This is a genomic window from Mesorhizobium sp. M0664 (assembly GCF_040320565.1).
In the GTDB taxonomy this organism is placed as follows: Bacteria; Pseudomonadota; Alphaproteobacteria; order Rhizobiales; family Rhizobiaceae; genus Mesorhizobium.
Map to the genome: position 1 here is coordinate 57,672 of NZ_JAMYPW010000005.1, position 56,289 is coordinate 113,960.

Annotated in this window: 54 protein-coding genes and 2 tRNA genes (2 of these 56 running past the window's edge); 32 read left to right on the top strand and 24 right to left on the bottom strand. The window is 62.0% G+C overall.

Features of this window, described 5'->3' with window-relative positions; translation table 11 throughout:
• From NKI39_RS09205 to NKI39_RS09215, 3 genes are all read left to right on the top strand, one after another.
• Positions 1–293 carry the 3' portion of an OmpP1/FadL family transporter gene (locus NKI39_RS09205; RefSeq protein ID WP_352500879.1) on the top strand. 928 nt of this gene lie to the left of the window's left edge, so 293 of the gene's 1,221 nt are visible here — the last part of the coding sequence; the start codon falls outside the window, past its left edge; its stop codon occupies positions 291–293.
• Between the two features lie 280 nt (positions 294–573).
• Positions 574–2,298 carry a dihydroxy-acid dehydratase gene (gene ilvD, locus NKI39_RS09210; RefSeq protein ID WP_352816843.1) on the top strand — a complete coding sequence of 575 codons (1,725 nt, stop codon included), beginning with the start codon at positions 574–576 and terminating at the stop codon, positions 2,296–2,298.
• Positions 2,285–3,121 carry a tetratricopeptide repeat protein gene (locus tag NKI39_RS09215; protein ID WP_023678939.1) on the top strand — a complete coding sequence of 279 codons (837 nt, stop codon included), beginning with the start codon at positions 2,285–2,287 and terminating at the stop codon, positions 3,119–3,121. The genes ilvD and NKI39_RS09215 overlap by 14 nt, the downstream gene beginning before the upstream one ends.
• 24 nt (positions 3,122–3,145) lie before the next feature.
• On the opposite strand, the gene NKI39_RS09220 is transcribed toward NKI39_RS09215, so the two are convergent.
• The 4 genes from NKI39_RS09220 to erpA form a co-directional block, all read right to left on the bottom strand.
• Positions 3,146–3,463: a hypothetical protein gene (locus tag NKI39_RS09220; protein WP_023678938.1), complete on the bottom strand. Its 318-nt coding sequence runs from the start codon at positions 3,461–3,463 to the stop codon at positions 3,146–3,148.
• Between the two features lie 77 nt (positions 3,464–3,540).
• The gene (gene xth / locus NKI39_RS09225) at positions 3,541–4,335 is read right to left on the bottom strand and encodes an exodeoxyribonuclease III (protein ID WP_023678937.1); all 795 of its coding nucleotides are present in this window, start codon (positions 4,333–4,335) and stop codon (positions 3,541–3,543) included.
• A gap of 30 nt (positions 4,336–4,365) precedes the next feature.
• Positions 4,366–4,755: a VOC family protein gene (locus NKI39_RS09230; protein ID WP_352470415.1), complete on the bottom strand. Its 390-nt coding sequence runs from the start codon at positions 4,753–4,755 to the stop codon at positions 4,366–4,368.
• Positions 4,756–4,757: 2 nt separating this feature from the next.
• On the bottom strand, positions 4,758–5,105 hold the full coding sequence (erpA, locus tag NKI39_RS09235) for an iron-sulfur cluster insertion protein ErpA (protein WP_254818314.1): 348 nt from the start codon (positions 5,103–5,105) through the stop codon (positions 4,758–4,760).
• Positions 5,106–5,178: 73 nt separating this feature from the next.
• On the opposite strand from erpA, the gene NKI39_RS09240 reads away from it, so the two are divergent.
• The 13 genes from NKI39_RS09240 (at position 5,179) to NKI39_RS09300 (ending at position 21,456) form a co-directional block, all read left to right on the top strand.
• Positions 5,179–6,393 carry a deoxyguanosinetriphosphate triphosphohydrolase gene (locus NKI39_RS09240; RefSeq protein WP_352831522.1) on the top strand — a complete coding sequence of 405 codons (1,215 nt, stop codon included), beginning with the start codon at positions 5,179–5,181 and terminating at the stop codon, positions 6,391–6,393.
• Between the two features lie 61 nt (positions 6,394–6,454).
• Positions 6,455–8,212 (top strand): arginine--tRNA ligase, encoded by a 1,758-nt coding sequence (gene argS, locus NKI39_RS09245; protein ID WP_352831524.1) that lies wholly within the window; start codon positions 6,455–6,457, stop codon positions 8,210–8,212.
• Positions 8,213–8,315: 103 nt separating this feature from the next.
• Positions 8,316–11,978, top strand: a complete 3,663-nt coding sequence (locus tag NKI39_RS09250) for an SPOR domain-containing protein (RefSeq protein WP_352831526.1) — start codon at positions 8,316–8,318, stop codon at positions 11,976–11,978.
• Positions 11,979–12,094: 116 nt separating this feature from the next.
• Positions 12,095–13,114, top strand: a complete 1,020-nt coding sequence (gene nagZ / locus NKI39_RS09255; protein WP_352831528.1) for a beta-N-acetylhexosaminidase — start codon at positions 12,095–12,097, stop codon at positions 13,112–13,114.
• 58 nt (positions 13,115–13,172) lie between these two features.
• On the top strand, positions 13,173–13,973 hold the full coding sequence (locus tag NKI39_RS09260; RefSeq protein ID WP_023678931.1) for a segregation and condensation protein A: 801 nt from the start codon (positions 13,173–13,175) through the stop codon (positions 13,971–13,973).
• Positions 13,970–14,749, top strand: a complete 780-nt coding sequence (gene scpB, locus NKI39_RS09265) for an SMC-Scp complex subunit ScpB (RefSeq protein WP_352831530.1) — start codon at positions 13,970–13,972, stop codon at positions 14,747–14,749. The genes NKI39_RS09260 and scpB overlap by 4 nt, the downstream gene beginning before the upstream one ends.
• A gap of 178 nt (positions 14,750–14,927) precedes the next feature.
• The gene (locus NKI39_RS09270; RefSeq protein ID WP_352490594.1) at positions 14,928–15,149 is read left to right on the top strand and encodes a twin-arginine translocase TatA/TatE family subunit; all 222 of its coding nucleotides are present in this window, start codon (positions 14,928–14,930) and stop codon (positions 15,147–15,149) included.
• Between the two features lie 28 nt (positions 15,150–15,177).
• Complete coding sequence (tatB, locus tag NKI39_RS09275) at positions 15,178–15,855, top strand: Sec-independent protein translocase protein TatB (RefSeq protein ID WP_352831532.1); 678 nt, start codon at positions 15,178–15,180, stop codon at positions 15,853–15,855.
• Entirely contained in the window at positions 15,852–16,715 is an 864-nt protein-coding gene (tatC, locus tag NKI39_RS09280; protein ID WP_352831534.1) for a twin-arginine translocase subunit TatC, read from the top strand. The genes tatB and tatC overlap by 4 nt, the downstream gene beginning before the upstream one ends.
• A gap of 294 nt (positions 16,716–17,009) precedes the next feature.
• Complete coding sequence (serS, locus tag NKI39_RS09285; protein ID WP_352831536.1) at positions 17,010–18,314, top strand: serine--tRNA ligase; 1,305 nt, start codon at positions 17,010–17,012, stop codon at positions 18,312–18,314.
• Positions 18,314–19,072 carry a 5'/3'-nucleotidase SurE gene (gene surE / locus NKI39_RS09290; protein ID WP_352539743.1) on the top strand — a complete coding sequence of 253 codons (759 nt, stop codon included), beginning with the start codon at positions 18,314–18,316 and terminating at the stop codon, positions 19,070–19,072. Before serS ends, surE begins: the two co-directional genes overlap by 1 nt.
• Complete coding sequence (locus NKI39_RS09295; RefSeq protein ID WP_352500868.1) at positions 19,069–19,734, top strand: protein-L-isoaspartate(D-aspartate) O-methyltransferase; 666 nt, start codon at positions 19,069–19,071, stop codon at positions 19,732–19,734. The genes surE and NKI39_RS09295 overlap by 4 nt, the downstream gene beginning before the upstream one ends.
• 189 nt (positions 19,735–19,923) lie before the next feature.
• A complete protein-coding gene (locus NKI39_RS09300; protein WP_352831538.1) occupies positions 19,924–21,456 on the top strand; it encodes a peptidoglycan DD-metalloendopeptidase family protein in 1,533 nt (510 codons plus the stop codon).
• Positions 21,457–21,552: 96 nt separating this feature from the next.
• On the opposite strand, the gene NKI39_RS09305 is transcribed toward NKI39_RS09300, so the two are convergent.
• Complete coding sequence (locus NKI39_RS09305; RefSeq protein ID WP_352539745.1) at positions 21,553–22,428, bottom strand: ATP-binding protein; 876 nt, start codon at positions 22,426–22,428, stop codon at positions 21,553–21,555.
• A 293-nt stretch (positions 22,429–22,721) separates the two neighbouring features.
• Here NKI39_RS09305 and yajC point away from each other — a divergent pair, with 293 nt between their 5' ends.
• The 4 genes from yajC to NKI39_RS09325 are packed head-to-tail and all read left to right on the top strand — an operon-like array spanning position 22,722 to position 26,926.
• On the top strand, positions 22,722–23,063 hold the full coding sequence (gene yajC / locus NKI39_RS09310; protein ID WP_352451381.1) for a preprotein translocase subunit YajC: 342 nt from the start codon (positions 22,722–22,724) through the stop codon (positions 23,061–23,063).
• 52 nt (positions 23,064–23,115) lie between these two features.
• Entirely contained in the window at positions 23,116–25,668 is a 2,553-nt protein-coding gene (gene secDF / locus NKI39_RS09315; RefSeq protein WP_352470433.1) for a protein translocase subunit SecDF, read from the top strand.
• A 15-nt stretch (positions 25,669–25,683) separates the two neighbouring features.
• Entirely contained in the window at positions 25,684–26,073 is a 390-nt protein-coding gene (locus tag NKI39_RS09320) for an Mth938-like domain-containing protein (RefSeq protein WP_352470434.1), read from the top strand.
• Between the two features lie 25 nt (positions 26,074–26,098).
• Complete coding sequence (locus NKI39_RS09325) at positions 26,099–26,926, top strand: phytoene/squalene synthase family protein (RefSeq protein ID WP_502898556.1); 828 nt, start codon at positions 26,099–26,101, stop codon at positions 26,924–26,926.
• Between the two features lie 26 nt (positions 26,927–26,952).
• Here NKI39_RS09325 and trmFO read toward each other — a convergent pair whose 3' ends face one another.
• From trmFO to NKI39_RS09340, 3 genes are all read right to left on the bottom strand, one after another.
• A complete protein-coding gene (gene trmFO / locus NKI39_RS09330; RefSeq protein ID WP_352831542.1) occupies positions 26,953–28,362 on the bottom strand; it encodes a methylenetetrahydrofolate--tRNA-(uracil(54)-C(5))-methyltransferase (FADH(2)-oxidizing) TrmFO in 1,410 nt (469 codons plus the stop codon).
• Between the two features lie 363 nt (positions 28,363–28,725).
• The gene (locus tag NKI39_RS09335; protein ID WP_023678914.1) at positions 28,726–28,866 is read right to left on the bottom strand and encodes a DUF1127 domain-containing protein; all 141 of its coding nucleotides are present in this window, start codon (positions 28,864–28,866) and stop codon (positions 28,726–28,728) included.
• 48 nt (positions 28,867–28,914) lie between these two features.
• The gene (locus NKI39_RS09340; RefSeq protein WP_091596947.1) at positions 28,915–29,055 is read right to left on the bottom strand and encodes a DUF1127 domain-containing protein; all 141 of its coding nucleotides are present in this window, start codon (positions 29,053–29,055) and stop codon (positions 28,915–28,917) included.
• Positions 29,056–29,277: 222 nt separating this feature from the next.
• Here NKI39_RS09340 and NKI39_RS09345 point away from each other — a divergent pair, with 222 nt between their 5' ends.
• Positions 29,278–30,396: a DUF2157 domain-containing protein gene (locus NKI39_RS09345; protein WP_352539749.1), complete on the top strand. Its 1,119-nt coding sequence runs from the start codon at positions 29,278–29,280 to the stop codon at positions 30,394–30,396.
• Positions 30,393–30,977, top strand: coding sequence for a GDYXXLXY domain-containing protein (locus tag NKI39_RS09350; RefSeq protein WP_352831544.1), 585 nt, complete (start codon positions 30,393–30,395; stop codon positions 30,975–30,977). Before NKI39_RS09345 ends, NKI39_RS09350 begins: the two co-directional genes overlap by 4 nt.
• An 89-nt stretch (positions 30,978–31,066) precedes the next feature.
• Here the strand turns inward: NKI39_RS09350 and NKI39_RS09355 are convergent.
• A tRNA-Leu gene (locus NKI39_RS09355) sits at positions 31,067–31,151 on the bottom strand.
• Positions 31,152–31,494: 343 nt separating this feature from the next.
• Here NKI39_RS09355 and tig point away from each other — a divergent pair.
• The 5 genes from tig (at position 31,495) to NKI39_RS09380 (ending at position 36,426) form a co-directional block, all read left to right on the top strand.
• Positions 31,495–32,970 (top strand): trigger factor, encoded by a 1,476-nt coding sequence (gene tig / locus NKI39_RS09360; RefSeq protein ID WP_352470469.1) that lies wholly within the window; start codon positions 31,495–31,497, stop codon positions 32,968–32,970.
• A gap of 160 nt (positions 32,971–33,130) precedes the next feature.
• The gene (locus NKI39_RS09365; RefSeq protein ID WP_352470439.1) at positions 33,131–33,652 is read left to right on the top strand and encodes a hypothetical protein; all 522 of its coding nucleotides are present in this window, start codon (positions 33,131–33,133) and stop codon (positions 33,650–33,652) included.
• 212 nt (positions 33,653–33,864) lie between these two features.
• Complete coding sequence (locus NKI39_RS09370) at positions 33,865–34,218, top strand: c-type cytochrome (protein ID WP_502893720.1); 354 nt, start codon at positions 33,865–33,867, stop codon at positions 34,216–34,218.
• A 147-nt stretch (positions 34,219–34,365) separates the two neighbouring features.
• Complete coding sequence (locus NKI39_RS09375; RefSeq protein ID WP_352500859.1) at positions 34,366–35,298, top strand: heme o synthase; 933 nt, start codon at positions 34,366–34,368, stop codon at positions 35,296–35,298.
• Positions 35,299–35,613: 315 nt separating this feature from the next.
• Positions 35,614–36,426, top strand: coding sequence for a DUF2189 domain-containing protein (locus tag NKI39_RS09380; RefSeq protein WP_352831546.1), 813 nt, complete (start codon positions 35,614–35,616; stop codon positions 36,424–36,426).
• Between the two features lie 66 nt (positions 36,427–36,492).
• On the opposite strand, the gene NKI39_RS09385 is transcribed toward NKI39_RS09380, so the two are convergent.
• From NKI39_RS09385 to NKI39_RS09430, 10 genes are all read right to left on the bottom strand, one after another.
• On the bottom strand, positions 36,493–36,966 hold the full coding sequence (locus NKI39_RS09385; protein ID WP_352577606.1) for an aminoacyl-tRNA deacylase: 474 nt from the start codon (positions 36,964–36,966) through the stop codon (positions 36,493–36,495).
• Between the two features lie 144 nt (positions 36,967–37,110).
• Positions 37,111–37,515: a cytochrome C oxidase subunit IV family protein gene (locus NKI39_RS09390; protein ID WP_352470444.1), complete on the bottom strand. Its 405-nt coding sequence runs from the start codon at positions 37,513–37,515 to the stop codon at positions 37,111–37,113.
• Positions 37,516–37,525: 10 nt separating this feature from the next.
• Positions 37,526–38,248: a heme-copper oxidase subunit III family protein gene (locus tag NKI39_RS09395; protein WP_023678903.1), complete on the bottom strand. Its 723-nt coding sequence runs from the start codon at positions 38,246–38,248 to the stop codon at positions 37,526–37,528.
• A 13-nt stretch (positions 38,249–38,261) separates the two neighbouring features.
• The gene (locus NKI39_RS09400) at positions 38,262–38,966 is read right to left on the bottom strand and encodes a cytochrome c oxidase subunit 3 (RefSeq protein WP_352831548.1); all 705 of its coding nucleotides are present in this window, start codon (positions 38,964–38,966) and stop codon (positions 38,262–38,264) included.
• Positions 38,963–40,732 (bottom strand): cytochrome c oxidase subunit I, encoded by a 1,770-nt coding sequence (ctaD, locus tag NKI39_RS09405; protein WP_352470447.1) that lies wholly within the window; start codon positions 40,730–40,732, stop codon positions 38,963–38,965. The genes NKI39_RS09400 and ctaD overlap by 4 nt, the downstream gene beginning before the upstream one ends.
• Positions 40,733–40,823: 91 nt before the next feature.
• A complete protein-coding gene (gene coxB, locus NKI39_RS09410) occupies positions 40,824–41,639 on the bottom strand; it encodes a cytochrome c oxidase subunit II (RefSeq protein WP_352500857.1) in 816 nt (271 codons plus the stop codon).
• A gap of 59 nt (positions 41,640–41,698) precedes the next feature.
• Positions 41,699–41,887, bottom strand: coding sequence for a hypothetical protein (locus tag NKI39_RS09415; RefSeq protein WP_352567649.1), 189 nt, complete (start codon positions 41,885–41,887; stop codon positions 41,699–41,701).
• 93 nt (positions 41,888–41,980) lie between these two features.
• Positions 41,981–43,327: a PQQ-dependent sugar dehydrogenase gene (locus NKI39_RS09420; RefSeq protein ID WP_352500855.1), complete on the bottom strand. Its 1,347-nt coding sequence runs from the start codon at positions 43,325–43,327 to the stop codon at positions 41,981–41,983.
• A complete protein-coding gene (locus tag NKI39_RS09425) occupies positions 43,327–43,776 on the bottom strand; it encodes a DUF2231 domain-containing protein (RefSeq protein WP_352470450.1) in 450 nt (149 codons plus the stop codon). The genes NKI39_RS09420 and NKI39_RS09425 overlap by 1 nt, the downstream gene beginning before the upstream one ends.
• A 131-nt stretch (positions 43,777–43,907) precedes the next feature.
• Positions 43,908–44,264: an SPW repeat protein gene (locus tag NKI39_RS09430; RefSeq protein WP_352451366.1), complete on the bottom strand. Its 357-nt coding sequence runs from the start codon at positions 44,262–44,264 to the stop codon at positions 43,908–43,910.
• A 494-nt stretch (positions 44,265–44,758) separates the two neighbouring features.
• On the opposite strand from NKI39_RS09430, the gene NKI39_RS09435 reads away from it, so the two are divergent.
• The 3 genes from NKI39_RS09435 to NKI39_RS09445 all read left to right on the top strand — a co-directional run bounded on the left by NKI39_RS09435 (position 44,759) and on the right by NKI39_RS09445 (position 49,981).
• Positions 44,759–45,853 (top strand): glycosyltransferase family 4 protein, encoded by a 1,095-nt coding sequence (locus NKI39_RS09435; RefSeq protein ID WP_352766772.1) that lies wholly within the window; start codon positions 44,759–44,761, stop codon positions 45,851–45,853.
• Positions 45,854–45,912: 59 nt separating this feature from the next.
• Positions 45,913–46,956, top strand: a complete 1,044-nt coding sequence (locus NKI39_RS09440; RefSeq protein WP_352771418.1) for a class I SAM-dependent methyltransferase — start codon at positions 45,913–45,915, stop codon at positions 46,954–46,956.
• A gap of 445 nt (positions 46,957–47,401) precedes the next feature.
• Positions 47,402–49,981, top strand: coding sequence for a bifunctional diguanylate cyclase/phosphodiesterase (locus NKI39_RS09445; protein ID WP_352540676.1), 2,580 nt, complete (start codon positions 47,402–47,404; stop codon positions 49,979–49,981).
• 88 nt (positions 49,982–50,069) lie between these two features.
• On the opposite strand, the gene radC is transcribed toward NKI39_RS09445, so the two are convergent.
• Entirely contained in the window at positions 50,070–50,816 is a 747-nt protein-coding gene (gene radC / locus NKI39_RS09450; protein ID WP_352540669.1) for a RadC family protein, read from the bottom strand.
• A gap of 52 nt (positions 50,817–50,868) precedes the next feature.
• Positions 50,869–51,696: a type I methionyl aminopeptidase gene (gene map, locus NKI39_RS09455; RefSeq protein WP_352451363.1), complete on the bottom strand. Its 828-nt coding sequence runs from the start codon at positions 51,694–51,696 to the stop codon at positions 50,869–50,871.
• 297 nt (positions 51,697–51,993) lie between these two features.
• Here map and NKI39_RS09460 point away from each other — a divergent pair, with 297 nt between their 5' ends.
• Positions 51,994–52,290, top strand: a complete 297-nt coding sequence (locus tag NKI39_RS09460) for a DUF982 domain-containing protein (RefSeq protein ID WP_023678889.1) — start codon at positions 51,994–51,996, stop codon at positions 52,288–52,290.
• Positions 52,291–52,414: 124 nt separating this feature from the next.
• Here the strand turns inward: NKI39_RS09460 and NKI39_RS09465 are convergent.
• The 3 genes from NKI39_RS09465 to phaC all read right to left on the bottom strand — a co-directional run bounded on the left by NKI39_RS09465 (position 52,415) and on the right by phaC (position 55,931).
• Positions 52,415–52,489 (bottom strand) — tRNA-Glu (locus NKI39_RS09465).
• Between the two features lie 169 nt (positions 52,490–52,658).
• Entirely contained in the window at positions 52,659–53,777 is a 1,119-nt protein-coding gene (locus NKI39_RS09470) for a YcbK family protein (RefSeq protein ID WP_352540675.1), read from the bottom strand.
• A gap of 327 nt (positions 53,778–54,104) precedes the next feature.
• The gene (gene phaC, locus NKI39_RS09475; RefSeq protein ID WP_352816790.1) at positions 54,105–55,931 is read right to left on the bottom strand and encodes a class I poly(R)-hydroxyalkanoic acid synthase; all 1,827 of its coding nucleotides are present in this window, start codon (positions 55,929–55,931) and stop codon (positions 54,105–54,107) included.
• Between the two features lie 151 nt (positions 55,932–56,082).
• Between phaC and NKI39_RS09480 the strand changes: the two genes are divergently transcribed.
• On the top strand, positions 56,083–56,289 hold the 5' portion of the coding sequence (locus NKI39_RS09480) for a hypothetical protein (protein WP_352647805.1). 126 nt of this gene lie beyond the right edge of the window; only the first 207 of its 333 coding nucleotides appear in the window; the start codon lies at positions 56,083–56,085; its stop codon lies off the right edge, out of view.

Consider the following 56,289-nt stretch of genomic DNA (forward strand, 5'->3'; position numbering starts at 1 on the left):
CGGGCGGTATCGGGCACAAGTTCACCGATCAATTGTCGGGCGTGGTTTCGCTGACCTGGGATCGCGGCACCTCGACGACCTCCGGCTATCAGTCGGATACCTGGGCCGTCGCCAGCGGCGTCTCCTATTCGCCGAACGACCAGGTCGAGGTCAGGCTCGGCGGCTCGATCGGTGTGCTGACGAGCGGGTCATCGACTTTCAGCGGTGTCGGCGACGTGGCAAATGCCGTTACCTACACCTACGGCAACGACCTGCTTCTCGCTGGTTCGGCTTCCGTCAAGATCAAGTTCTAACTATTGAATTTTAAACGACAAAACGGCCGGGCGCTGCCCGGCCGTTTTGTTCGGTGCGTCATCCGGCATTCGGCCAATGCAACAAATTGCCCCCCATGATGTTCGCTCCGATAATTGTGACGTTTTGGCAACAGTTTCTGAACAACCCTCGCGTCGCCCGGCCGCCCGAGAACATTGCCTATTTCCCGCCATAAACCCGGCGCACCTCGAACCTGTCTCGGGACATGCGCCAAAAGGCTAGGCGAAGAGGCAGGCCGCACCGCCCGCGGCAAGGACGAGTATGGACGCCAGAGCGATCTCCAAGGCCAAGCTGCCGAGCCGCCACGTGACCGTTGGTCCCGAGCGGGCGCCGCATCGCTCCTACCTTTATGCAATGGGGCTGTCGGCGGCCGAGATCGCGCAGCCTCTGGTCGGTGTCGCCAGCTGCTGGAACGAGGCCGCCCCCTGCAACATCTCGCTGATGCGCCAGGCGCAAGTGGTCAAGAAGGGCGTGGCGGCCGCCAACGGCACGCCACGCGAATTCTGCACCATCACCGTCACCGACGGCATCGCCATGGGTCATCAGGGCATGAAGTCGTCGCTGGTGTCGCGCGAGGTCATCGCCGACTCGGTCGAGCTCACCATGCGCGGCCATTGCTACGATGCGCTGGTTGGATTGGCCGGTTGCGACAAGTCGCTGCCCGGCATGATGATGGCCATGGTGCGCCTCAACGTACCGTCGATCTTCATCTATGGCGGCTCGATACTGCCCGGCAGCTACCGTGGCCGGCAGATCACCGTGCAGGACGTGTTCGAGGCGGTCGGCCAGCATTCGGTCGGCACGATCGGCGACGCCGAGCTGCTCGAGATCGAGCAAGCCGCCTGTCCGTCGGCCGGCTCCTGCGGCGCCCAGTTCACCGCCAATACCATGGCCACCGTCGCTGAGGCGATCGGCCTGGCGCTGCCCTATTCCTGCGGCGCGCCGGCACCCTACGAGATGCGAGACCGCTTCAATTTCGCTTCCGGCGAAAAGATCATGGAGCTGATCGCAAGGAACATCCGCCCGCGCGACATCGTTACTATAGAAGCGTTGGAAAATGCCGCGACCGTGGTCTCGGCCACCGGCGGCTCGACCAACGCGGCGCTGCATCTGCCGGCGATCGCGCACGAGGCCGGGATAAAGTTCGATCTTTTCGACGTGGCCAAGATATTCGAGAAAACACCCTATATCGCCGACCTCAAGCCGGGCGGCAAATACGTCGCCAAGGACATGTTCGAGGCCGGCGGCATTCCGCTCTTGATGAAGACGCTGCTCGACCATGGCTATCTTCACGGCGATTGCCTGACGGTGACCGGCCGCACTTTGGCCGAAAATATGGAACATGTTTCCTGGAATGACAGCCAGGATGTGGTCCGTCCCGCCAATAGGCCGATTACCCAGACCGGCGGGGTCGTGGGCTTGAAGGGTAACCTTGCCCCCGAAGGCGCGATCGTGAAGGTCGCAGGCATGGCGGAACTCAAATTCTCGGGTCCGGCACGCTGCTTCGATTCGGAAGAGGAATGTTTCGAGGCTGTTACGCACCGTAACTATAGCGAAGGCGAGGTTCTCGTCATCCGTTACGAGGGTCCGCGCGGCGGCCCGGGCATGCGCGAAATGCTGTCGACGACGGCGGCTCTCTACGGCCAGGGCATGGGCGGCAAGGTAGCGCTCATCACCGACGGGCGTTTTTCGGGCGCAACACGCGGTTTCTGCATCGGCCATGTCGGGCCGGAAGCGGCAGTGGGCGGCCCGATCGGGCTGCTTAGGGATGGCGACTTGATTTCGATCGATGCGGTGAACGGCACGATCGAGGTTGCATTGTCCAAGGCCGAACTGGCGGCGAGGGCAAAATCATGGAAGGCGCGCACGACCGACTATCAGTCGGGCGCGATCTGGAAATACGCACAGACGGTCGGACCTGCCCGCGACGGCGCGGTCACCCATCCCGGCGGTGCCAAAGAAACACACTGCTATGCGGACATCTGAGTTGTTGAGGTCGTCTGTCCTTTCGGCACTGGTTGCGCTCGCCACGTTTGGCGCGACCTTGGGCGCCGTCGGCCAGGCCATGGCCTTCGACGACAAGGTGTTCGACGACAAGACCGGCGTGAAGCCGCAGTCGAGCCCGTGGGCGGTGTTCCAGTTCGGCTTTTCCGCCTACAAGAACGGCCATAAGGAGCAGGCCGCGGAAGCCTATAAATATGCCGCCGAGAACGGCCAGATCGGCGCCACCTGGAAGCTTGCGCGCATGTATGCCGAAGGCGATGGCGTGGCGCGAGACGACTACGCGGCGTTCAAGTTCTTCAGCGAGATCGTCGACCAGGATGTCGAGCCCGGTTCGCCCGAGGAAAGCTATGTTTCGGACGCGCTGGTGGCGCTCGGCGACTATCTGAGGAAGGGCATTCCCGGCAGCCCCGTCGAGGAGAACGAGGTGGCGGCCCAGGAATATTACATGCGTGCCGCCGCCAACTACCGCAACCCGAACGCCCAGTTCGAGATGGGCCAGATGTTCCTCAAGGGTGAGGGCGGCGTCAAGGCCAGCGTCAAGCAGGCCGGACGCTGGTTCCAGCTGGCGGCCGAAAAGGGCCATGCGGGCGCGCAGGCGACGCTCGGCAACCTGCTTTTCCAAAGCGGCAAGATCGTGCGGGGGCTGGCGATGATGACCGCGGCGCTCGAACGGGCCTCACCCGCCGACCAGCCATGGATCCGCGGCATGCAGGAAGAAGCGTTTGCGGCCGCCGGCGAAGCCGACCGCCGCACCGCGATCTCGCTGGCCGACGACATCCTCACCAAGGGTGGCGGCGACCAATAGGTCGGCAGAATTTCCGTTTTGAGATCAATTGTCGGTCGGTTCCGCCGGCATGCCGCTGGGCGCCGGTGTTGAGATCGGCGTGCCCTGCAGATGTGGGGCCAGCGTGTTCTCCGGGCAGCCATCCCGCTGCTTTGTCCAGGATGTGTTGTTGAGCACCATCTCGCAACGGGCGAGGTAGCTTTGGCCGGCAAGCGTCAGGCAGGCGACCCGGCCGATCTGGAATGATTTGCCGTTAGCCAGGCACTCTGCATCGGCAAAAGCCGGCGTCGCCACCGCCATCGCAAGCGCGCAGCCGATCGGGCAAAGTGCAAATCGAGTAGTCATGGGAACCCCAGCCACCATGATGATTTCTCATTAAGCGCGCGATTTGTGGCGATAAGAGGTCAACTTATCATTGTGCCGCCGGACAGCAGCTCCGGTCAGGCCGGCTGCAGCGCCAGATCGATCGCCACCGGCACGTGGTCGGAGGGTTTTTCCCAGGCGCGCACCTGTTTTTCGATCGAAGCCGAGGAAAACCAGTTGGCGGCTTCGGGCGACAGAAGCAGGTGGTCAATGCGGATGCCGTTGTTCTTCTGCCAGGCGCCGGCCTGATAGTCCCAGAACGTAAAAATGTCCGGGGCGTCGGTGACGGCACGCACGGCTTCGGTGAAGCCGAGATTCTTCAGCCGCCGGAACGCTTGCCGCGTCGCGGGCTGGAACAGTGCATCGCTTAGCCAGTTTTCCGGATACTTCGCGTCGATCGGCTCGGGAATGACATTGTAGTCGCCGGCCAGGACCAGCGGCTCTTCCAGAGCAAGCCGCTCCTCGGCCCAGCGCTCAAGTCGCGCCATCCAGGAAAGCTTGTAGGAGAACTTCTTCTCGTCGTCGATCGGGTTGCCGTTCGGCAGATAGATCGAGGCAACGCGCAAGGCGCCCTTGTCGGTCGAGAACACGCCCTCGATGAAACGCGCCTGCTCGTCGGCATCGTCGCCCGGCAAGCCGCGATTGACCTCGTCGAAACGCAGCTTCGACAGGATGGCGACGCCGTTGAAGCCTTTTTGGCCGTAAGTCTCGACATTGTAGCCGAGCGCCTCGATCTCGGCGCGGGGAAACTGCTCGTCGACCGTCTTGATCTCCTGCAGGCAGGCGATGTCGGGCGCGCTTTCCGTCAGCCAATGGGTCAAGTTGCCGATGCGGGCGCGAACGCCGTTGATGTTCCAGGTGACGATTTTCATGACGGCCTCGATAGGCTGGTGGTCCGGAGACTAGCGATCCGGTGGATGACGTTCGACAAGGCCGATCGTATTGCCTGCCGGGTCCTTTAGGAAGGCCATCCATTCGCTTTCCCCCGCCTGGCCGAACAGGCCTTCGGTGTCGCGATGGACGAGCGCCGGCGGCGCGGTGAAGGGAACACCCGCGGCCCTTGCCGAAGCGTGGAACTCGTCGAGGCCCGATATGTCGAGATAGACGGTGCCGGCAGGCAGGCCGTCGGTGAAAAGCAGGCGCACGTCACCGGCCATGATAAAGGCGATGCCCGGCGGATCGAAACGCGCATGCAGGTTCATGCCGAGCACCTCGCGCCAGAACGCCAGCGTCGCATCGAGGTCGCGCCCGGCGGAAAGCGCGACCTGACGGACCGCGCCGATGTCGGGCATTTCTAGATCGAGAAGCTGGTGCCGCAGCCGCAGGAGGCGACCGCATTGGGGTTTCTGATCTGGAACGACTGGCCCATCAGATCGTCGACGAAATCGATCACCGAGCCGCCCATATAGACCAGCGACAGGTCGTCGATCAGCACGGTGGCGCCGTCCTTCTCGATGGCGACGTCGTCGTCATTGCGCCTGTCGACCAGGTCGAACTTGTAGGAGAAGCCGGAACAGCCGCCGCCCTCGACCGAAACGCGCAGCGCCGTCTTGCCGGCTTCGCTCGCCACAATCTTGGCGATCCGCCTGGCGGCGGCGTCGGTCATCTCGACTTTCATGGCGGTCTTGGCATCAGCGCCCATGGGCGTCACCTTGCTTTCGGTTTCGTATGATAGGTATGAAGCGCGACGGGGCAAGTCAACTGCGGCATACGCTATGACCAATGAGTTGGGCGACATCGGATTCGGCTATCGGCCGCGCGCGGCCTATGCCAGCGACCCGGCGAAGTCGCGCGGGCGGCTGTTCGACGAGGTGGAAAGCCCGACGCGCACGCCCTTCCAGCGCGACCGCGACCGCATCATCCATTCGACGGCGTTCCGCCGGCTGAAGCACAAGACGCAAGTGTTCGTCGCACACGAAGGCGATCATTACCGCACCAGGCTGACGCATTCGATCGAGGTCGCGCAAATCGCACGCGCTCTGGCGCGGGCGCTGCGCGGCGACGAGGACCTGGCCGAGGCGGTGGCCCTGGTGCACGACTTCGGCCACACGCCCTTCGGCCATACCGGCGAGGACGCGCTGAACGACAAGATGGCCGCCTGGGGCGGCTTCGACCACAATGCACAGTCGCTGCGTGTGGTGACGCGGCTGGAGCGGCGCTATGCCGAGTTCGATGGGCTGAACCTCACCTGGGAAACGCTGGAGGGGCTGGTCAAGCACAATGGCCCGCTGACCGATGCCAAGGGGAAAGGGCTGAAGGGGCCGGTGCCGCAGGCTATCCGCGACTATTCCGAACTGCACGACCTCGAGCTCGACCGCTTCGCTGGTATCGAGGCGCAGTGCGCGGCGATTGCCGACGACATCGCCTACAACACCCACGACATCGATGACGGCTTGAGGGCAGGGCTGTTGACGCTCGATATGCTGGAAGGCGTCTCGCTGCCGGGGTCGATCCTCAAGGGCGTGCGTCAGCGCTATCCGGCGCTCGATGACGTACGCACCGGCCACGAGCTGATGCGCCGGCAGATCACCATCATGGTCGAGGACGTGATCGTCTCGACGACGGCCAATCTGGCGCGCATCAAGCCTGACAGCGCCGAAGCGGTAAGGGCGGCCGGCGAGCCGATGGTGAGCTTCTCCGCCGAGACGGCCGTATTGGAAAAGGAGCTGAAGGCCTTTCTCTACAAGCACCTCTACCGGCATGCGGAGGTCATGCGGGTGCGCGCCGATGCCGACCAGATCGTCAGGGACCTGTTCGACGTCTATTTCGCCGATCCGCGCGCCATGCCGGATGGCTGGCGCGAAGGGCTCGACCGGGCAGAGGACCGCGTCAAGGCGCGCAGCGTTGCCGATTTCCTGGCTGGCATGACGGACACTTATGCACTCAAGGAACACAGGCGTTTGTTTGACCATACGCCGGATTTGAGCTAGGGCGGGCGCGATTTTGCCGGCCAACGAGCCGGATCCCTGCAAAACCGTCAGAGCCACAGCAATGAACATCTTCGCCGATTTCAACGCGCGAATCATAAAGGCCGTCGAAGCGCTTGATTTGAAAGACAAGGATGGCGTGTCGCCGGACCTGTCGCGCATCGCCGTCGAGCCGCCGCGCGATGCCAGCCAGGGCGATCTCGCGACCAACGCTGCCATGGTGTTGGCCAAGCCGACCGGCCAGAACCCGCGTGCGCTGGCCGAAAGGCTGGCTGAGGCGCTGCGCGCCGACGAGGATATCGCGGCCGCCGAGATCGCCGGCCCGGGCTTCGTCAATCTCAGGCTCAAGGACGGCTTCTGGCAGGCGCATCTGACGGCGCTGCTCGAAGAAGGCCGCAACTACGGCCGCTCGACTATCGGCGGCGGCAAGAAAACCAATGTCGAATATGTCTCGGCCAACCCGACCGGCCCGATGCATGTCGGCCATTGCCGGGGTGCTGTGGTCGGCGACGCGCTGGCCAATCTGATGGCCTTCGCCGGTTACGACGTGACCAAGGAATACGTCATCAACGATGCCGGTTCGCAGATCGACGTGCTCGGACGCTCAGTCATGCTGCGCTACCGCGAAGCGCTCGGCGATGAGATCGGCGACATTCCGGCCGGGCTTTATCCAGGCGACTATCTGATCCCCGTTGGTCAGGCGCTGGCCAGCGAATTCGGCCGCTCCCTGCTGCAGATGCCGGACGAAGAGGCGCTTGCCATCGTCAAGGACAGGACGATCGATGCGATGATGGCGATGATCCGTGAGGATCTGGCGCTGCTCAACGTGCATCACGACGTCTTTTTCTCAGAGCGCACATTGCATGCCAACAATGCCAAGAAGATTCGCTCGGCGATCAGCGACCTGACGCTGAAGGGCCACATCTACAAGGGCAAGCTGCCGCCGCCCAAGGGCGAGAAGCCGGAGGACTGGGAGGACCGCGAGCAGACGCTGTTCCGCTCGACCGCGGTCGGCGACGACATGGACCGGGCGCTGGTCAAGTCGGACGGCACCTTCACCTATTTCGCCGCCGATGTCGCCTACCTCAAGGACAAGGTCGATCGCGGCTTCGTCAACCTGATCTATGTGCTTGGCGCCGATCACGGCGGCTACGTGAAACGGCTGGAAGCGCTTGCCCGGGCGATTGCCGGCGACGAGGTCAAGCTTACCGTGCTGCTTTGCCAGCTGGTGAGGCTGTTTCGCGCCGGCGAGCCGGTGCGGATGGGAAAGCGAACTGGGAATTTCGTCACTCTTCGGGAGGTCATCGAAGAAGTTGGACGAGATGCAGTTCGCTTCATGATGCTCTACCGCAAGAACGACGCGCCGCTCGACTTCGACTTCGCCAAGGTGACCGAGCAGTCGAAGGACAATCCGGTGTTCTACGTGCAGTATGCCTCGGCGCGCTGCCATTCGGTGTTCCGGCAGGCGAGCGAGCAATTGGGCGAGGCCATGTTCGACCGCAACCAGCTGGCCGCCGAAGTGGCTTTGCTGACCGACGAGGGCGAGATCGGCCTGATCAGGAAGCTCGCCGAATATCCTCGGCTGATCGAAGCCGCGGCGCTCGCGCTCGAGCCCCACCGGCTGGCATTTTACCTCTACGAACTCGCTTCCAGCTTCCACGGACACTGGAACCGGGGCACCGATAATCCCGACTTACGTTTTGTTAAGGTTAACGACCGACAATTGACGCATGCCAGACTAGGGCTGGTGCAGGCTGTTTCGGACGTTTTGACGTCCGGCCTGACGCTGATCGGAGCCAATGCGCCCACCGAAATGCGTTAGGTTTGAGTAAAAAACCTGTCACCTTTTGCCCACATTGCGCTGGTAAGGGCCAACCCTACGCGACGTCCATGGCGTCCGAATGAGTGCGAGTTCGGGAACAATAATGGCAGACAGAACCCAGCTGAGAGCAGCCGACCACAACGACATCGCCAACGATGATCCGTTCGCGGAACTGACCAGGATCATGGGGTTCGACCCGCGCCAGCCGGTCAAACCGCAAACGCCGGCACAGCCGAAAACCGCTGCCGCCGAACCGTCGGTGGACGAGGGCGATTTCGAGATCGATCTCGAGAAGGAGTTGATGGGCGAATTCGGCGCCGACGCCAATGACAATGCTTCCCCTGCCAAGCTTCGCGAGCCGACACCCGAACCGGCCGCCGCCGACGAAATGGAGGACGCGCTTGCTGCCTCGTTCGAACAGGATTTCGCGTTCGACGACAGTGCGGCGGATGATGCTGCTCCTGTTGCGGCCGCTCCTGTTGCCGCCGACGAAATTGCCTCCGCCCCCGAAAGGGCGTTCGCTCCCTCCGTCGAGCCGGAGCTCGACGACGAGTTCGATAACGGCATCGCCGGCTCGCTCGAAGACGTGTCGCCGTTCGAGGACGACCTTTCGAGTGACGACGAACTTGCCGCCTCGCTCGACCAGGATTTTCGGCACGACGATGTGACGGCCAAGATCGCGGTGACCGGCGAGGATGAACCCAGGGCCGCAGCCGAGGCGATCGAGCCGGTCGACGAGCCCGCCTTCGACGATGAGTTCGACAGCGCCGTGGCAAGTTCGCTCGAAGACGAGCTGATGCTCGAAGAGCATGAGCCGATGGAGCAGACCGTCGCCGTTGAAACCGCCGCGCAAGCGGCCGCGCCTGCGTTCGATGACGAGTTCGACGATGCCGTTGCAAGCTCGCTCGAAGACGAGCTGATGTTCGACGAGCATGAGCCGGCGGAAAACGTCGCCGCCCCGGCATCGCCGGTTGATGCGGTTTCGGCCGATGAGGATCTTGCCGGCCATTTCGATGATGCCATGGCCGATGTCGAGATGGACTTCGACGTTCGCTCGGACGGGCCTGCCGAAATCGAAGAACCAGAGTTTATCGAAGAGCAGTCGATCGAAGAGCCAGAGGCCGCCCGGCTTTCCGGCACGGCCGCTGAAGCGGCGTTCGACGACGATTTCGATCTGAGCTTCGACGATGCGCCTGCCGAGGAAGCCGAAGAGCCCGTGGCGCAGGTTGCGGCCGAACCAGCGGCGCCGGCCGCTGTCGTCCCGACGGCCCCAGTGGCTGAGGAACGCAGCCTGGAAGACGAACTGAACGCGCTGCTCGGTGCGATGAGCACACGGCCGGCACAAGTGGTCAACGAACCTCAGACAAGCCCGCAGACTGCCCAGAAGCCCGTGATGGCTGTTCAGCAGCCTATCGCGCCGGTAATTCAGAAGCCAGCAGTGGCCGCTGAACAGCCAATGGCGGCGGTCAAAGACGTCGCCAACGAGCCGGTGCATGCTGTCGACGAGCTGGATTGGGAACTCGACGAGCACGAGCCCGCTGAGCCGCAGCAGTCCAGTGCCGCCGATGACGCCGATCTCGGCAGTGTCCTCCTCGATGAGCTTGAAGGCGAGGATTTCGGTGTTGAAGCCGCTGCCGGACCCGCGGATGATCTCGACAGCGATGCGCTCGATGCCGACTTCGCCAGGAATATCGGCCTGGATCACGACTCGGCCGACAAGAGTGCGGCAGCTGCTGCCGAGGAAGACCCGCTCGATGCGCTGAACTGGCTGACGACACGCGCCACACCGCCCGAGCCGGCCCGCTCGTGGAGCCGCGTGACACCGGTCGCACAGCCTCAACCCGCTTTTGCAAGCCAGCCGGTGGCTTCGGCGCGTCCGGCACCACCGCCGCAGCCGGCTGCAACGCCGTCCTATCGGGCCGCACCGGTCGAAGAGAGGCCGTCCTATGAAGGCCAGGCATCCCGTGAAGATAGGTCATCCTATGAAGATCGGCCCGCCTACGTGGAAGCTGCACCAACCTCGCATCAACAGCCTTCCGCCTATGACGAGATGCCCGATGTCGAGACGGTCGACGTACCCGAGCGCGTCGTGGCGCTGGCGGACGATCTCGACATTCCGGAGCTCAACTTCGACGATGACGAGCCGGTGGCGCCCGCCTACGACGATCTCGATGCCGATTTTGCCAGCCTTCTCACCGAAATGAATGCAACGGATATAGCGCCTGCCCCGGTGCGCAGTGCTGGCTATGACGATGAATACGATGCCGGCTTCGTGTCTGGGTATAAGCAAGATCGTAGCGAGACGCGCGCCTATGGCGCCAAGCCTGCGGAAGCGCCCGTCAGCGCGGCAGCCGCTTCCTATGCCGATGCAGCGGACGGTTTCGATCTGGGCCCATTGCCCGGTGGCCAGCCGGTTTCGCAGGCCGACGATTTCACCTTCGATGAGCTCGACTACGATCCCGAACTGGACGAGGAGATGTCGGTTCCGGGCCTTGCCGAACGCGGGGCCGAAAGGCAGCCGCGCCGGCGCGGGCTGCTGATAGGTGCGGTGGTCGGCGCCGTGGCGATCGCCGGAGGCCTTGGCGCCTTTGCGTTGACCCTCGGCGGCAAGAGCGGCGGCGATGCGCCGGTTATCGTCAAGGCCGACAACAGGCCGATCAAGATCAAGCCGGAAAATCCAGGCGGCACCGTCGTGCCGAACCAGGACAACAAGGTTTATGACGCTGTGGTCAAGGGCACCAAGCCCGCCGAGCCGGTTCAGCAGAAGCTGGTCACCAACACCGAAGAGCCTGTGGACCTGAAGGCCAACGAACCGGAGAGCCGCGTCGTCGATCTTTCGCCCAATGACCCCGATGCCGCGGACGATATCGACGCGCCCGGCACCGCGGCGTCCGACACCGGCGGGTCTGGCACCAATGCGCCCGGCACCAGCGCGTCTGACTCCAGCACGCTTGGCGCCAGTGCGGCTGGCGCTGCCGAAACCGCCGCCGCACCGGCGCCCAAGTCCGAGGATCGCATCGCGCAGGTTCTGCAGGAGGCCGAGAAGGGTGCAACCCCCGAGATCGTCGCCGTTGCGCCGCGCAAGGTACGGACGATGGTCGTGAAACCTGACGGCTCGCTGGTGGCGCGCGAGGATCCGGCGCCTGCCGCCCCGCAGATGGCTGCTGCCGAGCCGGCCGATCCGGCGCCGCAGCACGTGGCTCCGTCGGCCCAGGCCGACGCCGCCGCGCAGACCGGCACCGTGCCCCTGATCGACCAAATAACAAGCGATCCGAAGATTGATGACCAGCCGAGTGGCGACCAGGCGAGCGGCGATCAGGCCGAAACCTCCAAGCTGCAGCCGGCGCCCAAGCCCGACACAAAGGCTGAAGCCAAGGCCCAGGCGTCAGCCAGCAAGCAGTCCGCCAGCACCCCGGCCACGGTTCCGGTGGCGCCGCAGCGCCCGTCCGACCAGCCGGTCGATGTGGTTGGCGAGGTCAAGCCCGATCAGGTCGCTTCCATCGATCCGGCCGCGGCCGGGGCTGGTTCGTGGTCGATACAGATCGCTTCGCAGCCGACAGTCGAAAGCGCCCAGGCGACTTACCAGGATCTGCAGCGCCGCTACGGCAGCGTGCTTTCCGGCCGCACCGCCAACATCGTCAAGGCCGAGATCGCCGGCAAGGGCACCTTCTACCGCGTCCGCGTTCCGGCGCAGTCTCGCAACGAGGCGATCAAACTGTGCACCAGCTACAAGGCTGCCGGCGGCAATTGCTTCGTGTCCCACTAGGCATCAAGGCCCCTCGAAAAGCCGGCGTCCGCGCCGGCTTTTTTGCGTGAACGGAAACCTCTGAAGGCAATTACGGGCGATTCCCTTTGTCGGCGCGAAGCTCTAAACTGTTCCGCATGACCGAATCAAAATCCATGATCCTCGGCTGCGCCGGGAAATCACTGACCCGCAACGAGATCCGTTTCTATCGCAACGAATGCCCGTGGGGCTTCATCCTGTTTGCGCGCAATATCGGCGAGACCGAGCAGATCCGCGATCTGGTCGCCGCCATGCGCGACTGCGTCGAGCGTGCGGACGCGCCGGTATTCATCGACCAGGAGGGCGGCCGCGTGCAGCGCCTGCGGCCGCCGCTGGCGCCGAACTATCCGGCTGCCGGTGCACTCGGCGCCTTGTGGCGCGACGACCATGACGCCGGCACCCGTGCCGCCTGGCTGATGGCGCGGCTGCATGCCTTCGACCTGCTGCGCTACGGCATCACGGCGGATTGCCTGCCGGTGCTCGATGTGCCGATCGAGGGCGCCAGCGACGTCATCGGCGCGCGCGCCTATGGCAAGGAGCCGCGCGCCGTCATCGAATTGGGTCGCGCCGCGGCGGAAGGCCTGATGGCGGGCGGCGTGCTGCCGGTGATGAAGCATATTCCCGGTCATGGAAGGGCCTTCGCCGATACGCATTTCGAACTGCCGACCGTCGACGCCTCGATCGGCGATTTGCAGCGGCATGATTTTGCCCCGTTCAGGGAGCTCAACCATTTGCCGATGGCGATGACGGCGCATGTCGTCTATAGCGCGATCGACCCCAAGAACCCGGCCACCACGTCCGGCAAGGTCATCGAAGAGATCATCCGCGGCGAAATCGGCTTCGACGGCCTGTTGATGAGCGACGACACCTCGATGAAGGCACTTTCTGGGGATTTCCCGTCAAAGGCGGCGGCGATCCTTGCGGCGGGCTGCGATCTGGTCCTTCACTGCAACGGCGTGTTCGAGGAGATGGCCGGCATTGCATCGCGCACGACCGGGCTGGAAGGCAAGTCGTTTGAGCGCGCGGAGCGGGCGCTGACCTATATCAGGAACCGCGACGTGGCGGACGAGACCGAGATTCGGGCCGAATTTGCCAGTTATTTCGACGCCGTGGCCTAGCATCAAAGGAAGCGAAGTGGCGGAGACATTGGACCTGAAGGCCGGCAAGGCCGCACCGATGGACCGCTTGTGGGCCGAGAACGACGATTCCCGGCTGACCGGCGATCCGGCGTTGGTCGTCGATGTGGCCGGCTTCGAAGGTCCTCTCGATCTTCTGCTGCATCTTGCCCGCAATCAGAAGGTCGACCTGTCGCGCATCTCGATCCTGGCGCTGGCCGAACAGTATCTGGCCTTCGTCGAGAAGGTGAGGGCTCTGAGACTGGAGCTTGCCGCCGACTACCTGGTGATGGCGGCATGGCTGGCGTTTCTCAAGTCGAAGCTCCTGATCCCCAAGCAGCCCGGCGACGAAGGCGAAAGCGGCGAGGAACTGGCGGCGGTGCTGCAGTTCCGGCTGAAGCGGCTGGAGGCGATGCGCGACGCGGCGGCACGGCTGGTCAACCGCAACCGGCTCGGACGCGACGTGTTTGCACGCGGCATGCCGGAAATGGTCATCGTCGAGAAGCGCAATGCTTATTCGGCCTCGCTCTACGACCTGTTGACCGCCTATGCCCAGCAGCGCCAGAAGCAGGCGATAACCAATGTGACGATCGCCAGGCGCGGCGTGTGGTCGCTCAAGGATGCGCGCGACGTGCTGACCAGGCTGATCGGGTCGCTGCGCGACTGGACGGCGCTCGACAGTTTCCTGGTCGAATATCTGGCCGGCCCGGAAGAGCGGCGCACCGCGGTTGCCAGCTCGTTTGCGGCGACGCTGGAACTGGTGCGCGAAGGCAAGATGGAAATGCGGCAGGACCAGGTGTTCGCGCCGCTTTATCTGCGCGGCCGCGCCCAGGCCATCAAGATAGTCGAGGTAACACCATGAACGAACGCGCCAACGCTTCGGTCATTCCGTTCAAGGTCGACGACGACGCCGAGCAAGGCGCGGTCGCCGAAAACCCGGCACAAAATCAGGGGCAGAATTTGTCGCGGAATCCCGGCGAGCGGCTGCATATGGCGGAGGCCGTACGGATGGCCGAGGCGATCGTATTCGCCAGCGCCGAGCCGGTCAGCGAAAAACAGCTCACTTCGCGACTGCCCGACGGCATCAACATTGCCGCGGCAATGGCCGAACTGCAGCAGATCTATGCGCGGCGCGGCGTCAATCTGGTGCGCGTCGGCGATGCCTGGGCGTTTCGCACCGCCGGCGACCTCGCCTTCCTGATGAGCCGTGACACGGTGCAGCAGCGCAAGCTGTCCCGCGCCGCCCTCGAAGTGCTGGCGATCATCGCCTACCACCAGCCGGTAACGCGCGCCGAGATCGAGGACATCCGCGGCGTCGAGACGTCAAAGGGGACGCTCGACACGCTGATGGAGACCGAATGGGTGAGGATGCGCGGCCGGCGCCGCACGCCCGGCCGTCCCGTCACTTATGGCACGACCCACATTTTCCTCGACCATTTCGCACTGGAGGAGATACGTGATCTCCCCGGCATGGAGGAATTGAAGGGTGCCGGGCTGCTGTCCGGCCGCATGCCGTCGAATTTCTCGGTGCCGCTGCCGCCGGCCGACCCCGATGCGCTCACCGACGACGAGGATCCGCTGACCGACATCGACCTCGAAGAACTCGGCCTTTTGACGCCGCGCGTCACGGAAGATTGAGCCGAGCGCCATCTTAAAGCCACAGGCAGGATGGAACTGCGCCGATTGGTAGCGGGCCGCCGTGCCGAAAGTGCGTGACTTCGGCGACTCATTCATGAACTCTGTCGCAGTTCTGTTTGAATCCGAACCCGAAAGCGCATAGATCAGCGTCTGGGAAACCGTTCGAGAGAGATTTGCTATGGGTTCATTTTCGATTTGGCACTGGATGATCGTTCTGGTGATCGTGCTGCTGGTGTTCGGCCGCGGCAAGATTCCCGAGTTGATGGGCGACATGGCCAAGGGCATCAAGAGCTTCAAGAAGGGCATGGCGGACGACGAGACTGCCGAGGACAAGCGTACCGTTGAACACCGTGCCGACGAAACCGTTTCGGTACCGAAGGAAAAGGCCAGCAAAAGCTGAGCCCAAACTTTAGTCGGAACGTATAGCCATGTTCGAAGTCGGCTGGACCGAGATGCTGGTGATCGCGATCGTCATGATCGTGGTCGTCGGGCCCAAGGATTTGCCCAACATGCTGCGCACCTTCGGCCGCACATCGGCGAAGCTGCGCGCCATGGCGTCCGATTTCCAGCGGCAGTTCAACGATGCGTTGAAGGAAGCCGAGCTCGACGACGTCAAGAAGTCGGTCGATTCGCTGAGAAGCCTCAATCCGGCAGCCGAGATCAGGAAGCAGCTCAATCCATTCGAGCAGGCCGCCGCCGACGTCCGTTCCGGCGTCGACGCAGTGATGAAACCCAAGCCGGCCGTCGATGCCGCCGCTGCGACGGAGCAGGCGGCCGAGCCGCTTAAGAACGGCGCAACAACGTCGCCGGGCGTCAGCCCGCCGGAGCCGACGCCGATCTTTCCGGCGATGACGGACGAGTCCGTCGTAGCGCCGGCAGTGCAGGCGCAAACGGCTGCAGCGGCCGTGCCGAAAGAAGCACCTGCGGCAAAGAAGAAGCCAGCGCCCGCAAAAGCCGCGGCCGCCGCGCCGGCCAAGCCGGCAAAGACTGCTGCGCCAAAGGCTGCCGCAAAAGCTGAGCAAAAAGCGCAGTCGTCAGCAGCGAAGAAGCCGGCGTCAGCAACGAAGAAGCCGGCCGCCAGGAAAACGGCGGGAGCCGCCAAGTGAGCGATTCGGACAAGGAAAAGGACGAGATAGAAAAATCGTCGGCTCCGCTGATGGAGCACCTGATCGAGTTGCGCCGGCGGCTGATCTGGTCGATCGGCGGTTTTTTTGTTGCCTTCCTGGTCTGCTTCTTTTTCGCCAAGCGGCTGTTCAACCTTCTGGTCATTCCGTTCAGATGGGCGACGCAATGGGCCGGGCTCGACCCGCACAAGGTCGAGCTGATCTATACGGCGCCACAGGAGTTCTTCTTTACCCAGGTCAAGCTCGCCATGTTCGGCGGCATGGTCATCGCCTTTCCGCTGATCGCCACGCAGATCTACAAATTCATCGCGCCCGGCCTCTACAAAAACGAGCGCAACGCCTTCCTGCCGTTCCTGATCGCCTCGCCGATCCTGTTCCTGATGGGCGCATCGCTGGTCTATTTCTTCTTCACGCCGATGGTGATGTGGTTCTTCCTCGCCATGCAGCAGACCGGCACCAACGACCAGGTGCAGATTTCGCTGCTGCCGAAAGTGTCCGAATATCTCAGCCTGATCATGACGCTGATCTTCTCCTTCGGCCTGGTGTTCCAGCTGCCGGTGGTGACAAGCCTGATGACGCGGGTCGGCATGCTGTCGTCAACGGCCCTGGCCGAGAAGCGCAAATGGGCGATCGTCATCGCCTTTGTGGTGGCGGCGGTGCTGACGCCGCCCGACCCGATGAGCCAGATCGGCCTCGCCATTCCGACGATCCTGCTCTACGAGGTCTCGATCTGGTCGGCCCGGCTGATCGAACGCAGCAAGGAGCGCGACCGTGTGGCCCGCGAAAAGCAGGACGCCACCGAAGAGGTGGCCGAAAAGCCGGCGGACGCGTCTTCGACATAGGTTCGGTTGAAGCGGGCAGCATTTTTTTGCCGGCCATAGCAACTTTGTTCTTGCTTTGTGCCGGCAGCTATGCTACTAATTTAAGTATGGTGCCAATTGGCTCCAAAAACCCGCCTCTCGAGGCGGGTTTTTGTTTCCAGGGTTCTTTCGATCGAACGTTGCGCGTGCTGCCTACCTGAGGTCGGCGCGAAGGAACTCTGCCTTGACGTCTTGTATCGATGCGGTTTACGCCCTCTGGTCTTTGTTTTGGGCATTTCCTTGCCCCGAAACCGCCGTGCCGAGGACGAACAGACCATGCTTGACATCAAATGGATTCGCGACAACCCGAAGGCCCTTGTCGAAGCGCTGAAGAAGCGCTCGTGGTCGGCTGAGGATGCGCAGTCCACGGTCGACGACCTGATCGCCGCGGATGAGGCGCGGCGCGAGCATCTGACCGAGCTGCAGACCAGGCAGGAACGCCGCAACGCCGCATCGAAGGAGATCGGCAATGCCATGCGCTCGGGCGATGCAGCTCTTGCCGAAAGGCTGAAGACCGAGGTCGGCGAGATCAAGGCCTTCATCCAGAATGGCGAGGCGCGCGAGCGCGAGCTCGACAAGGCGCTGAACGATGCGTTGGCAGTGCTGCCAAACGTGCCGTTCGACGATGTGCCGGTCGGCAAGGACGAGCACGACAACGTCGTCAAACGCGTCGTCGGCGAGGTGCCGACGCGGCCGAATTGGGTGAAGGAGCATTTCGAGATCGGCGAAGCGCTCGGCATGATGGATTTCGAGCGGGCAGCACGGCTTTCCGGCTCGCGCTTCATCGTGCTCAAAAGCGGCCTGGCGCGGATGGAACGCGCGCTCGGCCAGTTCATGCTGGATCTGCACACCACCGAGCACGGCTATGTAGAGATCCAGCCGCCGTTGATGGTGCGCGACGAGGTGCTTTTCGGGACCGGGCAACTGCCGAAATTCGAGGAGGATTTGTTCTTCGTTCGGCACGGGGACGGCAGGCTTGGCCTAATCCCAACCGCCGAAGTGCCGCTCACCAATCTCGTTCGCGACGAGATCACGCCGCACGAACAACTGCCGCTGCGCTATACGGCGCTGACGCCGTGCTTCCGCTCCGAGGCGGGCTCGGCCGGGCGCGACACGCGCGGCATGCTGCGCCAGCACCAGTTCTACAAGGTCGAGCTGGTGTCGATCACCGACCAGGAGACTTCGGTTGCCGAGCATGAGCGCATGACCGAATGCGCCGAGGAGGTGCTGACGCGGCTCGGCCTGCCGTTCCGCACCATGACGCTGTGCACCGGCGACATGGGCTTTGGCGCGCGCAAGACCTACGACATCGAGGTCTGGCTGCCCGGCCAGAATGCCTATCGCGAGATATCGTCGTGCTCGGTATGCGGCGATTTCCAGGCGCGGCGCATGGACGCCCGCTACAAGGACAAGGACGGCAAGGGCAACCGCTTCGTCCACACGCTGAACGGTTCGGGCACCGCCGTCGGCCGTGCGCTCATTGCCGTCATCGAAAATTATCAGAACGAGGACGGCAGCGTAACCATTCCTGAAGCGCTTCGGCCTTACATGGGCGGTCTGGAAAAGATCGAATCGAAATAATGCGCATCCTTCTGACCAACGACGACGGCATCCATGCCGAGGGCCTTGCATCACTCGAACGCATCGCGCGCACGCTGTCGGACGACGTCTGGGTGGTGGCACCGGAACAGGATCAGTCCGGCTATGCGCATTCGCTGTCGATCTCGGAGCCGCTGCGGCTCAGGAAAATCGGCGAAAAGCACTTTGCGGTGCGCGGAACGCCGACCGACTGTGTCATCATGGGCGTGAAGAAGATCCTGCCCGCAGCGCCTGACCTGATCCTGTCCGGCGTCAATTCCGGCGCCAACATCGCCGACGACGTCACCTATTCGGGCACGGTCGCCGGCGCCATGGAAGGCGCGCTGCTCGGCGTGCGATCGATCGCCATCAGCCAGGCCTATTCCTATGTCGGCGAGGACCGCGTCGTTCCCTACGAGACCACCGAAGCGCTGGCGCCGGCCCTGCTCGAAAAGCTCGTCGCCATGCCGTTGCCGGACGGCGTGCTGCTCAACGTCAATTTTCCGAACTGTGCGCCGGAAGAGATCGCCGGAACTGTAGTCACTTCGCAGGGCAAGCTGGTCCACAGCCTGTGGGTCGACGAGCGGCGCGACGGGCGCGGCCTGCCTTACTACTGGCTGCGCTTCGGCCGCGAGCCAGTCGAGGGCAAGCAAGGCACCGACCTCAATGCCTTGCGCAATCGGCTGGTGTCGGTGACGCCGCTGCAGCTCGATCTCACCGCGCATGAAATCCGCGATCAACTGGCCAAGGCGCTCGCATGAACTTGAACCACGCTGCAACGGTCGACGAGCGCGAAGGTTTCGCTGCCTTCCTGCTTCGCCTGCGCGGCAGGGGGACGGTGCCGAAGGCGCTTATCGCCGCCTTCGAGGCGACGCCGCGGCGCGGCTTTCTGTCTCCGCATTTCCACTCGATAGCCTGGTCGGACCGTATGCTGCCGATCGAATGCGGCGAGGCCATCGAAGGCGCCGACCTGCAGGCGGCGGTGATCGCGGCACTTGCCATCGAGCCGGGCAACCGGGTGCTCGAGATCGGCACCGGGTCCGGCTACACGGCGGCGGTGATGTCGCGGCTTGCCGCGCGGATCGTCACCATCGACCGTTACAAGACGCTGGCCGAACAAGCCCGGCAGCGGCTCGAGGCGCTCGCCATCGGCAATGTCATCGTGCGCCAGGCGGACGGTTCCAACGGGCTGGCCAACGAAGCGCCGTTCGACCGCATCGTCGCCTGGGCGGCCTTCGACAGCCTACCGCGCTTCCTGCTCGACCAATTGTCGAGCGGCGGCATCGTCATCGCGCCGATCGGACCCGACGAAGGCGAGCAGGTGCTGGCCAAGCTGACCAAGGTCGGCAGCCGCTTCGAACGCGAGGATATCGGCCTGGTGCGCCTGCAGCCGATCCTGCACGGTGTCGCCGCGGTGATCTGATTCCGGGTACATCGCGCCGCTTGGGGATCAGCCGAAGCCTGTCGTTTCGTCATCCTAGGACGACGAAGTTGAGAGCCTTCCTCGAATATTTTAAGAAAATTTGCGTCTGATTCTACAGGTTTAACCGACCGGTAACATTAACGCGCTTTAATCACACTCAGTTGTACCGGGTCTGTGCGGGTTAGTGCGATGCAATTCAGTGTTTTGAAGGCAAACGGACGCAATCTGGCGCGTGGCTGCGCCGTCCTCATGATCGCAGGCGCTGCGACGGGGTGTAGTTCCCAGGTGGCGCGGTTCAACAGCGTCGATGACGTGTTCACCGCCTCGACCAACAACCAGCGCGCCATCATCGACAAGCAGGATGCTGCCCAGCCCTATCCGGGCGATGTTGCGGCCGCGCCGGTCGACGGCAGCCACACCCAGTCGGTCAGCCGCTCAAGCCTCGAACCGGTTACGGCGCAGCAGTTGCCACCGCCGGCTCCCGCCCTGGCACCCGCCGCCCGCCCGGTGCGTACCGCTGCCGCGCCGGCGATGGCGCCTGCCGCTCCTCGTGTCGACAGGACGGCAACCGGCACCGTCGCTCCGGCGGCAAGGCCGTTCAAGAACGCCGAGCCCGACGCGCCGCGCATGGCGACGGCCGCCGGCGCACCGCATGCAACCGAGATCGTCGTCAAGGACGGCGAGACCATTTCCGGCCTGTCTCGGCGCTACGGCGTGCCGGCCGGTGCCATCATGAAAGTCAACGGGCTGAGCGCGACCAAGGGGCTGAAGACCGGCCAGAAGCTCGTCATCCCGGCCTATGCGTATTCGAGCAACGGCGCCACGCCGAAAGTCGCCGACGCCAAGCCCGCGAACGGCACCAGGCACGACCAGCCGGCCGACGCGCCGGAGAAGGTGGCCGTGCTGCCGCAGCAACCGAAGCTCAGGGAAGGCAAGTCTGCCGCGCAGGTGGACGCCTCGGCTGCCGCGAGCCAGCCGAAGGATGGAAAGGCCGCGCCCAAAGTGGCTTCGGCGACGGCCAAGCCAGCCGGTGCCGGCGGCACCTACACGGTTCAGCAAGGCGATACGCTGTCGGCCATCGCCAGAAAGACCGGCGTCGGCGTCGTCGCGTTGAAGCAGGCGAACGGCATGCAGGATGGACTGCTCAAGATCGGCCAGACCCTGAAAGTGCCGGCAGGCGGAACCGCTGTTGTCGCCGGTGCGAAGCCGGCAAAGGTCGATCCGGTGACGACGGCCACCACCCAGCCGCCTGCCAAGGCCACGCCGACGCAGACGCTCGCCTCCTACACGCCGCCAAAGAAGGACGCGAAAGTCATCCAGCAGGCCGAGGACGACGATGCGGTGGCGCCGGACGCAACGGGCATCGGCAAGATGCGCTGGCCGGTGCGCGGCCGCGTGATCTCAAGCTTCGGCGGCGGCAAGGACGGCGTCGACATTGCCGTGCCCGAGGGGACGCCGGTCAAGGCAGCTGAAAACGGCGTCGTCATCTATGCCGGTGACGGCCTCAAGGAATTCGGCAACACGGTGCTGGTGCGGCACGAAAACGGTCTGGTCACCGTCTACGGCCACACCAGCTCGATCGAGGTGCAGCGCGGCCAGAAGGTCAAGCGCGGCCAGGAAATCGCCCTGTCCGGCATGAGCGGCACCACCGACTCGCCGAAACTGCATTTCGAAGTGCGCAAGAACTCGGCGCCGGTCGATCCTTCGACCTATCTCGAATAGACGACGAAAGCGATTTGCGGGCCACCTGACCTTCAGCCCGGCGAGGAAGTCCGCTCCGCAAGGTGCGGGCTTCTTCTGTTGTTAGTCGTTGAGCGGCTAATCCTTGAGCGGCTTGCCGAGCCGGCCTGCCAGATCCTGGGTGAACTGCCAGGCGACGCGGCCCGAACGGCTGCCGCGCGTCGTCGCCCATTCCAGCGCCTCGGCGCGCAGCATCTCGGGATCGATGGCGAGATCGTGATGGCGGACATAGCCGTCGATCATATCGAGATATTCGTCCTGCGAACATTTGTGGAAGCCAAGCCACAGGCCGAAACGGTCCGACAGCGAAACCTTTTCCTCGACCGCTTCGGACGGATTGATCGCCGTCGAGCGCTCATTGTCGATCATGTCGCGCGGCAACAGATGCCGCCGGTTCGAGGTGGCGTAGAAGATGACGTTGGCCGGGCGGCCCTCGACGCCGCCCTCAAGCGCTGCCTTCAGCGATTTATAGGACGTGTCGTCATGGTCGAATGACAGGTCGTCGCAGAACAGGATGAAGCGGAAGGGTGCTGCCTTCAGCAGGCCCATCAGCTTCGGCAGCGTGTCGATGTCTTCGCGATGGATCTCGATAAGCTTGAGCGGCAGATCGAGCTTGGCCGAAGCGTTGACCGCGGCGTGCACCGCCTTGACCAGCGACGATTTGCCCATGCCGCGCGCGCCCCACAACAGCACGTTGTTGGCGGCATAGCCTGACGCGAAGCGCTCGGTGTTGTCGACCAATATGTCGCGGACGCGGTCGACCCCGCGGATCAGGCCGATGTCGACGCGGTTGACCTTGAGCACCGGCTCCAGATAGCCGGGATCGGCCTGCCAGACGAAGCAATCGGCCTCGCCCAGGTCGGTTTGCGGCACCGGCGGCGGGGCGAGGCGGGCGACCGCCTCGATCAGGCGGTCGAGCTTCTGGCTCAGGGTATCGATGGTGCTGTCGGTCATCTCTTGTCTTTTTTGTCTCGCGTTCAGGATGGTGCGGCAGGCCAACCTACCTGATTTCAGCGGTTTCGAAACTCGTCCCAAGCATTTGTTCGGGCATGATCTTTTGCGGAAACCGAGCGTCGCTTTTGGGGATCACCCTCTAACACGGCTCACCAGGCTGGAAAAGCAGCCGATTTGCCCGGCGGCGCAGTTGCATTGGCAACGTTACCGACTATATTCCGGCCAAATTTGGCGGGGCCGTCAAATTCCCAGAACGGTTAAGGCGGCTGTTTTTAAAATTCAGGAGTACCTCGATGTTCGTGACACCGGCATACGCCCAAGGCATCGGCGGGGACTCGTCCGCAATGTTTATCCAGATCGTGCCGTTTGCTCTGATTTTCGTGATCATGTATTTTCTGATCATCCGGCCGCAGCGCACGCAGCTGAAGAAGCGCGGCGAGATGCTGGCGGCGGTTCGTCGCGGCGATACCGTTGTCACCGGCGGCGGCTTGGTCGGCAAGGTGACCAAGGTGATCGACGATAACGAGCTGGAGATCGACCTTGGCGGCGGCACCAAGGTGACGGCGCTGCGCTCGACGATCGCCGACGTGCGCGTCAAGGGCGAGCCGGTGGCAAACCAGAACGCCAAGAAATAACCGAATTGAAGGCGGAACGCAGCCGCTTGTACGCCTGAACGGACGATAACCAATGCTCTATTTCTCGCGCTTCAAGATGATCCTGATCTGGCTGGCCGTAGCCGCCACGGTGGTCCTCGCTGCGCCCAATCTTTTCTCGGCAAGCACGTTGGCCCAACTGCCCAGTTGGGTGCCGAAGCGGCAGATGACGCTCGGCCTCGACCTGCAGGGCGGCTCGCACATCCTGCTCAGGATGGATCCGAACGATCTGATCAAGGATCGGCTTGAGACGACGCGCGACGAAATCAGGACGCTGCTGCGCGATGCCAAGATCGGCTATACCGGCCTTGCCGGGTCGGGGCGCACGGTGCAGGTCCGCATCACCGATCCCGCACAGATCGACGCCGCCAAGAACGCACTGAAGCCGTTGACCAATCCGGTGGCGGCCGGCCTGTTCAGCGGCGGGTCCATCCAGGAGATGACCCTGGATGATTCCGAGGCCGGCCTGCTTAAATTCACCGTCACCGATGCCGGCATCAAATACCGTACGTCGACGGCGCTGACCCAGTCGATCGAGGTTGTCAGCCGTCGTGTCAACGAACTGGGAACGACCGAGCCGATCGTGCAGCGGCAAGGCGACGACCGCATCCTTGTGCAGGTGCCTGGTTTGCAGGACCCGCAACGGCTGAAGGAAATTCTCGGCCAGACCGCCAAGCTGACCTTCCAGATGGTCGACCAATCGATGCCGGTGCAGGATGCGCTGAACGGCCGTCCGCCGCCGGGATCCTCGGTGCTGTATTCGCAGGACGATCCGCCGGTTCCGTATCTGATCGAGAACCGCGTCATCGTTTCGGGTGAAAACCTCGTCGATGCCCAGGCGACGTTCAACTCGCAGACCAATGAGCCGGTGGTTTCGTTCCGCTTCGATTCCAAGGGGGCGCAGCGGTTCGGCCAGGCGACAGCGCAGAATGTCGGCAAGCTGTTTGCCATCATCCTCGACAATCAGGTGATTTCGGCGCCGCGGATCAACGAACCGATCCCTGGCGGTTCCGGTCAGATATCGGGGAATTTCACTGCCGAGAGCGCCAACGATCTCGCCGTGCTGCTGCGCGCCGGCGCCTTGCCGGCGACGCTCACCGTGATCGAGGAGCGCACGGTTGGCCCTGGCCTCGGCCAGGACTCCATCCATGCCGGCAAGGTCGCCGGCATCATCGGCTCGATCCTGGTCGTGGCGTTCATGTTCGTCGCCTACGGTTTCCTCGGCTTCCTCGCCAACATCGCGCTGGCGGTGCATGTCGCGATGATCGTCGGGCTGCTGTCGCTGCTTGGCGCGACGCTGACCTTGCCGGGTATCGCCGGTATCGTGCTGACCATCGGCATGGCGGTCGATTCGAACGTGCTGATCTATGAGCGTATTCGCGAGGAGCGACGTGCCGGCCGCTCGGTGATCCAGGCGATCGATACCGGCTTCAGCAAGGCGCTGGCGACCATCGTCGATTCCAACGTCACTTCGCTGATTGCCACCGTGGTCCTGTTCTACCTCGGCACCGGGCCGGTGAAGGGTTTTGCCGTCACCTATGCCATCGGCATCCTGACCACGGTCTTCACCGCCTTCACCTTCACCCGCCTGCTGGTGTCGATCTGGCTTCGCCGGGCCCGTCCGAAGGAGTTGCCACGCGCGCCGGTGACCTTCATTCCGCCGGGAACGAAAATTCCGTTCATGGGCATCCGCCGCTGGACGTTCACACTGTCGAGCGTGCTTTCGGTGCTGTCGGTCATCGGCTTCATGACCATCGACATCAATTACGGCATCGATTTCAAGGGCGGCTCGCTGATCGAGGTGCAGTCGAAGGCCGGCAATGCCGATCTGGCCGACATCCGCGGCAGGCTGACGGAACTCAATATCGGCGAGGTGCAGGTTCAGCAATTCGGCGAGCCGAACGACGTGCTGATCCGCGTCGGTACCCAGGAGGGCGGCGAGAATGCCGAGCAGACCGTCATCGACAAGGTGCGCGGCGAGCTGCAGGACCAGTATGATTTTCGCCGCGTCGAAGTGGTCGGGCCGACGGTCTCGGGCGAGCTTGCCAAGCAAGGCACCATTGCCATGCTGGTCGCGCTGCTCGGCATCCTGATCTATGTCTGGTTCCGCTTCGAATGGCAGTTCGCGGTCGGCGCCATCGTTGCGACCGTTCACGACGTGGTCATGACGATCGGCTTCTTCGTCCTCACCGGCCTCGAATTCAACCAGTCGTCGCTGGCGGCGATCCTTACCATCATCGGTTATTCGCTCAACGATACGATTGTCGTCTATGACCGCGTTCGCGAGGATCTGCGAAAATACAAGCGAATGCCGCTGCCGCAATTGCTGAACAACGCCATCAACGAGACGCTGTCGAGGACGACGCTGACCTCGGTGACGACGATCCTGGCGCTGCTGGCGCTGGTGCTGTTCGGCGGCGAGGTGATCCGCTCGTTCACCATGGCCATGCTGTTCGGCGTCGTGTTCGGCACCTATTCGTCGATCTTTATCGCCGCGCCACTGCTTATCCTGTTCAAGCTGCGGCCGCAGGCCACAGCGTCGGACGAGGAAAAGCCGGTGGGCGGCGGCAAAGCCATAGCCACCTGACGGCTTGCCTCAAAAGTGGCCAAGGGCATCGTCATCCGCGAGGCGCATTTCCCCGGCCGCGCACCGGTCGAGGCTTACGGCAATGGCGGTTTCCGCTTTGCCGACATGTCGCATCGCGGCTCGCTGCTGTGCCTGCCTTCGGGCATCTATGGCTGGGAGCCGGCCGATCCGCTGGCGCTCACGGCAGCGGATTTCGCCAAGCTGTTCAACGAGGCAGACAAGGTCGAGATCCTGCTGGTCGGCAGCGGCAAGGATCTGAGGCCGTTGCCGGCCGCGCTGCGTGCCGCGCTGAAGGATGCCGGCATATCCGCCGATCCGATGTCGACCGGGGCGGCTGTGCGGACCTACAATGTGCTGCTGGCTGAAGACCGCGCGGTGGCCGCAGCACTCATCGCCGTCGACTGACGTGGCCGAAAACACCAAACTCGTCATGGAGACGGTGCGCGCCGCTGATCATGACCGCTACCTGACCGCGCTCTACGCGCCCGAAGACAAGCGGGACGCGCTGTTTTCGCTCTATGCCTTCAACGCCGAAATTGCCGGCATACGCGACCGCATCCACGAGGCGCTGCCGGGCGAGGTGCGGCTGCAATGGTGGCGCGACGTCATCGCCGCCGAAGAGGATGGGGCTGAGGTCGGCCATCCCGTGGCGGACGCGCTGAAGGCGACTATTTCCGCCCACCATCTGCCCAAGGCCGCCTTCGACAACATGCTCGAAGCGCGCATCTTCGATCTCTATGACGACCCGATGCCGTCGCGCACCGACCTCGAAGGCTATTGCGGCGAGACTGCCGCAGCACTTATCCAGCTTGCGGCGATCGTGCTCGATCCGGTCCAAGCACCACGCTTTGCCGAACTTGCCGGCAGGGCAGGTTGTGCGCAGGCGATGACCGGTCTCCTGCTTCTGCTGCCGCTGCATCGCAAGCGGGGACAGTGCTTTGTCCCGGCAGATATTTTGGCGGCGGCGGGATCGTCGCCGCAAGAGTTTGTTACAGGTGACGGCGGGCCGGGCGCGGAACGCGCCGTTGCCGCGATGATCGCGCTGGCACGGGAACATCTTTCCGCCTTCGAGCAGGGGGCGTCCGTTTTGCCGGTTTCATTGCGCCCGGCGTTTCTGCCGCTGGCTCTTTCGGGCGCCTATCTCGACAAGATGGAGCGCGCCCGTCGCTCGCCTGTCAAGGAGGTGGCGCGGCTCTCTGTCTTGCGCCGGCATTGGCTCTTGTTCCGGCGCGTGACGCGGGGCTGGCCAGTCGCATAGAGGCTGCCGCGTAGCCAACCCGATCGTTATTCCGCCGCTTCCGCCCGAAAAGGCAGCCCCAGCCATTCGCGGCAGTCGGCGAGCGCGCGCGACGTTACCGCGTGCCGCTTGGCGACCGTCTTGTCCTTGCCGCGCAGCCGCTTGCCTTCGATCTTCGGCGCGTCCACCGGCGGGAACAGGCCGAAATTGACGTTCATCGGCTGGAAGGAGCGCTTTCCCGGCTCATCGTCTGAAACGATATGGCCGCCGGTGATGTGGTTGAGCAAGGCGCCGAAGGCGGTGGTCAAGGGCGGCAGCGACGGCGCATGGCCAAGCCTTTCGGCGGCTGCAAAGCGCCCGGCGAGCAAGCCGATGGCGGCGCTCTCGACGTAGCCCTCGCAGCCAGTGATCTGGCCGGCAAAGCGCAGGCCGGGTCGCGACTTCAACTGCAGCGACGCGTCGAGCAGCGTCGGCGAATTGATGTAGGTGTTGCGGTGCAGGCCGCCTAGGCGGGCAAATTCGGCGTGTTCCAGCCCGGGGATGGTGCGGAATATGCGCACCTGCTCGGCGTGCTTCAGCTTGGTCTGGAAGCCGACCATGTTGTAGAGCGTACCCAGCGCGTTGTCCTGCCGGAGCTGGACGACGGCATACGCCTTTACAGACGGATCATGCGCATTGGTCAGCCCCATCGGCTTCATCGGCCCGTAGCGCAATGTCTCGACGCCGCGCTCGGCCATCACCTCAATCGGCAGGCAGCCGTCGAAATAGGGCGTGCCTTCCCATTGCTTGAATTCGGTCTTCTGGCCGTCGACCAGCGCCTGCACGAAGGCAAGGTACTGCTCCTTGTCCATCGGGCAGTTGATGTAATCCTTGCCGGTGCCGCCGGGACCGACCTTGTCGTAGCGCGACTGGAACCAGCAGATATCCATGTCGATCGTGTCGAAATGGACGATCGGCGCGATGGCATCGAAGAAGGCGAGCGCGTCGGCGCCGGTCACTTCGGCGATCGATTGGGCGAGCGAAGGCGCCGTCAGCGGGCCGGTGGCAACGATCGCCTGGTCCCACTCCGCCGACGGCAGGCCGGGCACTTCCTCGCGACGAATGGTGATGAGCGGGTGCGCTTCGAGCTTTCTGGTGACCGCTTCGGAAAATCCGTCGCGGTCGACGGCCAGCGCTCCGCCGGCCGGCACCTGATGCGCGTCGCCGGCGCTCATGATCAGCGAACCGGCCAGCCGCATTTCGGCGTGCAGCAGGCCGACGGCATTGGTTTGCGCATCGTCGGAGCGGAAGGAGTTGGAACAGACGAGTTCGGCCAGCCCGTCGGTCTTGTGCGCGTCGGTACCGCGGACGGGACGCATTTCATGCAGGACAACGGGAATGCCGGCTTCGGCCGCCTGCCAGGCGGCTTCGGAGCCGGCGAGACCGCCGCCGATAACGTGAATGGGGTTCTTGTCCATGAGCGCCGAAATAGTCGCTTGGCGCAAGGATTGCAATTGCCACGCGGGAGAATGGCTGACGGGGGAAGCCGCCCCAAAACAACAACACCCGCCGGGGGAGGAGGTCCGGCGGGTGTCGTTTTGTTGGTCGATCCTCGGGAGGAGGTGAAGATCGACCGTATTCGTCATCGCCGGGGAGGAGGTCGGCTTTGACGAAATTCCTTTCGCCATTTGAAAGGGTGCGAAACCCTTTTTAGAAACAGCGCCCGCCGGGGGAGGAGGTCCGGCGGGCGCCGTTTTTGTGGTCAACCCTCGGGAGGAGGTGAAGGCTGACCGTATCCGTCAGGGTCGGGGAGGAGGTCGACCCTGGCGAAATTCTTGTGGTTAGATCGCCCTGCGAGCGACCATCTTGATCTCGTCGCGGACGATGCCGAGATCGTTGAGCTGGCGGTTCGACAGGCGACCCAGCTCGGTAACCGTCTCGCGGTAGACGCGCCAGTTACGATAGTTGCGGATCAGGTTCATTGTCGTTCTCTTTTCAAAACTGGTTCGGGCCATTTGCGGCCCGAAGGATTAGACCGCCTTGCGGGCGACGTAGTGAATGTCGCTGCGGCTGATGCCGAGATCGGTCAGTTCACGGGTGCTCAGGCGGCTCAGCTCGGACACGGTGTCCCTATAGCGGCGCCAGTTGCGATAGTTGCGGATCAGGTTCATGGTAGTCTCGTTTCGTCTTTCTTTCGGATCATTCCGTCTTTGTGTGCACCGTGAAAATAGGTGGGGTCATATCGATTTAAAAGCGCTATTGGTGCATGGCAGCAATGCAAATTGTGCAATGCAGCATTAACGCGCGTCCAGTTTTCCGCCCAGATCGGAAAATGCCGTTAGGTCAAACGCTTGGCCGGACGAGCTAAAAGAACCAAGGAAAGGGGGAGGGGCATGGCGAGCTATTCGTCACGGGTCAGGTCGGATATCGCGCGATGGCAGCAGGCCGGCCTGATCGACGCGCCGACAGCCGAGGCTCTAACGCGCGACGTCGAGGCAAACGAACGCAAATCGCTGAGTTTCGGCTCGATCCTGGCGATGATGGCGGCGCTGCTGTTCGGCGCGGCTATCCTGATCTTCATCGCCGCCAACTGGGAAGTCATCCCGCGGCTGGTGCGGGTCGCGGCACTTTTTGCCGTTATCCTTGCCGGCTATGTCGGCGGCGCGATGTTGAAGATGCGCGACCATGCGGCGATCGGCGAAGCACTGTGGATCGTCGCGGCTGCGGCATTCGGCGGTTCGATCGCGCTGATCGGCCAGATGTATCATTTGTCGGGCGACGAGGCCTCGGCCTTGATCACCTGGGGCGCCGGCACGACGCTGGCGGCGGTGGCGCTGCGCTCAAACCCACTGACCGTCGCTGCCGTCGGCATCGCCGATGCCTGGCTGTTCCTGAGAGGGTTCGACTACTTCCGGCGCACGGAATTTCCGCATCTCTTCGTGGTCATGGCGCTAATACTGTTCGCCGTTTCGTTCTGGACGCGCAGCCAGGCGGCGCGCCACCTGATCATCCTGTCGGTCCTTTTCTACCTCGTGCTGTTGGCCATGGAATACGACACGCTGCAAGTCGCCATCCCGCTCGTTGCCGCGTCGGTGCTGCTTTTTACCGCTGCGATCTTTGCTGCCGGGCCGGTCGAGAGGGTTTTGCAACTCGGCGGCAGGTTGCCCTTGCACGCGCTGATCGGCTTTCTCACCGGCCTGGCGATGATCCAATTCGAACTGGCGGATGAAAGCAGCTACAATGGCGGCTTTGCCATTGCCTCGGCTGTTGCGCTGGCCGGCATCATCGCGGCGATCGTGCTGGGCGGCCGCGAGAGCCGGGGACTGCGCTGGGTTGCCTATGCGGGCTTCGCCTTCGAACTCGCCATCATCTATGTGGTGATGCTGCAATCAATGCTCGACACGGCAGGCTTCTTCCTTGCGGCGGCGGTGCTGCTCGCCGTTCTTGCTTTCATTATCATCCGCATAGAAAGGCGCATGAACGCCTCGAACATGACAGGAGCGGCGGCATGATGACCGGCAAAAGACTGATCATCTCGGCGCTGGTCCTGGCGCTCGTCCAGATCGGCTTTCTGAGCTGGATCATCGCCGGACGCGCGGCGATCCTGCGCGATGGCAAGCAGGTCCTGCTCAAGGTCGAGCCGATCGATCCGCGCGATCTCTTGCGCGGTGACTACATTCTGCTCGGCTACGACATTTCACGCATACCGGTGAAACTGATCGGCAACATTCCGGCCGGCAAGCTTTCCAGCGAGGAAACGTCGATCGTGGTCAGGCTGAAGCAGGGCGCCGATGGCTATTGGGGGTCGACCGCGGCTTGGTTCGGGCAAGCGCCGGCGCCGGCAGCATCCGATGAAGCCGATATCGTCGGACACGTCTCCGAGGGCTGGAATATCAGCCAGGGAGCAACGACGATCGCGCCGGATTACGGCATCGAGCGCTTCTATCTGCCGGAAGGCAAGGGGATGGCGATCCAGAACGACATGCGGGTGCGGCCGTTCGGCATCCGCGTGGCGATTGCGGCCAACGGCACGGCGCAGATCAAAGCGCTGATGGATGGCGACAAGACACTGTTCGAGGAGCCGCTTTACTAGATCGCGCTACGGCCTTGGCAATGATCTCCTGCGCCAAGGCTCGGAGGAGCTTCGAGTGGCCTGCCACCCCAAGCTCGAAGAGCGAAGGGTGGTGCGGATGAAGGGACTCGAACCCCCACGCCTTTCGGCACTGGAACCTAAATCCAGGGCGTCTACCAATTCCGCCACATCCGCATTGCCCGGCCAATCCCATGTAGCCATCATTCTGTCAATGTCAGAGCCCACATCGGCATCATTGGCCGGAATGCAAAGATGGTTGAAAATCAGCGTCGCCTGTGACAAAAGGCGTGTCGAATGTGACGGGACGCGACGATCCGCTTCTGCAGAATGTGATAAGAAGTAGGAAAAACAAAGACTTATTCACATTTTGGAGCGTATTTCTGGAGGATTTGTGCCGCGTTGAGCGGACAGATCGCCAAGTCCCGCACCAAAAGCCATTCCCGGCAAGATCATACCGGCAGGCTGTAAACGGCAGGGGCCGTTTGACGGCCTCATTGGTGGAAACAAAGGTTTTATGATGCAGGTCACCGAAACGCTCAACTCCGGTCTCAAGCGCGAGATCAAGATCACCGTGCCGGCCGGTGACATGGAAGCCAAGCTGATGGCGCGGCTCTCCGATGCCAGGAACAAGGTCCGCATCAACGGCTTCCGCCCCGGCAAGGTGCCGGTGCAGCATCTGCGCAAAGTCTACGGCAAGTCGTTCATGGCCGAAGTGGTCAACGAGATCCTCAATGATTCGACCCGTTCGATCATCACCGGGCGCGGCGAAAAGGCCGCCATGCAGCCCGAAGTGATCATGACCGAGGACGAGAAGGAAGCCGAGAAGATCCTGGCAGGCGGTGCCGATTTCGAGTTCCGCCTGAACTATGAGGTCATTCCGCCGATCGAGATCAAGGATTTCTCCGACATCAAGGTGACGCGCCAGGTGTTCGACGTGCCGGATGAAGAGATCGACGAGCAGGTCAAGCGTGTCGCTGAATCCGCCCGCACTTACGAGCCGAAGACCGGCAAGGCCGCCGAGGGCGACCGTGTGACCATCGATTATGTCGGCAAGATCGACGGCGAAGCCTTCGGCGGCGGCGCCGGCACCGATCAGCCGCTGGTGCTCGGCTCGAAGGAATTCATCCCCGGCTTCGAGGACCAGCTGGTCGGCAGCAAGGCCGGCGACGAGAAGCAGGTCACGGTTACCTTCCCGGAAAACTACCAGGCGGCGCATCTGGCCGGCAAGGAAGCCACTTTTGACGTGACGGTCAAGGAAGTGTCGAAGCCCGGCGCGCTTGAGATCAACGACGAGATGGCCAAAAATCTCGGCCTTGAATCGCTGGAGCGCCTGCGCGAGGTGGTGCGCGGTCAGATCGAGAACCAGTTCGGCTCGATAACGCGCCAGAAAGTCAAGCGGCAGTTGCTCGACCAGCTCGACGCTGCCTACTCGTTCGAGGCGCCGTCCAAGCTAGTCGAGGCCGAGTTCAACAACATCTGGAACCAGGTCAATCGCGATCTCGAAGCTGCCGGGCGCACCTTTGCCGACGAAGAGACGACTGAAGAAGAAGCGCGTGCAGAATATATGCGGCTTGCCGAGCGCCGTGTGCGTCTCGGTCTGGTTCTCGCCGAAATCGGCGAGAAGGCCGGCGTCACGGTGACGGACGAGGAATTGCAGCGCGGCCTGTTCGAGCAGGTGCGTCGCTATCCGGCCAACCAGCAGCAGGAAGCCTTCGAATTCTATCGCAACAATCCCGAAGCGCTGAACACGTTGCGCGCGCCGATGTTCGAAGAGAAGGTGGTCGACCATCTGCTCGGCCAGATTTCGGTCACCGACGTCAAGGTCAGCAAGGAAGAGCTGCTGGCCGACGAGGAGGATACGGATACAACCAAGGCCAAGCCGGCGAAGAAGGCGGCTGCGAAAAAAGCGGACACCAAGAAGGCCGACGACGACGCTGAAGAGCCGAAGAAAAAGGCCGCGCCGAAGAAGAAGGCCGCCAAGGACGCTGAATAACGTCCCTGCTGAATTCCGAAAGGCCGCCTTCTCGAGGCGGCCTTTTTCGTTGTGGCACAGACGCAACGGATTTCACGCATCTGGCGCTCGAGGTAGCGATATGAAGCTTTGATGATTATCTGCGCTGGGTTGCTGACCGCAGCGGTTGTTGGAGGCATCGTTGAGACAGTTCTTCGGTATCGGAAGCGTGGCGGCGGCGTTCCTGCTTGCGTCGGTCTGTGGCATTGCCCAGGCTGATACGGTTCTCGACAACTGGCGGTTCGACAAGAGCAGCGATGGCCTTGTCACCGCCTCGCTTTATGCGACCAACAAGCTCATCACCGGCGGCGGCGCATTGAGCTACAGCCCGGTTTTGACGATCGCGTGCCGGACCGCCGGCGAACCGCGTTGGAGCGAATGGCTGCAGCTGAGCGACACCGTTTCCGCCAGCCGAACCATCGCCATGTCGGTGACTGTCGGCCAATCCGGCAAGCTCAACGAAAGCTGGTCGGTCGGCCCGCGCAGCAGGATGCTGGTCCGCGACGGTGCCGACGGCATCAGGCGACTGATTGCCGCGGACCGGCTGCTGCTGTCCTGGCGGTTCGGGCTGCTGTCGGGGCGCGGCAAAGCCGAGTTTGACCTCACCGGAGTTGAAGAGGCGATCGGCCGGATCGCCGCCAGCTGCAACACCAAATTGCCTTGAGCAGATTGTCCGCATTAAACCTTGGCACGGCCGAACTCTATCTGCCGGCCGGGTTCCGTGGTATGTAGGTGCCGCAACCCCAGGCAGTGGATATCCGTTCTGCCATTCAAGAGCGCATGCCAGCGGACTAAATGTCGGCCTGTGCAGGTCAGCCAGGGCAAATTGGCGATCAGGGAGGAAATGCCATGCGTGCCTTTGTGTTTTTTGTCATCATGTCCGTCGCCACCGTCATTGCCGGCCCCTCGCGGGCACAGGATGCCGCGGCGGGTGAGAAGGTCTTCGCCAAATGCAAGGTCTGCCATATCGCGGACAAGGATCAGAACAAGGTCGGCCCGTCCTTGAACGGCGTCATCGGCCGAACGGCCGGCACGCATCCAGGGTTCAGCTATTCCAAGGCCATGACCGAGGCCGGCAAGTCCGGCGTCAAATGGGATGAGGCCACGCTGACGACCTACCTTCACGATCCCAAGGCGATGGTCAAAGGAACCAAGATGGCATTCCCCGGCCTCAAGAAGGACGAGGACGTCGCCAATGTCATTGCTTATCTGAAGCAATTCTCCAAATAGCCCGGCTCTTCCGCCGGATCTTGGTATAGCAAACAGGTCGAGGCATAGCCTCGGCCGCAATCTGCCGGCAGTGTCGGTGGGGAGGGCGACTCGTTGCAAAAAAGACATTGGCCGGCTAGGCTGCCATTCCCATCGGTGGTCGTCTGAATGTCGACTGAAGAAAGCCGTCTCAAGGATACCGGCATCCGCCTCTCGGAGGCGACGGCGGGTGATTTCTTTGCGCTTTTGAAACCACGCGTCATGGCACTTGCCGTGTTTACGGCCTTCGTCGGCCTGATGATGGCGCCCGGCGTGATGAATCCAGTTATCGCCTTAATTGCCATCGGCGCAATCGCGGTTGGAGCGGGAGCCGCCGGCGCGCTCAATATGTGGTACGACGCAGACATAGACGCCTTGATGTCTCGCACGTCCAAGCGACCGATTCCGTCCGGTCGCGTCACGCCTGGCGAAGCTCTCAGCTTCGGTCTGGTGCTTTCCGCACTGTCGGTCATGACGCTCGGCGTGCTGGTGGGGTGGCTCGCCGCATCGTTGTTGGCGTTCACCATCTTTTTCTATGTCGTTATCTACACGATGTGGCTGAAGCGCTCGACGCCACAGAATATCGTCATAGGCGGCGCGGCAGGCGCCCTTCCTCCGGTGATCGGGTGGGTTGCTGCAACCGGCGCAATCGGCATTGAAAGTCTCATCCTGTTTCTGATCATTTTCCTCTGGACGCCGCCTCATTTCTGGGCGCTGGCCCTTTTCAAGGTCGGTGACTATGCCGCGGCTGGGGTCCCGATGATGCCGAATGTGGCCGGCCAGCACTCGACCAGAAAACAAATCTTCGCCTATTCGCTGCTCTTGGCGCCAATCGGCGTGCTCCCTTGGGGCCTCGGCTTCGCGAGCGGATATTACGGCACTGCTTCAGCCGCGTTGGGTGCAGGTTTCATTTGGCAGGCCTGGAAGGTTCTCGTCGCCGACAAGGAGATGAAGCCGGCAAAGGCGCTGTTTGCGTATTCGATTGTCTATCTTTTCGCAATATTTGCAGCGTTGCTTGCCGACACCATTGTAATGCGAGTGATCGCTTCAGCCGACTATTGACCCGGCTCAAAACATCACATTGGCAGAGCACAAAATCCCAGCAACAGCAGAATAACGACGCCAAGGCCGAGTATGAGAACTGTCCTTCCGTCCATGACCTTCACCTTCGACTAGAAGAGCATATCGAAGAACGGCGTCCGTAGCTAGTCAGGCTACCCGGGACCTCTTACTCCCGGGCCTTCCTACAAAGCGCGACAAGTCCCCCGCATGAGAGTATATTGATCATGGTGCAGGTCGCGGTTTGCGTGGGCCAATCATGCGGAACGGCAGCACCGTAAAACGCGACCTTACCGGACCTGGTCTGGAGGAATGGTCATGGCAAGCTTTCACGTAATAGCAGGCGCCAGCGAGACGCTGGAACACACCAGAATTCGAAAAATCGGTGTCTCCGATCTTTTTGATGCGCTCAGGCGTGGCGTCGATGATTTCATGGTCAAGCCGTCGCACATCGTTTTTCTCTGCCTGATCTATCCGATTGCGGGTGTCGTGCTTGCTGTCTGGACATCAGGTAACAACACGCTGCCATTGCTGTTTCCGCTTGTGTCCGGCTTTGCACTGATTGGTCCGTTCGCGGCGATCGGCCTCTATGAGATCAGCCGGCGACGGGAAGCCGGGCTCGACGCCTCGTGGAGGCACGCCTTTGAGGTCAGGAGTTCTCCAGCACTGCCGGCTATTGCAGCGGTCGGCGTCATGCTGCTTGCGATCTTCATCGCCTGGCTTTTGACGGCCCAGATATTCTACCAGACCCTGTTCGGCCCGGCGCCGCCGCAATCGCTGTCCAGTTTCATCGGTGAAATATTTGCCACGGGACGCGGCTGGACGCTCATCATCCTGGGTCACGCCATCGGCTTCGTGTTCGCCGCGGTTGTGTTGTGCACCACGGTCGTCGCATTCCCGTTGTTGCTCGACCGCGATGTCGGCGCCTACGAAGCCATCCACACCTCGGTGCGCGTTGTCCTGGCCAACCCGATCGTGATGGCCGTGTGGGGCCTTATCGTCGCCGTCGCCCTGATCGTCGGCTCGCTGCCAGTGTTCGCCGGGTTGGCAGTCGTGCTGCCGATCCTTGGTCATGCGACCTGGCATGTCTATCGGAAAGTTGTAGAATCGCCGCCGGCCACCAGACCGTGAGCTGAAAAAAACCTGCCCTGCGCGCACCGGTGAAAGTGCCGGTGCGGGCAGGGTGGGGCAGAGCTTTCAATAGGCCGGGTGGCTGAAACGGGCCTGGCGTGCGTCCTTTGTCAGGTCGCGGAAATCCTTGCCGCTCACATGCACCAGCGTCCTATGGTCACCGCCCTCGAAATAGATTTCGGGAGCGTCGCCGAGGCTTTCATCGAGGACCACTGGCACATCATAGGCAGCGCCGATCGGCGGCACAGCGCCGACATCGCAATCGCCGAACAACGAGACCACCTCGTCTTCGGAGGCAAGTCCAAGAGGCTTCTCCATGACATCCTGCAATGTCGCGAGTTCTATCCTGTGCGTGCTTGGAACCACGGCGAGCGCGTAGCCACGGTCGTGGTGAACGACCACCGATTTGGCCATTATGCTGCCAGGCACATGTGCCGCAATGGCGGATTGTCTGCTTGTCGCCGTGCGGTGATGCTCGACGGTGTCGTAGGAAATTCCTTTCCTATCGATGAAGTCCTTCAGTCTGTTTGCGATGGTCATCTTGGGCGCCCCTTGCTGGTGTTCGCGACGCATGTGGAAACGCCGGCATCGCCTGTCGTTTCCGATACCAACAGAAATGGACCAGCCGTGGATTGTTTCAAGGCGAAGGCTCCAGGACCGGACGGCCCGGATCCGGATTGCATGTCAGGGCCCGGCCCCGAAAAACGCCATTCGGGTGAGAAGCGTGTAGTCCGCTTCGAAGACCATCATCGTCACGAACACCAGAACCAGCACCGGCGGCAGAATAATTGCATATGCCAGTGCCAGCCGTTCCCAGGCCATGTGCATGAAGATGGCGACGATCAGTCCTGCCTTGAGGATCATGAAGATCAGGATCAGCGACCATCTGAGATAGCCGTGGAGACCGAAATAGTCGACCAGATAGGAGCAGGTGCTGAGGATGAACAACCACGCCCAGACCACCAGATAGAGCTTGATCGGGTGCTCCTGATGAACCTCCGCCGGGGTAACGCCGGTCGTCGTCGCATCATGGGTACGGGCGCTGTCCAGTGCGTGTTGTCCCAGGCCGTTTGCGGTTGCTTCAGCCATGTCCTGCCTCTCACCAAAGATAGAAAAATGCGAAAATGAACACCCAGACCAGGTCGACGAAATGCCAGTAAAGCCCCATGATTTCGACGTTCTCGTAGCGGCCCCTTCGGCTGGTGAAGAAGCCGGGCCGTCCGACATCGTAATCCCCGCGCCAGACCTTTCGCGCCACGATGATCAGGAAGATCACCCCGATCGTCACGTGCGTGCCGTGGAAGCCGGTGATCATGAAAAAGGATGCGCCGAACTGGGCAGCGCCCCAGGGATTGCCCCAAGGCCGCACGCCCTCGGTGATCAGCTTGGTCCATTCGAAGGCCTGCATGCCGACAAAGGTCGCGCCGAGTGCTGCGGTCAAGAGCATCAGCACTGCCGTTTTGCGGCGGTCGCGGCGGTAGCCGAAATTGACCGCCATGGCCATCGTTCCGCTGCTCGAGATCAGCACGAAGGTCATGATGGCGATAAGGATCAGTGGAATGTCGGAGCCACCGATGCGCAGGGCGAAGACCTCGCTCGGATTGGGCCACGGCACACGTGTTGAGATACGCGCGGTCATGTAGGAGAGCAGGAAGCAGCCGAAGATGAACGTGTCGCTGAGCAGGAAGATCCACATCATGGCCTTGCCCCAGGACACGTTTTTGAACGCCCGCTGATCCGAGGACCAGTCGGCGGCGATGCCTTGCCAGCCTGCGGGCCGCGGCTCTGTTCGGCCGATGTGGGCCAGTGTCGTCTCTGCCATCCGCCCGTTCCTCCTAGGTCAGCAACCCTCGGCAAATGTCGATTAAAGTCGAAGCCCAGCCGGCCAGAAGCGCAAAGATGGCGAGCCAGACGAAAAGCAGGAAATGCCAGTACATGGCGCACAGCTCGACACTGAGGCGAAGCCGCTGCGGCTGCGCTCCGTTCCAGGCGCCGACGCTCGTTCTGCCCAGCCCGACCAGTCCTCCCAGTATATGCAGGCCATGGATTCCCGTTAGCAGGTAGAAGAAGCTGTTGGCCGGATTGGATGCCAGAAAATAGCCATCCGCACTCAGTTCCCGCCATGCCACAAGCTGTCCAATCAGGAAGACGAGTGCCGTGAGTCCAGCGGTGGCGAGGCCGAGCCTGACCATATCCACTTGACCCTTGCGCACCGCGAGCGAAGCGCACTGTATCGCGATGCTGCTCAAGACCAGTACGCCGGTGTTAAGCCAGAGCAGGGGCGGGATGGGCAGCGGCCGCCAATCCGACAGCGCCATGCGCATGAAGTAAGCACTGGTGAACAGCGCGAACAGGCAGCCGACGACGGCAAGGAAGACGCCGAGACCGATCTTTGCGGTCGGCAGCGCCGATCGGTCCAGAGCGACAAAATCCCCGATCATACCTTGCTCGAGCCACGGCTTCGTCATTAGCCGCTGATGGGAAAGCCACCACCCGGCAATACCGGCGATCACGAGCAGGAAGACCAGGATTACGCTCATGCCGGCTCCCTGGAGGGCGCGAAGGAGCCCGGAACGTTTTGCGGTATGAAGTCCTCCTTGGCTCCCGGTACGCTGTAGTCATAGGCCCAGCGATAGACGATCGGCAGATCCTTGCCGAAATTGCCGTGGGCGGGCGGTGTTTCGGGCGTCTGCCACTCGAGCGTCGTTGCCCGCCACGGATTGCCGCCAGCCTCACGGCCATGGCGGATGCTCCAGATGAGATTGAACAGAAACACAATCTGAGCAAAACCGACTATAAAAGCCATGATGCTGATAAACGAGTTCAGGTGGTGGGCCGATTCCGTCATGATCGTCATGTCGGTCAATTCGTTGTACCGCCGCGGCACGCCCATCAAGCCGAGATAGTGCATGGGAAAGAAGATCAGATAGGCGCCGAGGAAGGTGACCCAGAAATGGAACCGGCCCAGTGTCTCGTTCAGCATCCGGCCGGTGACCTTCGGATACCAGTGATAGATCGCGCCGAAGATTACGATGATCGGGGCAACCCCCATGACCATATGGAAATGGGCGACGACGAACATCGTGTCCGACAGCGGAACGTCGACGACGACATTGCCAAGAAATAGCCCAGTCAACCCGCCATTGACGAAGGTGACGATGAAGGCCAAGGCAAAAAGCATCGGTATGGTGAGGTGGATGTCGCCGCGCCACAGCGTCAGCACCCAATTGTAGACCTTGATGGCTGTTGGGACAGCGATGATCAATGTCGTTGTGGCGAAGAAAAAGCCGAAATAGGGATGCATGCCACTGACATACATGTGGTGCGCCCAGACCACGAAGCTCAGCGCGCCGATGCCGACGATGGCCCAGACCATCATGCGGTAGCCGAAGATGTTCTTGCGCGCATGGGTGCTGATCAGGTCGGATACGATGCCGAAGGCCGGAAGCGCCACGATGTAGACTTCCGGATGGCCGAAGAACCAGAACAGATGCTGGAACAGGATCGGGCTGCCGCCGCCGTGCTGCAACTGTTCGCCCATCTCGACGATCGCCGGCATGAAGAAGCTGGTGCCGAGCGCCCGGTCGAGCAGCATCATCACGCAGGCGACGAACAGCGCCGGGAAGGCGAGCAGTGCCATGACGGTGGCGGTGAAAATACCCCAGACAGTAAGCGGAAGGCGCATCAGCGTCATGCCGCGCGTGCGCCCCTGCAGCACCGTCACGACATAGTTCAAGCCGCCCATGGTAAAGCCGACGATGAACAGGATCAGCGAGACAAGCATCAGGATGATGCCCCAGTCCTGGCCGCCTGGCGTACCGGTCATGATCGCCTGCGGCGGATAGAGCGTCCAGCCGGCACCCGTCGGTCCGCCGGGCGCAAAGAAGCTCGACACCAGGACCAGCACGGCGAGCAGATAGATCCAGTAGCTCAGCATGTTGACATAGGGAAAGACCATGTCGCGAGCACCAACCATCAACGGGATCAGATAGTTGCCGAAGCCGCCCAGGAAGAGTGCCGTGAGCAGGTAGATCACCATGATCATGCCGTGCATGGTGATGAACTGGTAGTAGGCTTCCGGGGTGATGAAGTCGAATGTGCCGGGGAAGCCGAGTTGCAGCCGCATCAGCCAGGATAGCACCAGCGCGACCATGCCGATCGCTGTCGCCGTCGCCGAATACTGGATGGCGATGACCTTGGCGTCCTGCGAGAAAACGTATTTCGTCCACCAGCTGTGCGGATGGTAGAGTTCCATTTCCGCGACTTCGGCCGGCGGTACCGCATCTGCAGGTGTGATATCGACCATAGGAACACCTCCGTGCCCTTCTCGGCCAGCCCGACAGTTCGGACTTGCCGCATTAACTTCAATCCCGACGGCGCGCCGTCGTTCCGGTTTCCTACTCTGCCGAGCCCATCTGCTGGGGCGCGGACAGCTGCGCAAAAGTCTGCTGCTGGCCAAGCCACGCCAGATAGTCTTCCTGAGTATCGACCATGACCACGCCATGCATCATCGGATGTCCCTGGCCGCAGAGTTCGGCACACAGGACCTGGAAGGTTCCGGTCTTGGTAGGAGTGAACCAGAAATAGGTGACCGAGCCCGGGATCATGTCCATCTTGGCGCGGAATTCCGGCACGTAGAAATCGTGCAGCACATCGATCGAGCGGAGCAGCATCTTGACCGGTTTGCCTACCGGGAGGTGCAGGTCGGCCGCTTCCACTACGACATCGTCCTGACCGTTGGCATCGGTGGCGATGACGCCGAGTGGATTTTCAGCGTTGACGTCGCGAGTGTCGGATGTGCCGAGCTTGCCGTCCTTGCCGGGGAGGCGGAAACTCCATTGCCACTGCTGGCCGACGACTTCGACCTCGGTTGCGTCGCTTGGAACGGTAACGAACCGGCTCCAGACGAACAGGCCTGGAACGAGCAAAGCGGTGACACCAACCGCGGTGACGACCGTCAGCCAGGATTCGAGCCGCCTGTTCTCAGGTTCGTATGCCGCCTGATTGCCTTCCCGATGACGGAAGCGGAAGACGCAATAGGCCATGAAAAGAACCACGGCGGCGAAGACGACACCGGTGATCCAGAAAGTTATGATGATGGTGTTGTCGATATAGTCCCAGTTCGAGGCAATCGGCGTCCACCACCATGGGCTCAGGAAGTGGAACAACACCGAGCCCACGACTATCAGAACGAGTACAAGCGCAACGGCCATGTCCCGGTTCCTCCCGGTATTCCAAGCGGCGCAAGCCGTCCCGGGAAATACCAAGTGCATCATAACTTGATTTGCGATGAAAATTCTAGAGCCGGCTGTGGGAAGGGCAAAAATACCATTTCGCGGCGCTGGCGGTCCTTCGGTTCGGCGGTGATCAGCGGCAGGCCCTCATCTATTTCCAGCTCACCCGCCCGATGCGGCCACGCGGCAAACATCGTCAGCGTGGAGTAGCCGGCAATGGCGGGCACGCCGAATGCGCCTAGCAGAACCACCGGAACGGCGATCGTCGGGGATCCCTCCACCTGCTCGACCGACAGCTCGACGAAGGGAGTGGAGCCACTTTATTGGCCGGCAGATGTCACCCGCCAAACTGTGTTGCCGACGTCGTCGGCGATGAGCAGGGCCCCGGTTTTGTCGACAGCCAGGCCGACAGGCCGGCCGCGCGCCTTGTTGTCCTTGTCCAGGAAGTCAGTCACCACGTCGGTAGCGACGCCGCTCGGACGGCCGCCGCTGAATGGTACGAAAACTACCTTGTAGCCATTGAAGCGCGTGCGGTTCCAGCTGCCATGCTCGCCAACGAAGGCGCCGCCGCGATATGCCTCGGGAAGGCTGGTTGCCGCATAGAAGGCCAGCCCCAGAGGGGCGACGTGGGAACTCAGTGCATAATCCGGAACGATCGCTTTTGCGACCAGGTCCGGACGTTGGGGCATGACGCGGGGATCGAGATGCTGGCCGTAATAGCTGTATGGCCATCCGTAGAAGCCGCCATCCTTTACCGAGGTCAGATAATCCGGCACGAGATTGGGGCCGAGCTCGTCGCGTTCATTGATCACTGCCCAGAGCGCCCCGGTCTGCGGCTCCCAGCTCAGGCCGTTTGGATTGCGCAAACCGCTGGCGAAAATGCGCGACCGGCCGGTGGCCCTGTCTACCTGCCAGATGGCGGCGCGGTTCTTCTCCGCCTCGATGCCGTTTTCGGCGACGTTGCTGTTCGAGCCGATGCCGACATAGAGCAGCGAGCCGTCGGGGCTTGCCACCAGGCTCTTCGTCCAATGGTGGTCGATCGGGCCGCCGGGCAGGGCGGTTAGCGGCGTCCCGGGCGCGGTGATCTTTGTGTCACCGGTGTTGTAGGGATAGCGGACGATGGAGTCGGTATTGGCGACGTAGAGATCGCTTCCCACCAGCGCCACGCCAAAGGGGGAGTTCAGGTGGTCGAGGAATACGCTGGTCAGCTCCGGCTTGCCATCGCCATCGGCGTCGCGCAGCAGCGTAATGCGGTTGCTTGGGCCGCTGTCGCCGCCCGAGGTGACCCAGGATTCGATCCAGCCCATCACCAAATCCTTGGGCCGTTTGATCGGTTCGCCACCCGGCGCCTTGGACTCGACCACCAGCACGTCGCCATTGGGCAGCACATAAAGCGACCGCGGATGCTGCAAGCCGTGGGCAAAAGCCTGGATCTGCAGCCCCTGCGCGACTGTCGGCTTCTCGTCGCTATTCCATCCGACCACGGAAGCGAGATGCATGGGCGGGAAGAAATATTGGATCGGGTCCGGCAGTTTTGGATTCGGCCCTATCTGACTGCTGGGGTCCGGGTCGTTGCCGCTGCACGCTGCAAGAGTGATCGCCGCAGTGCAAACGAGGACGGACACCGCGATGCGCCTGGTCTGACCGATGGAGCTTGCTATGCGCATCAATCCGCCACTCCGACGTGATGCCGGTACACCATGGACCAGCCCAGCCAACCAGTGAAGATGAGGACGAGCACGACAACCGCCGAGAGGATCAAGCCTGTAGGAACGATGGAGGTCCATGCATCGCGGGTGTGCACGAGCATGTTGATGATGGATAACGCCAGCGCCAGAAGATTGCCGAGCACGTGCGGCCAGGCGGGGGGCTGTGCCCTTATCAGCGGATTGGCCAGGAAATCGATCAGCCCCGCGATCGCTGCTAGGCAGCCCATGATCACGCCGACGGTAACCAGCCAAGCGGAGAAGTCAGCCCACATCATCTCCGCTGTTCGCCAATAGGCTAGATCCGTCAGCAGGGTGCCGACGAAGCAGGCGATCGGAAATGGCACGAGCATCGGATGAATAGGATGTCCCGCAATCCTGGCCGTCGAACGCGGATTGTCACCGACCATAATGCGCCATCCTTCCTATTCTCGTCCAAACAAACGCCGCCTACCCGGCCTCCGGCGGCTGTTGCCGAGAGACCGGCAGACGACCGATAGATCCGTCAGGCCCAAAAAAGGGCGCTGGCTGGCTGCGCCTGTTAGGCGGCGGACTGGGTCGGCGGGTTCTGATACATCATCCAGAGCTCGATCGCCGCCAGCACGGCGACCAGAATGCCGATCACGACATGCACGGTCATCGCCGTGGTCGCCTGGAATCCAAGCACCCAGGGCGATGCGAGAACCCACAGTCCGACGACCAGGTTCACCCACTCTTCCCACACGGCAAATGCTGCGAGGGCGGCAACCGAAAGCACGACAATCAAGATTCCGCTGCCGAGGGCGTTCTGCGTCTGCGGGCCTGCCGCAAAGGTGAAGATCCAGGGGGAGAAGAACAGAATTGCCCCAAGGATCAGGTTGGCTACGTCACAGAGCCTGGCGTTTGTCCACTGGTTCATGGCATCCTCCATAGGGAGCGTTTATGGCTCCCGAGTTCGGCAAGGTGGTGCCTGAGTTCGGCGAGATGCGCCCGAAGCCGCTCACTCCGTGTCACGGTAGTGCCCTGCCCGGCTGGAATTCCGCATCTGGCGGTACTCCAGCCAAATCCGGCTATCTAACTGAATTCCGGGCTTTATGTTCCATTCGGCACCGGCACGCCTGGATCACTTGGTGGTGATCGAGCGATCCAAAGCTGCCTGTCAGGGGGCGGCGGGGCGGCGGCGCGTAGCTCATTCTGTCTTTTTATCGAGCCGGTGAAACATTTCTCATGGATCGCAGTTCTTGGATGCAGAGGAGTTGAATAAGGGAAACCTGATTGCACGGGAGGAGCACGGACGGCACAACTATAAATACGCTCTGCATAGAATACTTCGCAACGGGAAGCTCTCGCTTGTCTTGGTTGCCGCCGAAGCTTGTTTGAAAGACGGCGATCGCCGCCGAAAAGATTTTCTAAATGAAAATAGCCCAGATCGCACCGCTAACCGAATCCGTGCCGCCCCGAACCTACGGTGGAACCGAGCGAATTGTTTCGTATCTGACCGAAGAACTTGCCCGACAGGGCCACGAGGTGACGCTGTTCGCCAGCGCCGATTCTCGTACCTCAGCCGAGCTGGTGCCGTGTTGCGACGTCGCGCTGCGCCTGAACCCCAGGGTCCAGGACGGTGGTCCGCACCATGTTATGATGCTTGAACGGGTGCGCCGGCGAGCCGGTGAATTCGACGTTTTGCATTTCCACGTCGATGTTCTGCACTTCCCCATAATTCGGGATTTTGCCAGACGAACGGTTACCACGCTTCACGGCAGGCTCGACCTGCCCGATCTGGCGCAGCTTTATGCGATGTTCGACGACGTTCCCCTGGTCTCGATTTCCTTCGACCAGCGCCGGCCCATGCCGCCCGTCAATTGGGTTGGAACCGTGCATCATGGCCTACCCCGCGATCTTCTGCCGTTCCACCCGAACACCTCTGGCTATCTTGCGTTTCTCGGTCGCATCTCGCCGGAAAAGGGGCCGGAAGCCGCCATACAAATAGCGGCGCGGGCCGGGTTTCCCCTGAAGATCGCCGCCAAAATCGACAAGGTGGACCAGTCGTTCTGGAAGGAAAGGGTCGAGCCGCAAGTGCTGCGGCATTCGAACGTGGAGTTCATTGGCGAGATCGATGAGCGGCAAAAGGCGGATTTTCTGGGCAATGCGAAAGCGCTTTTGTTTCCGATCGACTGGCCGGAACCCTTCGGTCTCGTAACGATCGAAGCAATGGCCTGCGGTACGCCGGTGGTTGCGTTCCGGCGTGGCGCCGTCCCGGAGATCATCGATGACGGTGTGTCCGGATGGATCGTGGATACGGTGGAGGAAGCCGTGGGCGCGCTCCGGCGCATAGACAGCCTCGATCGCGCACGAGTGCGGCAGACGTTCGAGAAGCGGTTCACGGTCGAGCGCATGTGCAGCGATTATCTGGCACTCTACCGAGCACTCACGAGCGGCACGGCAGACGCAGTTGCCCCCACAAACGAGCTCTCCAGAAATATCGCGATGGTGGCTGTGCCGGGCTGAGGAACCGACTGATCCACATACAGACCACGACGGCGGAGTCCGGGAGCGCCTGCGGGGTCTTGTCGCCGGGCGCGGCGATCGCGCCAGAAGCCTTTGATCAGCAGCAAGCCTTCCCGGGACTAATGCTTTCGCGAGCGGCGTCGTACTGCCGCCCGGTCCGGATTGACGCGCGCTACTTTCGCTGCAAAGGTGCTTTAACGACTTGTTTACCATGCGTCGGTCAGGGGTGGGGGAATTTGGAACGGTTTCTGGGCGCGAACCGCCTTAATTGGGATGATCGGGCCGAACTGCACTCGACCGACACAACGGGCAGCTACCACATCGAGAATGTGCTGGCCGGCGGATCCAATCTCTATGAGCTGGAAACACGCGAGCTCGGCGATATCGCCGGCAAGGATATCGTCCACCTGCAGTGTCACATCGGTCTTGACACGATCAGCCTGAAGAATCTCGGCGCAGGCAGCGTGACCGGGCTCGACTTTTCACCGACGGCGATCGTGGCAGCGCGGGATTTTGCTGCGAAGGCAGGCACCGAAGTGCGCTTCGTGGAAGCGCCACTGTTCGAGGCGGTGGAAGCGCTCGGCCGGACCTTTGATATCGCTTACGTTACCTGGGGTTCGGTAAACTGGCTGGACGACGTGTTCCGTTGGGCGCGGGTGGTTGCCGATCTTCTGCGACCCGGCGGCCGCCTCTACATGGCCGAGGGCCATCCATTGCTGTTTCAGTGCGATCGAAAGGCCGCGGCCCTGGAATTGAAGCACGACTGGCGAACGCCGATAGCTCGGCCGCTCGCCTGGAACGAGGAACTGACCTACACCGGCGATGATCGCATCTTGAAGCATCCTCGCTATTATGAATGGATCCACCCGATCAGTGACGTGGTGAATGCGCTGATTTCAGCTGGTCTGACGCTCGATTTTCTCAATGAGCATGACACGGTTTCGTGGCAGCACTTTTCATTTGCCGTGCGGGCCGGCAAGGATATGTACGGCTTGCCGGAGAACTCTCCCAAGATACCGATGGCTTATTCCATTGGCGCGACGAAGCGCAGCGTCGGCAAGATACCATACCTTGTGTCTCCCAAGGCGATTGAGGGGCACTAGTCCAGGTCAACGCTCCAGAGTACCCGGGTCGGAGCGTCGACTTGTGCAATCGCTCGCGCTCCTCGATCTTCCGAGCAAGCCAGGTCTAGCCGGCCTCTCTCTCGGTCCGCTTCCACAGACGAGCGCCTTGAGATGAGCAGATCTCCTCGCGAATGGTCGACAGACGCTGGATCGCCGGCGCCAGCGCATCTCAATCAGTGGGACCATGGCAGTGGAAGTCGGCAGCTGGCTCCAACCGCTCGGGCCTGCAACATCAGCAACGGTCGGAAGTGCAAAAGCTCTAAGGAGCGTGAAGGTCAAATTAAACATTGAAAGCTAATGTTCCTCATCGGGTCGACCCGAAAACCTGAAATGGCACTTGAGGAATCGCCTATTGGCTTTTTTCCGCGCTAGGTTCGGCGGCATCAAGGAGGTCGTCTTTTCGTCGGCAAATATTCCGGCGGCGATCGCGCTTGTCGTCATACTTATCAGCGCTGCGTTCGCGGAGCACCAGAACAAAGTCGTCTCGGACCAGGCCGTCCGTTCGGACGTGCTGACCAAGGTCAACCTCATCCGCGCCAAGCTCGAAGGCAATATCAACGGAAACCTTCAACTCGTGCGTGGATTGGTCTCCGCGGTCGTGACCGAGCCCTATATGGGACAGCAACGCTTCGCCTCACTCGCGAGCAATCTGTTTGGCGCCGACTCGCAATTGAACAATATTGCCGGCGCGCCCGATCTGGTCGTTTCCCTGATGTACCCGATGGAGGGTAACGAGCAGGCGATGGGCCTGGACTACCGCAAGAACGAACGACAGCGTGCGGCTGCGCTAAGGGCGCGAGACGAACGCAAGCTGGTGCTTGCCGGCCCCGTCGAGCTGAAGCAGGGAGGACAAGGCTTCATCGGCCGCTTTCCGGTTTTCGTGCGGAGCGCGGGCAATACGGAAAGGTTCTGGGGCATCATTTCCGCCGTTGTCGACGTGCAGCGTCTTTATCGGGCGAGCGGGCTGCTTGACGACGATCTCGGGATTGACATAGCGCTGATCGGCAGGGACGCTCTCGGCCAAAATGGAGACCAATTCTACGGTAGTGAGCGGATCAGCAAAAGCGATCCGGTGACAGCCGACGTTGTGCTCCCGTCCGGTTCGTGGCAAATCGCGGCCATTCCCAAAAATGGCTGGCCTTCGACGCCAAGCAACGCATGGTTGTTGCGCGCTATCATGGCGACGGCCGGAGCCTTGGTTGTGTTCCCTTTCCTGGTCACAGGCCGCCTGATTGGCGAAAGACAGCGCAATTATGCGGAATTGCGTCGATTGTCACGACGCTTGGAACTCGCCCTGGAAGCTTCGGCTATTGGGGTTTGGGAACACGATCTCGCGACCAACGAGCTTACGTGGGATGATCGCGTCAACGAAATATATGGCAAACCAACCGGCGAGCACCGGGGCTATCCAGACTGGGCGGGAGCAATCCACCCAGATGATTTGGCTGGCGCCAACGCGGACTTCGACAGGGCGGTGGCCAGCGGACGACCATATTTGTCGGAGTACCGGATTGTGCGTCAGGATGGCGAGATCCGTCATGTCCGGTCCAAGGCGATCGTTTACCGGGTCGCAAACGACACCCCAAAAATGATCGGCGCGGAATGGGACGTGACTGCCGACGTCCTGCTGAACAAGGATCTGGTTCGTGCAAAACAGCTGTCCGAGTCGAAAAATGCAGAACTCGAGTCAGCCAAAGCGCGCATAGAGCACATCGCGCTTCATGATTCGCTGACCGGCTTGCCCAACCGGCGTTACCTCGACCAGGTACTGGAACATTACGCGGCAAACGCCAGGCACTCAGGCGGGCACGCGGCACTGCTTCACATAGATCTGGATCGGTTCAAGCACATCAACGATACGCTGGGCCACGCCGCCGGTGACGCGATGTTGGTTCACGCGTCAACCGTGCTCAGGTCGAAGGTCGGCGACGAGGGATTCGTCGCCCGTATCGGGGGAGACGAATTCATCGTTCTGTGCGTGGTGCGCGACGATACCAAGCAGCTGGCGCTGCTCGCCGACCGCGTCATCAGCCAGATGCGCGAACCGGTCTACTATCAGGGTCATCGATGCCGTTTTGGTGTCAGCGTGGGAATCGCTGTCGATAACGGAAAAGATGTCGAAGCCAAACACCTGCTGGTGAACGCCGATATCGCGCTTTACCGAGCAAAGGGGCGGGGGCGCAATCGATACGAATTCTTCACCGACGCGATGCAAAGCGAAATCGTCGATACCAAGCGGATTGCCGACGAAATTCTCGGCGGCCTCGAGCGCAACGAGTTCATCCCGTTCTACCAGCCCCAATTTGACGCAAAGACGCTCGAAATCGTTGGGGTTGAGGCGCTGGCGAGGTGGAAACATCCAATAAAGGGTATTTTGGCGCCCGACGTCTTCCTGAGGATTGCAGAAGAACTGAACGTTGTCTCGATCATCGACCAAGCCATATTGAAGCAATCGCTTTCGGATTTCGAAGCGTGGTCCGCTGCAAAACTTCACATTCCGCGGGTGTCGGTCAATGTCTCGGCCAGGCGCCTTCAGGATGAGGAGCTCATCAAGAGCCTGCGAGAGCAAAATATCAAGAAGGGAACAGTTTCGTTTGAGCTTGTTGAGTCGATTTTCCTGGACGAGAACGACGACCTTGTCACGTGGAACATCGAGCAGATAAAAGAACTGGGGATTGACATCGAAATAGACGATTTTGGTACCGGTTACGCTTCGATGGTCAGTTTGCTGAAGTTGCAGCCGCGCCGGCTGAAGATAGATCGGCAGCTGGTCACCCCAATCGTCAAATCGCCGCAGAGAAGGCAGGTTGTCTCGTCGATCATTGAAATCGGCAAGTCGCTGGGTATCGAGGTCGTGGCGGAAGGCGTCGAGACGATGCAGCATGCACGGCTACTTAAGGGCCTGGGCTGCGACATATTGCAGGGTTATGCCTTCGGCCACGCGTTCGATTCCGAGGGACTTAAGACCTTTGTCCGATCGCGACGCCTGCGCACGGCCAGCTGAGCCTCGGCGCCAGAATTTATCGAGCCGACCGCCTTCACGTTGCGGTACATAGGCGTACAGCGGACAAAGCTGAAAACAACGCCAAACCTCAGATCAGCAGCAGCCCCTTCATGCTGGAGTGGCCTTTCCTGCCGATGATGATGTGGTCGTGAACGGCAATACCAAGCGGTTTGGCCGTCTCGATGATCAGCTTGGTCATCTCGATGTCGGCGCGCGACGGCGTCGGGTCTCCCGACGGATGGTTATGCGCCAGAATGATCGCCGTGGCGGAGAGCTCCAAGGCGCGCCTGACCACCTCGCGCGGATAGACCGGTGTGTGGTCGACGGTGCCGACCTGCTGGACTTCGTCGGCGATCAGCGCGTTTTTCTTGTCGAGGAACAGGATGCGGAACTGCTCGCGCTCCTCGAAGGCCATCACCGACCGGCAGTATTCGAGAACCTGCGTCCAGGTCGACAACAGCTCGCGGCCGGCGATCTCGCCGCGCGCCATGCGCTGCGCCGTTGCCGCAACCACCTTGAGGTCGAGCGCCACCGCCGGGCCGATGCCCTTCACCTCCTGCAGGCGCTCGACGGACGCACCGAGGACCTCGGCCAATGTACCGAAGCGTGCCAGCAATGCCTTGGCGACCGGCTTGGTGTCGGCGCGCGGGATCAGCCGGAACAAAAGAAGCTCGAGCAGTTCGTAGTCGGGGAGGGTGTTGGCACCGGCGGCGAAGCGCTCGCGCAGGCGGTCGCGATGGCCGAGATAATGCGGCTTGTCGGCGGCCACCGCCTTCGCGTGGGATCGCACTGGCCTTTCGGGAAAGAAGGCCCGCTCGTCGTCGTTGCCGTTCATGGCTGCCCCACCCAGCATTTGCCGGGCAAGGTAACGCCCGATCTGCCAGACACTAGGCCCGCAGGCCGGGGCGGTCGAGGTTTTTTGGCGACAGCGTGAAGATCTCGCAGCCGGTCTCGGTGACGCCGATCGTGTGCTCGTACTGCGCCGACAGCGAACGGTCGCGCGTCACCGCGGTCCAGCCGTCCGACAGCACTTTCACATGCGGCCGGCCGAGATTGATCATCGGCTCGACGGTGAAGATCATGCCCGGCCGCATCTCGACGCCTTCGCTGGCGCTGCCGTAATGCAGGATATTCGGCGCGTCGTGAAACAGCCGGCCAACCCCGTGGCCGCAGAAATCGCGCACCACCGAGCAACGCTCGGCTTCGGCATAGGTCTGGATGGCGGCGCCGATGGCGCCGGTTCGGGCGCCCGGCTTGATTGCCGCGATGCCGCGCATCAGGCACTCATACGTGACTTCGAGCAGCCGCTCCGCGGCACGCTTGATCGTGCCCACCGGATACATGCGCGAGGAGTCGCCATGCCAGCCGTCGAGGATATAGGTGACGTCGATATTGACGATGTCGCCATCCTTCAACGGCTTGTTGTCGGGTATGCCGTGACAGACGACGTGGTTGATCGAGGTGCAGGATGATTTCGTATAGCCACGGTAGTTGAGCGTCGCCGGAAGCGCGCCATGGTCCATCCCGAACTCGAAGACGAAGCGATCAATCGCTTCGGTGGTGACGCCGGGCGCCACAATCGGTACCAGTTCGTCGAGGCAGCGCGCGGTGAGATCGCAAGCCTTGCGCATGCCGACAAAACCTTCCTCGTCGTAAAGACGGATCTGGCCGGTGTTTCTGAGCGGTGCCGTGGCGGCGTCGAGATAGGTGACCATTTTATCCGTCTTGCAGGGATGCGGGGCTGGATGAGCCTCGGCGAGAGAAACCTTCCCAGATTTGGCACTGGAAAGCGCAAGGTTCAAGGACGAACTGCCGGCGACGGGCCGAAGACCGGCGATATTCACGCCTGGGGGCATTCTCCTTGCCTCTAGCGGCCCATACTTCGCTGGGTTCATTGACCACCGTAGTGACGACACATTTCTAGGCGAGAAGCGGCCCAAGCATTAAGCCGCCACGGCAATTTTTTGCGACGAACGGCGTTGCTGCGGGGGTGTCAGTTCGGGAGAGATCGAATGGACAGACTGCAATTCGAGGTGCCGGTGCGGATCGCGCCTGTGCCCGGCCAGCCGGTCGAGGAAATCTACAGTGTCGAGCAGGCGCTCGATTTCCTGCAAACATGGCCGGTTCGCCGGAAGGGACCAACCTACCAGGCCGCGTTCAATGCCTGTTTTGGCGCCACGGTGGACATCGTCGAGACCGAAGACGCATGGCGGGCCTTCATGGCCTTTTGCCGGGTGAGCGGCCTGCTTGCCAGGGACATGATGGTTCCGCGCAAGCGCGGCGGCGAGGCGAGGGGACTGCGGGCTTAGACAGCCTTCGACGAAGTCCTCAGTCGTCTTCGCCTCTTCTTGCCGACACCCCTATCAGAGTGGCGGGTCCAGCAGAGCTGGCGCAGCATCACGCTGGCGATAGACATATGCCAAGTTGAAATGCTGGTACGCCCAAGGGGAATCGAACCCCTGTTACCGCCGTGAAAGGGCGGTGTCCTGACCGCTAGACGATGGGCGCGCTCAGATGTGAGCGCTTATAGTTGCGTCACGACAAACCGGCAACCCGTCTGCCGCCGGCTGCGACAACTTTTTTCCTTTGGCTCCAAACCGCGTGTTTTTGCCGGCGAAGCTGGTTGCGGCAAAGTACAACGTCGCCGGGGAAGGGGCGTCGCGGCGCCGGAAAGAACCTAGCCGCGCCTGCGGCAGCGCCAGTTCCAGTCGCGCTCGGGGCCGACATCGACATGGACGGATTCGGTGTGGCAGTAGGTGCCGACGCCGCCGCGGCCCGGCATGGTGCGGATGTAGCTCGCCAGTTCCCACTTCGAGACGCCGGGGACCTGGATGTCGGCGGCAGCGCAGTACATGTGCAGCGAATTCTTGGCGCCGTTGGCGCGGCGGTTGCGGGCCGGATCGCGATAGCCGGAGGTGACCGTCATCTTGCGGCCGTAGTGGCCTTCGATCGTCTTCAGCACGCGAACCAGCGACGGCTTCAAGCAGGCGACATCGACGCTTTCGTTCTGTTTCAGGAGGCCGTTGGGCGCCAGCCGGGCAAGGCCGGCGGCGGAGGCGACCTGGTAGGCGCCACCCGAACCTTCGTCTTCGTTGAGATCGACGTCACTCTCATCGTCGAGGCCGGATTTGCGCTTGATCTCGAACAGCGCCGTCTGTCGCACGCCGGGCAGCGCATCGGCCGTGAAGTGGCTGGTATCGCCCGTCGACACCAGCTGCACCGGCTTTTCAGCCGGATCGGCCGAAGCCAGGGTGACGGTGGGTTTTGCCGCAGGCGTCGCCTTGGCCTGCATGACCGTTGGCTGCCCGCCCGATCTGCTGTTGGCCGGCGAAGAAGGTGCCGCCGAAGCAGGCGTGGCGCTGAACAGTGAGGCCAGGAAGTTTTTCTTCGGTGCGTAGGCCTGTGGCTGCGGCATCTCGCCGGCGGTCACATAGACCGGGTTGTTCATCGCCGGCTCGGCGGCCTTGGCGTCGGGCTTCGATGCATCAGCACTGTTCTGCGCCACGGCCTGTTCAGCCGTCTGGGCGTTTGGTTGCAGCGGTTGCGGCGTGTGTCCCGCGATCGTCTCGGCTGCCGTGGGAACGGCGATCGGGAAGCCGGCGTCGAGCTTGGCCCCTGGCTTGGCCACCGGCACATAGGCGACCTGCTCGGGAAGGTTGGCGTCGCCGTCGGCATTCATCGTCATTTGTGTGCTTGTCATCTGCGACGATGATGCGGCCGTGCTGGCCTGGGGCGCACCGGCGGCCGTGCTGATTTCGGTAGCCGAGGTATTATAGCCTGGCATGCCGACCGACATGGTCGGGTCGCCGGCCGAGGTGCAGGACGCCAGGAGCACCGAGAAAAGCGCCGCCACAATGGCGCGGCTTTCTCCCTTCGCGAGGCGCGATCCTGCTGATCTCAAAACAAAATTCCCCCTCGATATCCGACCGGTTCGTCATTGGCGCGGCGTCGAAACGTCTCGTCGAAATGACCCTTGTTCCCCGAACCGGAAACGAGACCTGTGTCAAATCTGCAAGCCTCAAAGTAATTTGGCGGCTAGAGGATGAATCAAGGCTGCTCAGGGTTGACGGCACCATTTCGCCCGCTTTTGGCGGCGCGTCAACTCACCACACATTACAGATGGTTACACGCGCACCTTGACATAGGTGCCGGGGGCTTCGCCTAGAACTTGCATATGCTCGCCCGGTTTGCGGGCCGGTACGCGGGTATTGTCCTTGGCTTCGATCCAGCGTTGCCAGTGCGGCCACCAGGAACCGGGATGGTCGGTGGCCCCGGCGAGCCACTGGTCGAAGTCGCCGGCCGGCTTGCCGCCGGTCCAGTAGTGATATTTCTGCGCCGCCGGCGGATTGACGACCCCGGCGATGTGGCCGGAGCCGGCCATGACGTAATCGACCTCGCCGCCGAAATATTTCGAGCCGAGGAAGACCGAAAGCGCCGGCGCGATATGGTCCTCCTTAGAGGCGAGGTTGTAGACCGGAATGGTAACGTCCTTCAGCGAAACCGTGCGGCCCGCCAGTTCCATCATGCCTTGCGAAAGCCTGTTCTCGAGATAGCAATTGCGCAAATAGAAGGAATGGTTGGCAGCGCCCATGCGGGTCGAATCGGCATTCCAGTACAGCAGGTCGAAAGGCAGGGGATCCTTGCCGCGCATGTAGTTGTTGACGACATAGGGCCAGATCAGGTCGCCCGAGCGCAGCATGTTGAAGGCGGTCGCCATCTTGGTGCCGTCGAGATAGCCTTTCTCGTTCATCGCCTTTTCGACGGCCGCGACCTGCTCCTCGTCGACGAACACTTTTAGATCGCCGGCATAGGTAAAATCGACCTGGGTGGTGAAGAAGGTGGCGGATTTGATGCGGTTGTCGCCTTCCTGCGCCATCAGCGCCAGGGCCGCCGCGAGAAGCGTGCCACCGACGCAATAGCCGATGGCGTTGACTTGCCTTTCGCCGGTCGCCTTCTCGATCGTGTCGAGGCCGTATTGCAGGCCCTCCCTGATATAGGCCTCCCAGCTCTTGGCGCCGTGCCGCTCGTCCGGGTTGATCCAGGAGATGACAAAGACGGTGTGGCCTTGCTCGACTGCCCAGCGAATGAAGGATTTTTGCGGGTTGAGGTCGAGGATGTAGTATTTGTTGATCCATGGCGGGCAGATCAGCAGCGGCCGCTTGAGCACGGTGTCGGTAGTCGGTTCGTATTGCAGGATTTCGGCGACGTCGCTGCGGCCGACCACCTTGCCGGGAGTGGTCGCGAGATTCTTACCGATCTCGAAAAGCGAATAATCGGCCTGCCGCAGCTTCAGGTCGCCCTTGCCGGCGGCAATGTCCTCGGCCAGCATCTTCATGCCGCGCACCAGGTTTTCGCCGTTGGAGGCGACAGTCTCGCGAAACAATTCCGGATTGGTCAGGATGAAATTCGACGGCGAGATGGCATTGGACACCTGCTTGACATAAAAGCCGGCCTTGTGGCGGGTGTGCTCGTCCAGGCCATCGGCGTGCTCGACCAGTTCGGCCGCCCAGCGCGAGGTGACCAGATACGCCTGTTTGAGGAAATCGAAGAAGGCGTTGCGGCCCCATTCCGGATCCTGGAAACGCTTGTCACCGCGCTCGGGCTTGACCGCGTCCTCGGCGCCGGCGCCGATGCGCTGGACGGCGTTGGCCCAGACGGTCATGTAGCCGGAAAACAGCCGCGTTTGCGCCTCCAGCGCGCGCTGCGGGTCGGAGAGCCAGTACTCGGTGAGCTTGGAGAACGTCTTCACCATGTCGACGACCGGCTCGGCGACGTGATCGCGCACCTCGCCCTTTTCCCGCGGCTCGACCCATGCCGAGGCGGCTTTGCCGGCCTGCTCGATCATGCGGGCCATGTTCAGGGCGAAGCGTTCCGGGTCCTTCACCAGATATTGCTCGACGGTCGAAGGTTGGTCATCTTCCGCTTTGCCCGAATCGGGTGTTTTGGCCATGGTTCGCGGGGTTCCTCCCGAAGCGTTTTGTTGACATATTACCATGGGATATCGAACAGGGTCCAATGTGCTCTAACCCGGCCGCCAGGAAAACAATATGACGATTAATATTGGCAAGAACGTTTTTTCCGGCACTGGTCGTTTTTGCCGCATGGCGCTCGTCCTGTTGGCGATGGCCGGTTGCACGAGCAGCAACATGGAAGGTGCGGCGCCCGCCACCGGCCTTGTCGGCGCGAAGGACACCGGTTCCTATCCGAACCTGAACATCCGGCCGCAGGTGGCGGCCGAACAATTCACCGACGAGGAAAAGAACGCCAAGCTCGCCCAACTGAAGGCCGAGGAGCAGAGCCAGGCCGCC

Coding starts and splice junctions, on each gene's coding strand:
- NKI39_RS09215 (WP_023678939.1), top strand. CDS start 2,285: ATGCGGACATCTGAGTTGTTGAGGTCGTCTGTCCTTTCGGCACTGGTT.
- ctaD (WP_352470447.1), bottom strand. CDS start 40,732: ATGGTCGATATCACACCTGCAGATGCGGTACCGCCGGCCGAAGTCGCG.
- secDF (WP_352470433.1), top strand. CDS start 23,116: ATGCTCTATTTCTCGCGCTTCAAGATGATCCTGATCTGGCTGGCCGTA.
- NKI39_RS09270 (WP_352490594.1), top strand. CDS start 14,928: ATGGGTTCATTTTCGATTTGGCACTGGATGATCGTTCTGGTGATCGTG.
- NKI39_RS09425 (WP_352470450.1), bottom strand. CDS start 43,776: ATGGTCGGTGACAATCCGCGTTCGACGGCCAGGATTGCGGGACATCCT.
- tig (WP_352470469.1), top strand. CDS start 31,495: ATGCAGGTCACCGAAACGCTCAACTCCGGTCTCAAGCGCGAGATCAAG.
- nagZ (WP_352831528.1), top strand. CDS start 12,095: ATGACCGAATCAAAATCCATGATCCTCGGCTGCGCCGGGAAATCACTG.
- map (WP_352451363.1), bottom strand. CDS start 51,696: ATGGTCACCTATCTCGACGCCGCCACGGCACCGCTCAGAAACACCGGC.
- NKI39_RS09240 (WP_352831522.1), top strand. CDS start 5,179: ATGACCAATGAGTTGGGCGACATCGGATTCGGCTATCGGCCGCGCGCG.
- yajC (WP_352451381.1), top strand. CDS start 22,722: ATGTTCGTGACACCGGCATACGCCCAAGGCATCGGCGGGGACTCGTCC.
- NKI39_RS09420 (WP_352500855.1), bottom strand. CDS start 43,327: ATGCGCATAGCAAGCTCCATCGGTCAGACCAGGCGCATCGCGGTGTCC.
- serS (WP_352831536.1), top strand. CDS start 17,010: ATGCTTGACATCAAATGGATTCGCGACAACCCGAAGGCCCTTGTCGAA.
- tatB (WP_352831532.1), top strand. CDS start 15,178: ATGTTCGAAGTCGGCTGGACCGAGATGCTGGTGATCGCGATCGTCATG.
- xth (WP_023678937.1), bottom strand. CDS start 4,335: ATGAAAATCGTCACCTGGAACATCAACGGCGTTCGCGCCCGCATCGGC.
- trmFO (WP_352831542.1), bottom strand. CDS start 28,362: ATGGACAAGAACCCCATTCACGTTATCGGCGGCGGTCTCGCCGGCTCC.
- coxB (WP_352500857.1), bottom strand. CDS start 41,639: ATGGCCGTTGCGCTTGTACTCGTTCTGATAGTCGTGGGCTCGGTGTTG.
- NKI39_RS09470 (WP_352540675.1), bottom strand. CDS start 53,777: ATGTCGGTCGGCATGCCAGGCTATAATACCTCGGCTACCGAAATCAGC.
- NKI39_RS09390 (WP_352470444.1), bottom strand. CDS start 37,515: ATGGCTGAAGCAACCGCAAACGGCCTGGGACAACACGCACTGGACAGC.
- NKI39_RS09385 (WP_352577606.1), bottom strand. CDS start 36,966: ATGACCATCGCAAACAGACTGAAGGACTTCATCGATAGGAAAGGAATT.
- erpA (WP_254818314.1), bottom strand. CDS start 5,105: ATGGGCGCTGATGCCAAGACCGCCATGAAAGTCGAGATGACCGACGCC.
- NKI39_RS09370 (WP_502893720.1), top strand. CDS start 33,865: ATGTCCGTCGCCACCGTCATTGCCGGCCCCTCGCGGGCACAGGATGCC.
- NKI39_RS09460 (WP_023678889.1), top strand. CDS start 51,994: ATGGACAGACTGCAATTCGAGGTGCCGGTGCGGATCGCGCCTGTGCCC.
- NKI39_RS09395 (WP_023678903.1), bottom strand. CDS start 38,248: ATGGCAGAGACGACACTGGCCCACATCGGCCGAACAGAGCCGCGGCCC.
- NKI39_RS09260 (WP_023678931.1), top strand. CDS start 13,173: ATGGACCGCTTGTGGGCCGAGAACGACGATTCCCGGCTGACCGGCGAT.
- argS (WP_352831524.1), top strand. CDS start 6,455: ATGAACATCTTCGCCGATTTCAACGCGCGAATCATAAAGGCCGTCGAA.
- NKI39_RS09305 (WP_352539745.1), bottom strand. CDS start 22,428: ATGACCGACAGCACCATCGATACCCTGAGCCAGAAGCTCGACCGCCTG.
- NKI39_RS09435 (WP_352766772.1), top strand. CDS start 44,759: ATGAAAATAGCCCAGATCGCACCGCTAACCGAATCCGTGCCGCCCCGA.
- NKI39_RS09250 (WP_352831526.1), top strand. CDS start 8,316: ATGGCAGACAGAACCCAGCTGAGAGCAGCCGACCACAACGACATCGCC.
- NKI39_RS09350 (WP_352831544.1), top strand. CDS start 30,393: ATGATGACCGGCAAAAGACTGATCATCTCGGCGCTGGTCCTGGCGCTC.
- NKI39_RS09335 (WP_023678914.1), bottom strand. CDS start 28,866: ATGAACCTGATCCGCAACTATCGTAACTGGCGCGTCTACCGCGAGACG.
- NKI39_RS09380 (WP_352831546.1), top strand. CDS start 35,614: ATGGCAAGCTTTCACGTAATAGCAGGCGCCAGCGAGACGCTGGAACAC.
- NKI39_RS09400 (WP_352831548.1), bottom strand. CDS start 38,966: ATGAGCGTAATCCTGGTCTTCCTGCTCGTGATCGCCGGTATTGCCGGG.
- NKI39_RS09430 (WP_352451366.1), bottom strand. CDS start 44,264: ATGAACCAGTGGACAAACGCCAGGCTCTGTGACGTAGCCAACCTGATC.
- scpB (WP_352831530.1), top strand. CDS start 13,970: ATGAACGAACGCGCCAACGCTTCGGTCATTCCGTTCAAGGTCGACGAC.
- phaC (WP_352816790.1), bottom strand. CDS start 55,931: ATGGCCAAAACACCCGATTCGGGCAAAGCGGAAGATGACCAACCTTCG.
- NKI39_RS09230 (WP_352470415.1), bottom strand. CDS start 4,755: ATGCCCGACATCGGCGCGGTCCGTCAGGTCGCGCTTTCCGCCGGGCGC.
- NKI39_RS09325 (WP_502898556.1), top strand. CDS start 26,099: ATGGAGACGGTGCGCGCCGCTGATCATGACCGCTACCTGACCGCGCTC.
- NKI39_RS09345 (WP_352539749.1), top strand. CDS start 29,278: ATGGCGAGCTATTCGTCACGGGTCAGGTCGGATATCGCGCGATGGCAG.
- NKI39_RS09375 (WP_352500859.1), top strand. CDS start 34,366: ATGTCGACTGAAGAAAGCCGTCTCAAGGATACCGGCATCCGCCTCTCG.
- radC (WP_352540669.1), bottom strand. CDS start 50,816: ATGAACGGCAACGACGACGAGCGGGCCTTCTTTCCCGAAAGGCCAGTG.
- NKI39_RS09340 (WP_091596947.1), bottom strand. CDS start 29,055: ATGAACCTGATCCGCAACTATCGCAACTGGCGCCGCTATAGGGACACC.
- ilvD (WP_352816843.1), top strand. CDS start 574: ATGGACGCCAGAGCGATCTCCAAGGCCAAGCTGCCGAGCCGCCACGTG.
- surE (WP_352539743.1), top strand. CDS start 18,314: ATGCGCATCCTTCTGACCAACGACGACGGCATCCATGCCGAGGGCCTT.
- NKI39_RS09220 (WP_023678938.1), bottom strand. CDS start 3,463: ATGGTGGCTGGGGTTCCCATGACTACTCGATTTGCACTTTGCCCGATC.
- NKI39_RS09300 (WP_352831538.1), top strand. CDS start 19,924: ATGCAATTCAGTGTTTTGAAGGCAAACGGACGCAATCTGGCGCGTGGC.
- NKI39_RS09295 (WP_352500868.1), top strand. CDS start 19,069: ATGAACTTGAACCACGCTGCAACGGTCGACGAGCGCGAAGGTTTCGCT.